This window comes from Pseudomonas sp. GD03875, assembly GCF_029840585.1.
In the GTDB taxonomy this organism is placed as follows: domain Bacteria; phylum Pseudomonadota; class Gammaproteobacteria; order Pseudomonadales; family Pseudomonadaceae; genus Aquipseudomonas; species Aquipseudomonas paralcaligenes.
This window is the reverse complement of sequence record NZ_JAOCCV010000017.1, coordinates 57,672-107,524: the sequence shown is the minus strand read 5'-3', so window position 1 is coordinate 107,524 and position 49,853 is coordinate 57,672. Positions and strand designations below refer to the sequence as shown.

Annotated in this window: 55 protein-coding genes (1 of these 55 only partly in view); 30 read left to right on the top strand and 25 right to left on the bottom strand. The window is 69.1% G+C overall.

Going from position 1 to position 49,853, the window contains the following annotated elements:
- Nucleotides 1–36 precede the first annotated feature (36 nt).
- The 4 genes from N5D30_RS16185 (at nt 37) to N5D30_RS16170 (ending at nt 2,324) form a co-directional block, all read left to right on the top strand.
- Nucleotides 37–681: a pentapeptide repeat-containing protein gene (locus N5D30_RS16185; protein ID WP_220812938.1), complete on the top strand. Its 645-nt coding sequence runs from the start codon at nt 37–39 to the stop codon at nt 679–681.
- A gap of 135 nt (nt 682–816) precedes the next feature.
- A complete protein-coding gene (locus N5D30_RS16180) occupies nt 817–1,287 on the top strand; it encodes a hypothetical protein (RefSeq protein WP_279909762.1) in 471 nt (156 codons plus the stop codon).
- Nucleotides 1,288–1,300: 13 nt separating this feature from the next.
- Complete coding sequence (locus tag N5D30_RS16175) at nt 1,301–1,537, top strand: helix-hairpin-helix domain-containing protein (RefSeq protein ID WP_279909761.1); 237 nt, start codon at nt 1,301–1,303, stop codon at nt 1,535–1,537.
- Between the two features lie 88 nt (nt 1,538–1,625).
- Nucleotides 1,626–2,324, top strand: a complete 699-nt coding sequence (locus tag N5D30_RS16170; RefSeq protein WP_220812941.1) for a polysaccharide lyase family 7 protein — start codon at nt 1,626–1,628, stop codon at nt 2,322–2,324.
- A gap of 15 nt (nt 2,325–2,339) precedes the next feature.
- Here N5D30_RS16170 and N5D30_RS16165 read toward each other — a convergent pair whose 3' ends face one another.
- Together N5D30_RS16165 and N5D30_RS16160 are read right to left on the bottom strand one after the other, a co-directional pair.
- The gene (locus N5D30_RS16165; protein WP_279903640.1) at nt 2,340–2,993 is read right to left on the bottom strand and encodes a response regulator transcription factor; all 654 of its coding nucleotides are present in this window, start codon (nt 2,991–2,993) and stop codon (nt 2,340–2,342) included.
- Nucleotides 2,990–3,943 carry an ATP-binding protein gene (locus N5D30_RS16160; protein ID WP_279909760.1) on the bottom strand — a complete coding sequence of 318 codons (954 nt, stop codon included), beginning with the start codon at nt 3,941–3,943 and terminating at the stop codon, nt 2,990–2,992. Before N5D30_RS16160 ends, N5D30_RS16165 begins: the two co-directional genes overlap by 4 nt.
- Nucleotides 3,944–4,217: 274 nt before the next feature.
- Here N5D30_RS16160 and N5D30_RS16155 point away from each other — a divergent pair, with 274 nt between their 5' ends.
- The 6 genes from N5D30_RS16155 to N5D30_RS16130 all read left to right on the top strand — a co-directional run bounded on the left by N5D30_RS16155 (nt 4,218) and on the right by N5D30_RS16130 (nt 7,500).
- Complete coding sequence (locus N5D30_RS16155; RefSeq protein WP_279909759.1) at nt 4,218–4,346, top strand: hypothetical protein; 129 nt, start codon at nt 4,218–4,220, stop codon at nt 4,344–4,346.
- A complete protein-coding gene (locus tag N5D30_RS16150) occupies nt 4,343–4,606 on the top strand; it encodes a hypothetical protein (protein ID WP_279909758.1) in 264 nt (87 codons plus the stop codon). Before N5D30_RS16155 ends, N5D30_RS16150 begins: the two co-directional genes overlap by 4 nt.
- 126 nt (nt 4,607–4,732) lie before the next feature.
- Entirely contained in the window at nt 4,733–5,278 is a 546-nt protein-coding gene (locus N5D30_RS16145) for a PQQ-dependent catabolism-associated CXXCW motif protein (RefSeq protein WP_279909757.1), read from the top strand.
- 53 nt (nt 5,279–5,331) lie between these two features.
- Nucleotides 5,332–5,994, top strand: a complete 663-nt coding sequence (locus N5D30_RS16140; RefSeq protein ID WP_220812946.1) for a response regulator transcription factor — start codon at nt 5,332–5,334, stop codon at nt 5,992–5,994.
- Entirely contained in the window at nt 5,994–6,827 is an 834-nt protein-coding gene (locus tag N5D30_RS16135; RefSeq protein ID WP_279909756.1) for a DMT family transporter, read from the top strand. Before N5D30_RS16140 ends, N5D30_RS16135 begins: the two co-directional genes overlap by 1 nt.
- A gap of 142 nt (nt 6,828–6,969) precedes the next feature.
- Nucleotides 6,970–7,500, top strand: coding sequence for a transposase (locus N5D30_RS16130; RefSeq protein ID WP_279909755.1), 531 nt, complete (start codon nt 6,970–6,972; stop codon nt 7,498–7,500).
- 128 nt (nt 7,501–7,628) lie between these two features.
- Here the strand turns inward: N5D30_RS16130 and nahK are convergent, their stop codons facing one another.
- The 8 genes from nahK to N5D30_RS16090 all read right to left on the bottom strand — a co-directional run bounded on the left by nahK (nt 7,629) and on the right by N5D30_RS16090 (nt 16,941).
- Nucleotides 7,629–10,259: a hybrid sensor histidine kinase/response regulator NahK/ErcS' gene (nahK, locus tag N5D30_RS16125; RefSeq protein ID WP_279909753.1), complete on the bottom strand. Its 2,631-nt coding sequence runs from the start codon at nt 10,257–10,259 to the stop codon at nt 7,629–7,631.
- Nucleotides 10,192–11,352, bottom strand: coding sequence for a nitric oxide-sensing protein NosP (gene nosP, locus N5D30_RS16120; protein WP_279909752.1), 1,161 nt, complete (start codon nt 11,350–11,352; stop codon nt 10,192–10,194). The genes nahK and nosP overlap by 68 nt, the downstream gene beginning before the upstream one ends.
- 225 nt (nt 11,353–11,577) lie before the next feature.
- Nucleotides 11,578–11,970 carry a hypothetical protein gene (locus tag N5D30_RS16115; RefSeq protein ID WP_279909751.1) on the bottom strand — a complete coding sequence of 131 codons (393 nt, stop codon included), beginning with the start codon at nt 11,968–11,970 and terminating at the stop codon, nt 11,578–11,580.
- A 74-nt stretch (nt 11,971–12,044) separates the two neighbouring features.
- Nucleotides 12,045–13,223, bottom strand: coding sequence for a porin (locus tag N5D30_RS16110; protein ID WP_279909750.1), 1,179 nt, complete (start codon nt 13,221–13,223; stop codon nt 12,045–12,047).
- Nucleotides 13,224–13,499: 276 nt separating this feature from the next.
- Entirely contained in the window at nt 13,500–15,965 is a 2,466-nt protein-coding gene (pqqF, locus tag N5D30_RS16105; RefSeq protein WP_279909749.1) for a pyrroloquinoline quinone biosynthesis protein PqqF, read from the bottom strand.
- A gap of 96 nt (nt 15,966–16,061) precedes the next feature.
- On the bottom strand, nt 16,062–16,301 hold the full coding sequence (locus N5D30_RS16100; protein ID WP_279909748.1) for a hypothetical protein: 240 nt from the start codon (nt 16,299–16,301) through the stop codon (nt 16,062–16,064).
- 99 nt (nt 16,302–16,400) lie between these two features.
- The gene (locus N5D30_RS16095) at nt 16,401–16,571 is read right to left on the bottom strand and encodes a hypothetical protein (protein ID WP_279909747.1); all 171 of its coding nucleotides are present in this window, start codon (nt 16,569–16,571) and stop codon (nt 16,401–16,403) included.
- A 76-nt stretch (nt 16,572–16,647) separates the two neighbouring features.
- Complete coding sequence (locus N5D30_RS16090; RefSeq protein WP_220812956.1) at nt 16,648–16,941, bottom strand: transcriptional repressor; 294 nt, start codon at nt 16,939–16,941, stop codon at nt 16,648–16,650.
- 294 nt (nt 16,942–17,235) lie between these two features.
- Here N5D30_RS16090 and N5D30_RS16085 point away from each other — a divergent pair, with 294 nt between their 5' ends.
- The 5 genes from N5D30_RS16085 (at nt 17,236) to pdeM (ending at nt 23,636) form a co-directional block, all read left to right on the top strand.
- Nucleotides 17,236–17,523 (top strand): hypothetical protein, encoded by a 288-nt coding sequence (locus N5D30_RS16085; protein WP_220812957.1) that lies wholly within the window; start codon nt 17,236–17,238, stop codon nt 17,521–17,523.
- Nucleotides 17,524–17,625: 102 nt separating this feature from the next.
- A complete protein-coding gene (locus N5D30_RS16080; RefSeq protein ID WP_279909746.1) occupies nt 17,626–18,651 on the top strand; it encodes a ligase-associated DNA damage response exonuclease in 1,026 nt (341 codons plus the stop codon).
- Complete coding sequence (locus N5D30_RS16075; RefSeq protein ID WP_279909745.1) at nt 18,648–20,369, top strand: ATP-dependent DNA ligase; 1,722 nt, start codon at nt 18,648–18,650, stop codon at nt 20,367–20,369. Before N5D30_RS16080 ends, N5D30_RS16075 begins: the two co-directional genes overlap by 4 nt.
- A complete protein-coding gene (locus tag N5D30_RS16070; protein ID WP_279909744.1) occupies nt 20,366–22,948 on the top strand; it encodes a ligase-associated DNA damage response DEXH box helicase in 2,583 nt (860 codons plus the stop codon). Before N5D30_RS16075 ends, N5D30_RS16070 begins: the two co-directional genes overlap by 4 nt.
- A gap of 46 nt (nt 22,949–22,994) precedes the next feature.
- A complete protein-coding gene (gene pdeM, locus N5D30_RS16065) occupies nt 22,995–23,636 on the top strand; it encodes a ligase-associated DNA damage response endonuclease PdeM (RefSeq protein ID WP_279909764.1) in 642 nt (213 codons plus the stop codon).
- Nucleotides 23,637–23,687: 51 nt separating this feature from the next.
- Here the strand turns inward: pdeM and N5D30_RS16060 are convergent, their stop codons facing one another.
- The 6 genes from N5D30_RS16060 to N5D30_RS16035 form a co-directional block, all read right to left on the bottom strand.
- Nucleotides 23,688–24,845 (bottom strand): phosphatidylserine/phosphatidylglycerophosphate/cardiolipin synthase family protein, encoded by a 1,158-nt coding sequence (locus tag N5D30_RS16060; RefSeq protein WP_279909742.1) that lies wholly within the window; start codon nt 24,843–24,845, stop codon nt 23,688–23,690.
- Entirely contained in the window at nt 24,842–25,429 is a 588-nt protein-coding gene (locus tag N5D30_RS16055; protein ID WP_279909741.1) for a YceI family protein, read from the bottom strand. Before N5D30_RS16055 ends, N5D30_RS16060 begins: the two co-directional genes overlap by 4 nt.
- Before the next feature lie 70 nt (nt 25,430–25,499).
- Entirely contained in the window at nt 25,500–25,835 is a 336-nt protein-coding gene (locus tag N5D30_RS16050) for an amidase (protein WP_279909740.1), read from the bottom strand.
- A complete protein-coding gene (locus N5D30_RS16045) occupies nt 25,832–26,941 on the bottom strand; it encodes a serine hydrolase (RefSeq protein WP_279909739.1) in 1,110 nt (369 codons plus the stop codon). Before N5D30_RS16045 ends, N5D30_RS16050 begins: the two co-directional genes overlap by 4 nt.
- An 89-nt stretch (nt 26,942–27,030) precedes the next feature.
- The gene (locus tag N5D30_RS16040) at nt 27,031–27,816 is read right to left on the bottom strand and encodes an MBL fold metallo-hydrolase (RefSeq protein WP_220812966.1); all 786 of its coding nucleotides are present in this window, start codon (nt 27,814–27,816) and stop codon (nt 27,031–27,033) included.
- A gap of 66 nt (nt 27,817–27,882) precedes the next feature.
- A complete protein-coding gene (locus tag N5D30_RS16035) occupies nt 27,883–28,761 on the bottom strand; it encodes an acyl-CoA dehydrogenase family protein (protein WP_279909738.1) in 879 nt (292 codons plus the stop codon).
- Nucleotides 28,762–28,898: 137 nt separating this feature from the next.
- On the opposite strand from N5D30_RS16035, the gene olsB reads away from it, so the two are divergent.
- The 9 genes from olsB to N5D30_RS15990 all read left to right on the top strand — a co-directional run bounded on the left by olsB (nt 28,899) and on the right by N5D30_RS15990 (nt 35,095).
- Complete coding sequence (gene olsB / locus N5D30_RS16030) at nt 28,899–29,642, top strand: L-ornithine N(alpha)-acyltransferase (RefSeq protein ID WP_279903667.1); 744 nt, start codon at nt 28,899–28,901, stop codon at nt 29,640–29,642.
- A complete protein-coding gene (locus tag N5D30_RS16025; protein WP_279909737.1) occupies nt 29,639–30,412 on the top strand; it encodes a lysophospholipid acyltransferase family protein in 774 nt (257 codons plus the stop codon). Before olsB ends, N5D30_RS16025 begins: the two co-directional genes overlap by 4 nt.
- Nucleotides 30,413–30,516: 104 nt before the next feature.
- A complete protein-coding gene (locus tag N5D30_RS16020; RefSeq protein WP_279909736.1) occupies nt 30,517–30,753 on the top strand; it encodes a type II toxin-antitoxin system ParD family antitoxin in 237 nt (78 codons plus the stop codon).
- Nucleotides 30,750–31,061, top strand: a complete 312-nt coding sequence (locus N5D30_RS16015; RefSeq protein WP_279909735.1) for a type II toxin-antitoxin system RelE/ParE family toxin — start codon at nt 30,750–30,752, stop codon at nt 31,059–31,061. Before N5D30_RS16020 ends, N5D30_RS16015 begins: the two co-directional genes overlap by 4 nt.
- 156 nt (nt 31,062–31,217) lie before the next feature.
- A complete protein-coding gene (locus N5D30_RS16010) occupies nt 31,218–31,712 on the top strand; it encodes a hypothetical protein (RefSeq protein WP_279909734.1) in 495 nt (164 codons plus the stop codon).
- A gap of 112 nt (nt 31,713–31,824) precedes the next feature.
- The gene (locus N5D30_RS16005; protein WP_279903675.1) at nt 31,825–32,130 is read left to right on the top strand and encodes a metalloregulator ArsR/SmtB family transcription factor; all 306 of its coding nucleotides are present in this window, start codon (nt 31,825–31,827) and stop codon (nt 32,128–32,130) included.
- 62 nt (nt 32,131–32,192) lie between these two features.
- A complete protein-coding gene (locus N5D30_RS16000; protein WP_279909763.1) occupies nt 32,193–33,362 on the top strand; it encodes an MFS transporter in 1,170 nt (389 codons plus the stop codon).
- An 18-nt stretch (nt 33,363–33,380) separates the two neighbouring features.
- Complete coding sequence (locus N5D30_RS15995; protein ID WP_279909733.1) at nt 33,381–34,430, top strand: alkene reductase; 1,050 nt, start codon at nt 33,381–33,383, stop codon at nt 34,428–34,430.
- Nucleotides 34,431–34,690: 260 nt separating this feature from the next.
- The gene (locus N5D30_RS15990; protein WP_279909732.1) at nt 34,691–35,095 is read left to right on the top strand and encodes a hypothetical protein; all 405 of its coding nucleotides are present in this window, start codon (nt 34,691–34,693) and stop codon (nt 35,093–35,095) included.
- A 30-nt stretch (nt 35,096–35,125) separates the two neighbouring features.
- Here the strand turns inward: N5D30_RS15990 and N5D30_RS15985 are convergent, their stop codons facing one another.
- The 4 genes from N5D30_RS15985 to recQ all read right to left on the bottom strand — a co-directional run bounded on the left by N5D30_RS15985 (nt 35,126) and on the right by recQ (nt 40,162).
- Nucleotides 35,126–35,560: a MarR family transcriptional regulator gene (locus tag N5D30_RS15985; RefSeq protein ID WP_220812976.1), complete on the bottom strand. Its 435-nt coding sequence runs from the start codon at nt 35,558–35,560 to the stop codon at nt 35,126–35,128.
- Nucleotides 35,561–35,670: 110 nt separating this feature from the next.
- On the bottom strand, nt 35,671–36,675 hold the full coding sequence (locus N5D30_RS15980) for a DUF2804 domain-containing protein (RefSeq protein ID WP_279909731.1): 1,005 nt from the start codon (nt 36,673–36,675) through the stop codon (nt 35,671–35,673).
- Between the two features lie 85 nt (nt 36,676–36,760).
- Complete coding sequence (locus N5D30_RS15975; RefSeq protein ID WP_262880343.1) at nt 36,761–37,921, bottom strand: GGDEF domain-containing protein; 1,161 nt, start codon at nt 37,919–37,921, stop codon at nt 36,761–36,763.
- 111 nt (nt 37,922–38,032) lie between these two features.
- On the bottom strand, nt 38,033–40,162 hold the full coding sequence (gene recQ / locus N5D30_RS15970) for a DNA helicase RecQ (protein ID WP_279909730.1): 2,130 nt from the start codon (nt 40,160–40,162) through the stop codon (nt 38,033–38,035).
- A 143-nt stretch (nt 40,163–40,305) separates the two neighbouring features.
- Between recQ and N5D30_RS15965 the strand changes: the two genes are divergently transcribed.
- The 4 genes from N5D30_RS15965 to lapD all read left to right on the top strand — a co-directional run bounded on the left by N5D30_RS15965 (nt 40,306) and on the right by lapD (nt 44,084).
- Nucleotides 40,306–40,893, top strand: a complete 588-nt coding sequence (locus N5D30_RS15965) for a YecA family protein (protein ID WP_220812979.1) — start codon at nt 40,306–40,308, stop codon at nt 40,891–40,893.
- A gap of 78 nt (nt 40,894–40,971) precedes the next feature.
- Nucleotides 40,972–41,376 carry a YbaN family protein gene (locus tag N5D30_RS15960; protein WP_279909729.1) on the top strand — a complete coding sequence of 135 codons (405 nt, stop codon included), beginning with the start codon at nt 40,972–40,974 and terminating at the stop codon, nt 41,374–41,376.
- A gap of 54 nt (nt 41,377–41,430) precedes the next feature.
- Nucleotides 41,431–42,129, top strand: coding sequence for a cysteine protease LapG (lapG, locus tag N5D30_RS15955; protein ID WP_279909728.1), 699 nt, complete (start codon nt 41,431–41,433; stop codon nt 42,127–42,129).
- Nucleotides 42,130–42,137: 8 nt separating this feature from the next.
- On the top strand, nt 42,138–44,084 hold the full coding sequence (gene lapD / locus N5D30_RS15950; RefSeq protein ID WP_279909726.1) for a cyclic di-GMP receptor LapD: 1,947 nt from the start codon (nt 42,138–42,140) through the stop codon (nt 44,082–44,084).
- A 10-nt stretch (nt 44,085–44,094) separates the two neighbouring features.
- Here lapD and N5D30_RS15945 read toward each other — a convergent pair whose 3' ends face one another.
- The 3 genes from N5D30_RS15945 to N5D30_RS15935 form a co-directional block, all read right to left on the bottom strand.
- Nucleotides 44,095–44,436: a tryptophan synthase subunit beta gene (locus N5D30_RS15945; RefSeq protein WP_220812983.1), complete on the bottom strand. Its 342-nt coding sequence runs from the start codon at nt 44,434–44,436 to the stop codon at nt 44,095–44,097.
- A gap of 529 nt (nt 44,437–44,965) precedes the next feature.
- Complete coding sequence (locus N5D30_RS15940) at nt 44,966–46,273, bottom strand: porin (protein WP_220812984.1); 1,308 nt, start codon at nt 46,271–46,273, stop codon at nt 44,966–44,968.
- Nucleotides 46,274–46,520: 247 nt separating this feature from the next.
- Nucleotides 46,521–47,642, bottom strand: coding sequence for a beta-ketoacyl-ACP synthase III (locus N5D30_RS15935; protein WP_279909725.1), 1,122 nt, complete (start codon nt 47,640–47,642; stop codon nt 46,521–46,523).
- Between the two features lie 388 nt (nt 47,643–48,030).
- On the opposite strand from N5D30_RS15935, the gene N5D30_RS15930 reads away from it, so the two are divergent.
- Entirely contained in the window at nt 48,031–48,666 is a 636-nt protein-coding gene (locus tag N5D30_RS15930) for a LysE family translocator (protein WP_279909724.1), read from the top strand.
- A gap of 50 nt (nt 48,667–48,716) precedes the next feature.
- On the opposite strand, the gene N5D30_RS15925 is transcribed toward N5D30_RS15930, so the two are convergent.
- Together N5D30_RS15925 and N5D30_RS15920 are read right to left on the bottom strand one after the other, a co-directional pair.
- On the bottom strand, nt 48,717–49,316 hold the full coding sequence (locus N5D30_RS15925; protein ID WP_220812987.1) for an FMN-dependent NADH-azoreductase: 600 nt from the start codon (nt 49,314–49,316) through the stop codon (nt 48,717–48,719).
- A 106-nt stretch (nt 49,317–49,422) separates the two neighbouring features.
- Complete coding sequence (locus N5D30_RS15920) at nt 49,423–49,755, bottom strand: 3-phosphoglycerate kinase (protein WP_220812988.1); 333 nt, start codon at nt 49,753–49,755, stop codon at nt 49,423–49,425.
- A 51-nt stretch (nt 49,756–49,806) separates the two neighbouring features.
- Between N5D30_RS15920 and N5D30_RS15915 the strand changes: the two genes are divergently transcribed.
- Nucleotides 49,807–49,853, top strand: partial view of a LysR family transcriptional regulator gene (locus tag N5D30_RS15915; protein ID WP_220812989.1) — the start only. The gene runs 880 nt beyond the window's last position; the window shows 47 of its 927 coding nt (coding positions 1–47); it begins with the start codon at nt 49,807–49,809; its stop codon lies off the right edge, out of view.

Genomic DNA, 49,853 nt, shown 5'->3' with positions numbered 1-49,853 from the left:
TATCGGTGCGCATCGCGCACCCTCGGGAGCATCGCCATGAAGTACCTGCACCTGATCCTGCCGGCCGCCCTGCTGCTGGCCGGCAGCTACGCCCTCGCCGCCGACGACGCCCTGGTCGTCAACGGCTGCCGCATCGAGCCGGACAGCCACTGCCCCGGCGCCAACCTCAAGGGCGCCGACCTGCGCAACCAGGACATGCGCCGCATGGACCTGGCCGGCGCCGACCTCTCCGGCGCCGACCTGCGCCACGCCACCCTGGACCTGGCCAACCTGGAAAAGGCCAATCTCAGGCAGGCCAACCTGACCCGCGCCAGCCTGCAGCAGAGCAACCTGCGCCTGGCCGACTTCAGCGGCGCCAAGCTGGTGGCCGTGCAGGGCTGGGGGTTGTTCGCCCAGGCCGCGCAGTTCCAGGGGGCCGACCTGTCCGCCGCGTACCTGGAGTTCGCCCGCCTCTCCGGCGCCAAGATGCACGACGTCAAGCTGGTCGCCGCCGACCTGGAAATGACCTGGCTGAGCAAGGCCGACCTCAAGGGCGCCGATCTCAAGGACGCCAACCTGCAGGAGGTCAAGCTGGGCGGCTCTAACCTGGAGAACGCCGACCTCACCGGCACCCGCACCCGCTTCGGCAACTTCCAGGACGCCAACATGGAAGGCTGCACCAACTGCCCGAAGGGGTGGTGACCGGCTTCAGGCTGCGTACGAAAATCCCCGGCCGCCGAGGCGCTCGGAGGGCGACTTTTCGTACGCAGCCTGGCGCCGCCCCGGCAGCGGAATGGCTACACTGGCGGCCCCGAAGTCCCGTCCAGGATGGACCACATGACCGATACCCCCACGCTTGCCGCCCAGCCACGCCGCGCGCTGTTGCGCATGCTGCCCTGGGCACTGCTGCTCGCCCCTTTCCTGCTGCTGGCCCTGTGGCTGCAGTTCGGCTCCCGCGAGGCGTGCGCACCGCAACTGCTCGGCGTACCGCAGGTTTACTGGGCGCTGCTGGGGGCGACCCGGGGCCTGCCGCTGCTGATACTGATCTTCACCCTGGCCCAGCTTCCAACCGCGCTCAAGGTGCTGCGCGACGGCTACTTCCCGCCGCTCGACGCGGTGTGCCTGCGCCCCACCCTGGCTCGGCGCGGCCCGATGATCCGCCTGCTGCGCGGCTACCCGATGCTGATCGCGCCGGTGCTCGCACTCGGGCTGGTGCTGCTGGGTCACCAGGCCCACGAGGAGGTCATGCACGGCCGCAGCATCGACGATCTGCAGCGGGCCCTCGAAGCCGACTGCCACCATCCCTGAACGGAGGCCGCACATGCCCTTTCCCGACGAGCAGCGCCAGGCCCTGCTGGCACTCAAGGGCGTCGGTCCGACGGTGATCCAGCGCCTCGAACAGCTGGGCTTCGACTCCCTACAGCGACTGGCCGAGGCGGACGCCCGCGACATCGTCGAACAGGCCGCAGCCCTGCTGGGGTCGAGCTGCTGGAAGAACAGCCCGCAGGCCAGGGCCGCCATCGAGGCGGCCATCGAGCTGGCACGCCGCCAAGGCTGAACCGCTCGTCCAGAAACCCATGGAGCGCTGAACTTCCGGGGGGAGCGGGGTCGGAATCCCCACCGTTTCGCTTGCCAAGGACGATCCCATGCTCGATCTGACGACCTGGAACCTGACGATCCCGGCCACCGAATCCGCCACGCTGATCACCACCGAGCGCCTCAACCGGGGCTACAGCAGCCAGTACTTCCGCCCGCAGAACGACAACAGCGTGCGTTTCTGGGTGCCGGTGAACGGGTCGCGCACCCTCAACTCCAGCTACCCGCGCAGCGAACTGCGCGAGACCTGGCAGAACGGCGAGCCGCGCAACTGGTACCACGGCGAAGCGGACAACATCCTCAGCGCCGTGCTCACGGTCAACCAAGTTCCGAGCAAGAACAAGCTGGTGATCGGCCAGATCCATGCCATCAACCGCCCCGGCGACGTCGGCTCGCCGCTGGTCAAGCTGCAGTACCACTTCCGCCCGGAGAGCAACAGCGGGCGCATCGAGGCGCTGGTGCGCAAACACCCGGACGACAGTCAGGTGCAGAACATCCTGCTGGTCAACGACGTGACCCTGGACGAGCGCTTCGCCTACCGCCTGCGCCTGACCGCCAGCGGCCGCCTGGGCATCACCGTGTACAGCGACGACGATGATGGCTCCTACTACCGCCAGATGGCCGCCGCCTGGAGCCGCGAGCCGCTCTACTTCAAGGCCGGCGCCTACGTGCAGGACAACGCCGGCAGCGCCTCGGAAGGCGGCCGCGCCACCTTCTACCACCTCAATACCGAGCACCGCAGGCCCTGAGGGCCTGAGGGAAGTTCAGGCCGACTGGCGGTCGCCGACCCTCAGCACGCCGGTATCGATGGCCAGGTGCACCAGGCCGGCCAGGGAGTCGACGCCCAGCTTGTTCTTCAGCAGCGTCATGTGGTTCGACACGGTCTTGCCGCTGATGCACAGGCGCTCGGCGATCTGCCGGGTCGGCAGGCCACGGGCGAGCATGATGAAGATCTCCATCTCCCGTGGCGTCATGCCCGCCAGCAACGGATCGCCACTGGGCTCCGGCCCCTTGTGGCAGGCCAGCTGTGTCGCCAGCGACTGCTCGATGTAGGGGTAGCCGGCCAGCACCCGGCGCACGGCCTCCACCAGCACGTCCGGCGCGCAGCGCTTGCTCAGGTAGCCCGAGCCGCCGGCGTCCAGCGCCTGGCGCACCAGCGGCAGCTCCTCGTGCATGCTGAAGAACAGCACCGGCAGCTGCGGCAGGCGCTGGCGCAACCGGCGGCAGGTCTCCAGGCCGCTGATGCCGGGTAGGCCGATGTCCATCACCACCAGGTTGGGAATCCAGGTCTGCACCAGGGTCAGGGCATCCTCGCCGCTGGCCGCCTCGCCCACCCGCACCTCGGGCAGCAGCGCGCCAAGGAGACTGGCGTAGCCCTGGCGCACCACCGCGTGATCGTCCACCAGCAGAATCTTCATGCGCTCGCCTCCTCCAGCGGGACTCGCAGGTACAGCGTCCAGCCGCGCCCCGGACGCCCGCGGTAGTGCAATTCGCCGCCGAGGCCGCGGGCCCGCTCGCTCATCGAGCGCAGGCCGACTCCCTGCCCCGCCGCCGGCCGGCCATGGCCGTCGTCGCGCAGCGACAGGCACAGGTCCGCGCCACGTCTACGCACGCGCAGACGCACGTTGCGGGCGCCGGCATGGCGGACGACGTTGGTCAGCGCCTCCTGCAGCAGGCGATGGAGCTGCAGCTTGCGCTCGCGGCCGGGCTCCGGCAGGCGTGCATCGAAGCCGACGCGGCAGTCGATGCCGGCGGCGCTCCGCTGCGCCGCGAGCTGGCGCACGGCCTGCTCCAGCGACAGCTCGTCGAGCATCACCGGATAGAGGTCGCGGACCAGAGCGTGGAAGCCCTGCTGCAGCGCCTGGCAATGCTGATCCAGCCGCTGCGAGGCCCCGCGCACGGCCTGCGGGTCGTCGGCCAGCAGGGCGAACAGACCGGCCTGGGCGCGGATGCCGGCGACGTACTGGCCGAGGTCGTCGTGCAGGGTGCGCCCCAGGCGATTGCGCTCCTGCTCCTGCGCCTGCAACAGGGTCTGCTGCAGGCGCCGGTTCTCCGTCTCGGCGCTGTGCAGCGCGCCGGCCATGCCCGCGACGTGGCCGACCAGGCGCTGCACCTCGGGCAAACGGGAGAGGCAGGTGGAATGGACAGGTCGCGCGCCGGCGCAAAGCGCCTCGACCGCCGCGAGTGCCTGGCGCAGCGCCCGGCGGATCGCCAGCAGGCACAGCAGCACCAGCAGGCCGAACAGGCCAAGCAGCCCGTACAGCGGGGCGGCTCCCTGCGTCACGCCCGGCAGCGCGGCGAGCACGACCAGTGCCGCGGCCGCGAGCGGCAGCAGGGTCGGCAGGTCGATACGCTTCGGCGCGATCATCTCAGCGCACCGGGACGTGGACCTGCACGCCGGACACGCCGGTGGCGGCCAGGACCTTGTCGACCCCGGCGAGGCTGATCACCAGCAGGGCCAGGAACAGCAGATGCTTGGCGGTATGCATGACGGATCGCTCCGATTCTTGTTGTGCCTCCATGCTAGGCACTGCGCGGCCGAAAGGTCTTCCTACCTTGGTACTGGCCGAGCACTACTTTCTGCATATTTCGCGGGCCCGGGGCGGTTCCTATGCTGGCAGGGAGCCTTCGAGGACACCCACATGCGCCAGTTCGCCCTCCATGCCCTGGTCTACCTGCTCGGCATCGCCAGCGCCGCCTTCGTCGCCACCGAGGCCCACGCGGCACCCGGCGACGCGCCCGCATCGGCGACGACCGGAGCACGGTCATGAAGGTGCTGCTGGCCGTCGGCCTGCTCCCCGCCCTGGCGGGCGGCGGTCTGGTGCTCGGCGTGCCCGAACCCCATCCGTCGCAGCGCACCGCCTACCTGGTCGGCAGCCAGCGCCTGCCCTGCCTCTATGCGCGCCTGGCCGTGCAGCAGGGCAAGAACGTGGCGCGCGGCCAACTGGAAGACTGCGCCCAGCGCTGGAAGGACCGGGAAGCGGCCGCCCTGCTGGCCGCCGCGCCCGCTGACGAGCCTCCGCAGCACTGAAACGCAGCCCCCGCCGACCCGACCGCCCGGTCAGCAACCAGTACTTTGGTACTGGTTTTATTCACCATCGTAGGATTCCCAAAGGTCGGAGACTTGCCTGTAATAGGGATGAAGGAGTCGTATCCGATGCCGCGAGCGTTGCCGTTGTCGTACCTGTTGCTGGCGCTGTTCACCGCTTCCGTCGCCGCCGAGGAGTCTCTGCCCCTCTTCAGCGCCGACGGCTACCGCCAGGCGCACTACCGCAGCCCGACACCCGATGGCGTCGACGGTGCCCGGACGGTGGATACCGGCGATCTGCAGGCGCTGCTGGCGAACACGCCACGGCCGGCGCTGATCGACGTCTACCGCCGGCAATGGCTGTTCGGCCGCTTCATCGCCGACGAGGCCCACCACAACCTGCCCGGCAGCCTGTGGCTGGCCAACACCGGCGACGGCGTTCTGCTGCCACCCTGGGACGACTACTTCGCGGCGCAGCTACAGCGCGCCAGCCACGGCCGCAAGGATTGGCCGCTGGTGTTCTACTGCCGCTCGGACTGCTGGCTGGGCTGGAACGCCACCCGCCGCGCCCGGGCGCTGGGCTATACCCGGCTGTACTGGTACCGCGACGGCATCGACGCCTGGCAACAGGCGGGCCTGCCGTTGGAGCCGGCGGAGCCGGTCGCGTTACCCTAGGACAAAGCGTTGCGTGCCCTACATAACGACAAGAAGAAACGAGGTGAATGGCTGTGTACAAGATACTCATCGCCGATGACCATCCGCTGTTCCGCGAAGCGATCCACAACGTGATCGCCGATGGTTTCCCCGGTAGCGCGGTGATGGAGACCGCCGACCTCGACAGCACCCTGGAGCTGACCCAGGACCACGACGACCTCGACCTGATCCTGCTCGACCTGAACATGCCCGGCATGCACGGCCTCAACGGGCTGATCAACCTGCGCAACGAGGCGCCGACGGTGCCGGTGGTGATCGTCTCCGCCGAGCAGGACAAGCAGATCGTCCTGCAGGCCATCACCTACGGCGCGGTCGGCTTCATCACCAAGTCCAGCCCGCGGGCGCAGATGACCGAGGCCATCGAGCAGATCCTCAACGGCAACGTCTACCTGCCCTCGGACATCATCCGCACGCAGAAGAACCCCTCCCGGCGCAGCCACGAGGAACCGAGCATCCCGCCCGAGCTGCTGCAGGCACTGACCCGCAAGCAGCTGCTGGTGCTCGAACGGATGACCAAGGGCGAGTCGAACAAGCAGATCGCCTACAACCTCGACATCGCCGAGACCACGGTCAAGGCGCACGTCTCTGCCATCCTGCGCAAGCTCAACGTGCACAACCGGGTACAGGCCATCCTCTCGGCCAGCGACATCGACTTCAGCTCCTACCTGCGCCGCTGATGCTGCGCGTCGCATCGCTCACGGCGCTGGCCATGCTTGCCTTCGCCGGCAACTCGCTGCTGTGCCGCGCCGCCCTGCGCGACAGCGCCCTGGACCCGGCCAGCTTCACCGCCATCCGCCTGCTCTCCGGCGCCCTGGTGCTGGCCCTGCTGGTCGCGCTGCGCCGCCAGGGTCCGATCCGCGGCGACTGGCGCTCGGCCCTGGCGCTGTTCGGCTACGCCGCCGGCTTCTCCTTCGCCTACGTCGAACTGGACGCCGGCAGCGGCGCGCTGATCCTGTTCGGCGCGGTGCAGGCCAGCATGATCGGCTATGGCTGGCTGAAGGGCGAACGGCTCGGCCCGGTGCAGGTGGTCGGCCTGGTCTGCGCCCTCGGCGGCCTGCTGTTCCTGCTCCTGCCCGGCGCCAGCGCGCCGTCTCCGCAAGCCGCCGGCATGATGGTGCTGGCCGGCGTGGCCTGGGCCTTCTACTCCCTGCTCGGGCGCGGCAACGCGGACCCGCTGGCCGCCACCGCCGGCAACTTCCTGCGCAGCCTGGTCGCCCTGCCGCCACTCGCGGCGCTGTACCTGGGCCACCTCGAATGGGACGGCCTCGGCGCGCTCTACGCGGTACTCTCCGGGGCGCTGGCCTCGGGCATCGGCTACGCCATCTGGTACGCCGCCCTGCCCCACCTCAAGGCGATCCAGGCGGCGAGTGTGCAGCTCAGCGTACCGATCATCGCCGCCGCGCTCGGCGCCCTGCTGCTCGGTGAAGCCCTCGGTCCGCGCCTGATGATCGCCTCGGTGGCGGTGCTGGGCGGGATCGGGTTGATTCTGGCGAGCAGGCGGCGGGGATAAGCGGCCTCGGTGCGCACGGCGCACCCTACGGTCGTTGTCGCGGCGGGGGATCGGTCACGGCCACGCGATGTAGGGTGCGCCGTGCGCACCGGCAACCACCTGTCTATGCTCACGAGGTTTCGAGCGACAGGGAAAGGACAGGATGTCCCGCTACCGCCGCTGCCAGGACGGCAGCCTGTACTTCTTCACGCTGGTCACCGAGGGACGGCGCGCTCTGCTCACCGAGCCCCCGGCGCGGCAGGCCTTGCGCCAGGCCATCGAGCGGGTCCGCCAGCGCTACCCGTTCGCCATTCGTGGCTGGGTGTTGCTGCCGGACCACCTGCACTGCATCTGGGAACTACCCGAACATGACCGGGACTACGCCAGGCGCTGGTCGATCATCAAGCGCAGGACCAGTCAGGCACTGGCATTACCAGGCGGTACAAGTCTCAGCCGGCATCTGCGCCGAGAGAGCCCACTGTGGCAACGGCGATTCTGGGAACACCAGATTCGCGACGAGCATGACTACGAGCGCCACCTCGACTACCTGCACTGGAACCCCGTCAGGCATGGTCTGGTGCAGCAGGTGGCGGACTGGCCGTGGTCCAGCTTTCACAGGCTGGTTCGGCAGGGGGTGTATCCGGGCGATTGGGGCGGTACGCAGGCGCCAGACGATGCGGGGTTTGGCGAGTAGATTCGATGCGCGCGGCATACCCGACAATCGCAGGGCCTTATCGGTGCGCACGGCGCACCCTACGATCCCAACAGCCGTAGGGTGCGCCATGCGCACCGGAACGATCCCCACCGCCGCACCGGGGCCAATCACCCCCGCCGCTGCAACAGATGACTCAGGGTAGTCTTCAGCTTCATCGGCTTGACCGGCTTGTGCAGCAGGGTATGGCCCAGTTCGCGCAGGCTCTGCTTGAGTTCGTTGCTGTAGTTGGCGGTGACCATCAACGCCGGTAGCGGCTCGGCGCGGCGGGCGTTGATGGTGGTCACCGCCTGCACGCCGTCACGGTCGTCGTCGAGGTGGTAGTCGGCGATCAGCACGTCGGCTTCGGCGTGGTAGTTGTCGACCTGGCGCGCCAGGTCGTCCTCGGACAGCGCCGTGACCACCTGGCAGCCCCAGCCCTCCAGCAGCGTGCGCATGCCGGCGCAGATCGCCGCGTCGTTATCCAGCACCCAGATGCGCGCGCCACGCAGACGCTCGATTTCCATGGACTCGGCAGGCACCGGCGCCCGTAGCAGGCTGGTACGCCGGGTCAGCGGCACCTCGACGGCGAACATCGATCCACGCCCCGGTTGCGAGGTGACGCGCAGCCGGTGGCCGAGCATCCGCGCGATCTTGTCGACGATGGCCAGGCCCAGCCCCAGGCCGCGGTCCTGGTGCGGGCGCTGGCTGTCGCCGCGCTTGAACTCCTGGAAGATCTCCACCAGCTTGTCGCCGGCGATGCCCATGCCGGTGTCCCACACCTCGATGGACAGCGCGTTGCCGCGGCGCCGGCAGCCGAGCAGGATGCGCCCGCGCTCGGTGTAGCGGATGGCGTTGGTCAGCAGGTTGCGCAGGATGCGCGCGAGCAGCTGGATGTCGCTGCGCACCCAGGCCGAGCTGGGCAGGTAGCGCAGCTCCAGCGACTCGCCGCCGGCCTGCTGGCGGAATTCCAGGGCGAGGTTGTCGAGCAGGTCGGCGACGGCGAAGCTGGACAGGTCCGGGCGGATCACCCCGGCGTCCAGCTTGGAGATGTCCACCAGGGTGCCGAGCAGATGCTCCACGTCCTCCAGCGAGTTGCTGACGTTGCGGATCAGCCCGACCTCGCCGGGCGGGCTCTTCTCCAGCAGCGCGCCGGTGAACAGGCGCGCGGCGTTGAGCGGCTGCAGCAGGTCGTGGCTGACGGCGGCGAGGAACTTGGTCTTCGACAGGTTGGCCACCTCGGCTTCGCGCTTGGCCTCGCGCAGGCGCGCCTCGGCCTGGGCGCGCTCATCGATCTCGCGGCGCAGCTGGCTGTTCACCGCGGTCAGCTCGGCGGTGCGCTCGCGCACCCGCAGTTCGAGGTTCTGGTAGGCCTGGTGCAGCGCCTCGGAGGTGCGGCGCTGCTCGGTGACGTCGCGGCTCAGCACGAAGATGCCGATCACCTCGCCCGAGGCCAGCCGGTTGGGCACGTAGGAGCGCAGCATGTAGCGCTGCTGGCCGCCGAAGTTGGTCTCGGCCATCTCGAAGGTGACGCTCTCGCCGGACAGCGCGCGTTCCACGTAGCCCTCCAGGCGGCGCCAGTGGTCCTCGCTGTGCACCTCGCGCAGGCTCTGGCCGAGCATGCCCTCGCGCGGCCAGTGGTACCACTCCTCGTAGACCTTGTTGGTGAACTCGTAGACCAGGTCGGCGTTGAGGTAGGCGATCAGCGCCGGCACGTGGTCGGTGATCAGGCGCACCCAGCGCTCGCGCTCGCTGAGCATCTGCGCGTGGCGGAAGCGCTCAGTGATGTCGGTGAAGGTGTTGACGAAGCCGCCGGTAGGCAGCGGATGGGTGCGCACCTCCAGCATGCGCCCGTCGAACAGGCGCTGCTCGCATTCGTGCAGCGGCGCGCCGTGCTCGTCGCGGCTGTCCGGGGTGAGCAGGCGCAGTTCGCTGTCGGCCATCACCTCGGCGAACGGCCGGTGCGCCTCGATCGGCGCCAGCCCGCAGAGTTCGAGGAAGCGGTGGTTCCACAGCTCCAGGCTGCCCTCGGCGTTGACCATCGCCACGCCCTGGGACAGGTTGTCCACGGCGCGCTGCAGCAGGCGCGACTTCTGCGCCAGGGCCTGCTCGCGGCGCTGGGTCTCGCTCTGCTTGAGTTCGGTGATGTCGGTGTAGAGGATCACCAGCCCGCCCTCGCGGGTCGGCCGCTCGCTGACCTGGACCCAGCGCCCGCTCATCAGCCGGTAGATGATGTGGCCGTCGCCACGGCCGCGCTGCTCCTCGACGATCAGCCCGGTGCTGGCGGCCAGCCGCTTGATCTCGGACAGCCGCGTGCCGCTGGCGATGCGCGCGCGGGTGCGCGCCCAGAACTCGCGGAAGCGGCTGTTGAACAGCACGATGCGCTGCTCCTTGTCGAACAGCACGAAGGCGTCAGAGATGCTCTCGATGGCGTCGATCAGGTGATGGTGGGCGGTCTCCGCGCGCTGGCGGGCCTCGCGCAGCAACTGGTTGCTCGACTTCAGCTCGGTCATCGCCTGGTTCAGCGCGTCGGTGCGCTCGCGCACCTGCTCGGCGAGGATCACCGAGTGCTGGAACGCCGCGTAGCCGTCCGAGCGCAGCGAATGGCCGGACTCGACCCGCTCGATCAGCGCCGCGTTGATCTTCTCCAGCCGCGCGTTGCGAGCCTCCAGCTCGGCGACGCGGGCGCGCAGCTCAGCGCAGTCCGCAGGCGGGGCGGCCAATGGCGACACCGGTGAAGGTCTGGTTGATGTGCATGCCATTGAACTGTTCCCCGTAGGTGTTGAAGCCGATCACCCGCTGCTCGCGCAGGTACTCGGACACCTCCTCCATGCCGGCGCCGTCGGACACCTCCAGGCGGCGCAGCACGCAGTCGCAGCCGATGGTCAGCAGCGGCGCGCCGAGACGCGCGTGCAAACGGGCGAACTGCTGGCGCAGGTTGGGCAGCAGCGGGCCGGGGGTCATGGCGGTGAGGACGATGCCGGTCTCCACCGCGCAGTAGAAGGTCAGGCTGCCATCGGCGTTGACCTGCTGGATGGAGCGCACGTAGTACTGGTCCTTGATCCGCACCGCCAGCGGGTGGGCGGCGAACAGGCGCATGTCCAGCGCCGCCGGGTCCACCCCGATCAGCCGGGCGTATTCCGCCGCCGCCGGCGCGGCGTTGAGCTCCAGCACCCGGCGCGAGTCGGAGTCGGCGGCGGTGACCACCAGCTTCTCCTCGCGCGGCTCGACGTGGTGGGTGGTGAACACCTCGAAGTCCAGCCAGGTGTTGAACAGCAGCACCACGGCCGCGCCGCTGTGGAACTCGCCGTCGTGGTAGACGTGGGTGCAGGTCAGGTGGTTGTCGTCGCCGGCCGAGCCGCCGAAGTGCGGGATCTGGCCGAAGGCGGCGCTGAGCGCGGCGAGCACCACTTCCTCGCGGCTGGACAGGCCGTCGAGCAGGGTCAGGGCGAAGCTGTGGTCCTTGATCGGCGCCATGGCGTTGCCGCGGCATTCGCCCACCAGTTGCTCGACCAGTTGCTGGGCATCGATCAGGTTGAAGCGCTCCATCTGGTCGATCAGCACGCTGGCGATGGAGAAGCTGCGGTGGTCGAAGCCGATGGCGCTGACACAGCGCTGGCCGTAGCCCTGGGGCGTGATCTCGCCAGCCGTGGTGCAGCCGGCCACGCGGATGCCGCCGAAGTACTCCTCCAGGGCCAGGCCGAGGCTGGCCAGGTCGTACTCGGCCGAGCAGAAGAACAGCACGAAGCCCAGGTGCGGGTGCATCAGCTGGCGCGCCAGCTCCTGGGCCACGGCTTCGCTGTCGCGGGCGTGGGACACGGCCGTGACCACGGCCTCGTTTTCCTCTTGTCGCATCGCCCTACCTCACTTCGTACGCCAGCCGTGCCGCCATTCTGGAGGCGCCGGGTCGGCCGCCCCATGCTACTTGGGTAGCGGAACGGTTCGTCCGAAAGTAGCGCCCTGACGGATGGCACGCTCCCTGTGCGGTATTCGGCCCCCAACGGTGCGCACGGCGCACCCTACGGCAATGTCGATCCCGGCGTAGGGTGCGCCGTGCGCACCAACAGCCCCCGTGACAGATCAGCCCACCGGCCAGAACAGCAGCACGAGCACCAGCATGCCGGCGTAGAAACCGATCTCCAGCGTCTCGCTCAGCGGCTGGATGCGGCGCAGGGCGCCGTGCACGTGCACCGCCACCATCAGCGTGGCGACCGCGGCGAGCACCTCGTAGGTCGTGACCAGGGCCTCGCCGGTCAGCGCCGCACGCAACATCAGCGCCTCGACGATCAGGATGAAGGCGCCCAGGCAGCGACCGAAGTAGATCGCCAGGTGGGTATGCTGCGGGATGGTCCAGCCCATCAGGCGGGCCCAGAGCAGCGGAGTCAGGAAGATCGGCAGAGCGAACACCAGGGTAGTACTCAGGCACAGCCACAGCAGGAAGTCCTGGCTGTGGGCACTCCAGATTCCGAACATGAAAGATCCTCGAACAAAAAAGAGAGGGCCGAAGCCCTCTCGAAGAATGGAGCATCACACTTGCTGCGTCGCCGTTACCAGCTCAGTACCGCACCCACGGCGAAGGTATCGGTGTCCTCGTTCAGCCCGCTGCCCTCGGCGGCGTCGATCTCGTACTGGCTGTACTCCGCCACCAGCTTGAGGTTGTCGTTGATGGTGCGGAAGTAGGCGATGCCGCGGGTCTCGTAGTCGGCCGCGACGCCCAGGCCGTTGCCGTCGTCCTCGGTCTTGCCATAGGACAGGGCGAGACGGTTCTTGCCGAAGGTGTAGGAGCCCTGCAGCAGGTAGCCGTCGCTGTCGATGTCGCGCAGGGTAGGCTCGCCCAGGTTGTTGGTGAAGAACGGGTTGATGCCCTTGGCCTGGAAGCCCGAAGCGGTCAGCGAGAAGCCGCCCATCTTGGCCTGCACGCCGTAACCCAGGCCCTTGCTGGTCACATCATCGACGCTGTTATCGGTGTTCTCGGAAGTCTGGTAGGCACCATTGAGCCAGGTGTAGATGGTCGAGCCGCCCAGGTCGAACTGGTAGCTGACCTCGGACTCGTAGCGCGGCTGGTCCTGGTAGGCCTTGCCCACGGCGCTGTCGTCGTTGGTGTCCACCGGGTCCATGATGCCGATGGCGAAGCGCAGGCCCTCGGCCAGGTTGTTGTTGCGGTAGGTGATCTGCGCGGTGGGGAACGGATAGGGGTAGCCGGTGCCGATGTTGCCGAAGGACACGCCGTTGCCGTCGACCAGGCCGAGGGTGTCGCTGACGTTGCCGTAGCCGGCCAGCAGCTCGTCGAGGAAGATGTTGGAGCGGGAGAACAGGCCGAAGTCCTTACCTATCAGCACTTCGCCCCACTCGGGGTTGGCGACGGTACCGTAGAACTGGCGCACGTCGATGGCGGTGTCGGTGCCGTTGCTCTCGCCATCGTTGATGGTCACCCAGAACGAGGCGCGACCGCCCAGCTTGAGGTCGTCCATCTGCTTGCCGAAGTTGAAGCCGATCCAGTTGGGCAGAAAGCCCATCTTCACCCGCGACTGGCGGCGGTCGAACTGGTCGCCCTCGCGGTCCACATCGCTGTTGACGTAGAAGGCGTTGATGTAGCCGTCGGTGGAAAAGGTGGTGTCGTCCTTGTCGTACAGCACGATCTCGGCGGCGGCCTGCTGGGCGATGCCCAGGGCGACTGCGGCGCCCAGTGCCAGGGGCAGGAATCGACGGGTATTGTTCTTGTTCATCTCGCACTCCACTGTGTTGGGACGACTGTCGGCAGTCGTGGCGGAGGCGATTATCGAAAGCCTGCGAAAGACTCCCCAGCCTGCGATGGCAGGGGTTGGATGGTGCTTTGGCGGGGTATCGCAGGAGCGGCAAGGAAGGCGTAGGCCACCGCCTGCCAGCGAAGCAAGGCTTAGGTCGTACTACCGACAGATGGTGCGCCCACCAAAGTCGCAACAGCGTGCGCACGCCGTAGGGTGCGCTGAGCGCACCAGTAGTTCCGAAAGAATGAAGATTGCTTAGCGAGCCGGCGTGGACGTCAGCACCAGGCGGTCCTGGCGGTTGTACCGCAGCGCGCCGAAGGCCTGTGCCAGCGCCGCCGGGGTCAGCGCGGCAATAGCCTCCGCAAGTTGGTCCGGCGTGCCTTCACCCCCGGCCAGCCGCCACTGCCAGAGCAGCTCGACCAGCGCCCTGGGCTCCCGCGCCTGTCCGCGCAGGTGGTCAGCCAGCGGACCGGCGATCACCGTGACATCCTCGTGCGAAAGATCGAGGAGGTGCCGTTCGCGCTCCTCCAGGAACGCATCGACATGCGCCAACAGTTCCGCCGCCCCGGTTCCGGGAGACTGGATGGCGAACAGCAGGCCGCCACACCCGCCCACCTGGCGAAAGCCGCTGAACAGCCCGTAGCCCAGCCGCAGCTCCTCGCGCATGCGCCGGTAGAACGCCGCCTGCAGCCACTGGCCGAGCCAGCGCCAGGCGGCCTCGACGGCCGGGGTGGATTCGGGCTGCGGGCAGAACAGCAGCAACGCGGCGTCGCCGCCGACCGGACCCTGGTAGTCCCGGCTGCCCCGGCCGGTCGCGGCCAGGGCCGGTGCCACGAGCGCAGGACTCCCCGGCAGCAGCGCCAGGTCGGCGGCCAGCCGCTCGGCCAGTGCGTCCGGTCCGACCAGCAGGCCGTGCCAGCGGCTGTCGCGCCAGTCCGTCTGCATAGGCAGGTCCGCATCATCTTCGTCCAGGCCGGCCAGCACCTGTGGCAATCGCTGTAGCAGGCGGCGGATCGGCATCTGCGCGCGCTCGCGTATCCGCGCCTGTCGCAGCAGGCGTTCGCTGCGTTCCAGTTCGCCCGCCCACTCTGCGCCAAGCGACTGCCGCAAGCAGTGCAGCACCGCGGGCAGCAGCGCTACCGGCCCCTCGCAGGCCAGTTGCCAGTTCCCGCCGTCGAACTCGCTGCGCACGTCGATACCGAGGCGCTCCCCTGCGGCCCGAAGCACCTGCAGTCGCCGCGCCAGCACCTGGCCGGCCAGCGGATTCAGGGGCACCGGCCAGACCCAGCGCAAGTGCAGCGCCGCACGACCAGAATCCAGCTCATGCAGGGCCAGCGCCGACGGACGATCGCCCGGCTGGTGCGGTACGGCGGCCAACAACGGATTGCCGGGCAGAACCAGACTCACCGAAGGCGCCTCCACGAAAGGCAGCACAGCTGCCTCCAGCGCCAGCGGAAAGCCGCAGACACTCGTTGGCCCCGGCGCCAGCGCGGCGCTGGCGCGCACGCTGATCAACCGTTCCTCGCCGACGCCGGCGAGCATCGCGGCCAGGTTCCGCAGCGCTTCCCCGTCCGGCCGCTCGGCACCCTGCTCCAGCCAGAAGCGGCCCAGCTCCAGCGGAGCCAGGGCGGCCAGTTGCCAGGGGCGCTCGGCTGCCTGGGTCGCCAGCGCTTCTCGCCAGGGCGCGCGGGCGGCGAACGCCGACAGCCAGCGCAGCAGCGCCGCGCGGACCTGCGCGCAGGCGTGGTCGTCGTCCTGCACCGCTTCCACTTCCAGCGCCAGCAGCGCCTGGCCGGCATGGGCGTAGGCACTCTGCACGTCCCAGCCGTCGATCAGGCCGGCTTCCCGCAACTGCTGCTGGAGGCTACCGGGCAGGTCACTGGAAAGCTGCTCGCGCAGCCAGCCGAGCGCCGCCCTGGCGCCTTCGGCGCGGCCCTCCAGCGCCAGGCCCAGCCACAGGCGCGGTGCGGCCGAGGCCTGCCCCAGATGCCAATGGTGCGAGCACAGCGGCAGCATCGCCGGCGGTACGGAGCGCACGGGCGCCTCGCCCGGGATCAGGAGTGCAGCCAGGCGCTCGCCCAGTGCCAGCAGCTCGGGCGCCGGCTGAGGCCCCACCAGCATCAGGCGACAGTTGCCGGCCCGGTAGAAGCGCCGGTGGAAATCGGCCACGGTGGCACGGAAATCGCCCCGACGAGGGGCCAGGCTGGCGCCGTTGCCGGCGATGAAGGCGTGGCAGGGATGGCCGAGCGCGAGGGCGTCGAGCAGCGCGCAGAGCCCCTGCTGTCGCGGATCGGCGCCCCGGGCCAGGTATTCGGCCTCGAGCACCTGGGCCTCGGCCAGCTGGGCATCGGCGTCGAGCCGGGGACGCGCCAGCATGTCGAGCAGCCTCAGCCCGGCCTCCTCCAGCAGCTCGGCCGGAACCTCACAATGGTATTCGGTGAGGCGTGCGCCGGTGCTGGCGTTGACCCGGCCACCGCTGGCCTGGACGAAGGGCAACAGGCGCCGCTCGGCCGGGTAGCCTTCGCCGCCGAGGAACAGGAGGTGTTCGAGGAAATGCGCCAGCCCCGGCCAGGCCGGGGGCTCGTCGTGGCTACCGGCCGCGACCTCGACGATCAGGCAGGCCCGGCGCTCATCCGGCCGGCTGACGACCGCCACCCGGCAGCCGCCGGCGGCGATGCGCTGGAGCGGCGGAGCGAGCGTCGGGCGGGCGGAATCGGTCATGGAGAGTGGCGGCGAACCAGCGGAGCGGCCAGCATCGGCGCACGGCGGCGATCAGGCAATCACTCTTTCGGCCAATGCCGCCGGTCAGCCCCCCGTTCAGGCGGACGGGCAGAGCACGCGCATCTCCCGCGCGGCGTTGGCGGACACGGCCCGGCGCAGCTTCAGGTAGGACTCCCGTGCATTGGCCGCGGCACGGCCGAGCGCCTCGCATTCGGCGTGCTGCTCGGCCGTGTAGGGGCGCGGCGTTTCGTTCATGAAGTGGATCAGCGCCTGATGCGCCTCGGCGGAAAGCCGGGCGAGCCGGCGTTCTTCCAGGGTGACGGGGGACTGGTCCATCGGGGTCTTTCCTGCCAGGGTTTCTCGGTCTCGGTTTTTTGACGTCAGAGAAACCATGGGTTCAGATCGCCGCGACGACCGGTTGGTCGCCATCAGAACTCAGGCAGGTTCGTCGGGCTCGGCAGGCTGCCCATCACCAGGAGGACGGCGCACACCCGACTGGTGCCCTGGGTCGGTATCCACCTGCCCCGGCCCCAGTGGATCGGGCTTGGCCGGCAGCGGCGAATGGGGATTCTGGTCCTGCACAGGATCGTAGGGATCGATGGACATGCTCGCCTCCACGGCCGGGAACGGCCCGGCCCTGTCCGTTGGAGACGCCGATCGAGCTAGGAGTTCGAACCCGCCGTCAGCCGGCCAGCGCCACCCGCGCGGCCCTCGGGCGGGCCTGGGGCAGGCGGTAGAAGCCTTCGTCATCGCGCTCTACCAGGCCGCAGGCGCAGAGCCGGCTGAGCACCTGCCGCACGCTGAGAACGGAAATCTGCTCGTCGGCCAGCAGCAGGCAGTCGTGCAGCTCCCGCGAGCGCATGCCCTGCGCGTTCTGCTGCAGCACTTCGAGTATCTTCAACCGTACCAGACTGACCTTGAGCCCGGCTCCCTGGAGCATCGTCTTGAGTTCCTGACGCTTGTCGTTGGTGGCCATGCCACTCTCCTTGTGCGTGTGCTATCCACGTCTTCTTGGTCTGTGAAAATCTGTCGCAAGAAACAGCTTCTTACTTACTAAGACGAACGAGCGCGGAAAAACCTGCAGCCGAAACGAAAAACTTTTTTATCTCGCCCCCTCCCCGCTCTTTGTGCTATTTCTCGACCGCTCCGGCCCGACTGGCGGACAGGGTACAAGCAGCGACTCCATATAAAAGAGCTGCATCACCGCCGGAGCACTGCAAGGGGATGGCGGCCCTGCCGCCGGAAACAGGCAAGCCCGCTGGGGAAAGATATGAAAAGGCTTGTACTGCTGGTCGTCACGCTGGCGCTGGTCGCCGGCTGCTCCGCAACCGCGAAGACATACGAGAAGAAGGGCCGCAAGGGTCTCAACATCAACTGCTCCGGGCTCACCTCCAGCTGGAAGCAGTGCGAGGACAAGGCCACCCATGCCTGCGGGCCCAAGGGCTACCGGGTAGTGGCCAAGGCCGGCGCGGACCAGGGCGACGACTCCGCCGACTTCGTCTTCGGCCTCAACCCGGCCGGCTTCTCCAGCCGCAGCATGGTCGTCATCTGCAAGTAATCCTCACGCAAGAGTCCTGAGCGGGGCCGGCGAAGCGGGGGCAACCTTTTGCCGACCGCGCCGGTCCATAGGCTGACCAGCCTCACAGACGAGCGGCAGCCCATGGACCTGGTCATCGCCCGCCCCGAGGGCCTCTACTGCCCACCCGGCGATTTCTACATAGACCCCTGGCGCCCGGTCGAGCGCGCCGTGATCACCCACGGACACGGCGACCACGCGCGCGGCGGCAGCCGCCACTACCTGGCCGCCACGCCCGGCGCCGGCATCCTGCGTGCGCGCCTCGGCGCGGACATCCCCCTGCAGACGCTCGACTACGGCGAGCGCCTGGATCACCACGGCGTGACCCTCAGCCTGCACCCCGCCGGCCATGTGCTCGGCTCGGCGCAGGTGCGCCTGGAATACCGCGGCGAGGTCTGGGTCGCGTCCGGCGACTACAAGGTCGAGCCGGACGGCACCTGCGCGCCCTTCGAGCCGGTGCGCTGCCACACCTTCATCAGCGAATCGACCTTCGGCCTGCCGATCTACCGCTGGCAGCCGCAGGCGCGGATCTTCGCCGGCATCGACGACTGGTGGCGACAGAACCAGGCCGCCGGGCGCGCCAGCGTGCTGTTCTGCTACGCCTTCGGCAAGGCGCAGCGCATTCTCCACGGCATCGACGCGAGCATCGGCCCGATCCTCGGCCACGGCTCTATGGAGCCGCTGCACCAGGTCTACCGCGAGGCCGGCGTGCCCCTGCCGCCCACCCTCTACGCCGGCGACTTCAAGAAGAGCGACCCGCTGCTGCGCCAGGCGCTGATCCTCGCCCCGCCCTCGGCCGGCGGCAGCACTTGGATGCGCCGCTTCGGCGACTACAGCGACGCCTTCGCCAGCGGCTGGATGATGCTGCGCGGCACCCGCCGCCGGCGCGGCGTCGACCGCGGCTTCGTGCTCTCCGACCACGCCGACTGGCCGGGCCTGCTATGGGCCATCGAGCAGACCGGCGCCGAGCGGGTGTTCGTCACCCACGGCTCGGTCAACGTGCTGGTGCGCTACCTGCGCGAACAGGGCCTGGACGCCCAGGGCTTCGACACCGAGTACGGCGACGAGGACGAGGCGGCGCCCGCCGCGGAAGCGGAGCCGAGCGCATGAAGGCCTTCGCCGAACTCTACGCACGCCTCGACGCCACCACCTCCAGCAACGCCAAGCTCGCCGCCCTGCAGGACTACTTCCGCACGGCCGGCGCCGCGGACGCGGCCTGGGCGGTGTACTTCCTCGCCGGTGGCCGGCCGCGGCAACTGGTGCCGTCGCGCCAGCTGCGCGAGCTGGCGATGCAGGCGGCCGGGCTGCCGGAATGGCTGTTCGAGGAGAGCTACTCGGCGGTCGGCGACCTCGCCGAGACCATCGCCCTGCTGCTGCCCGAGTCCAGCCACGAATCCGCCGACGGCCTGGCCGTGTGGGTCGAGGACAGGCTGCTGCCCCTGCGCGGGCTGCCGCCGGAGGAGCTGGCCGCGCGCCTGCCGGCGCTGTGGGCGCAGCTCGACCGCCAGGCGCTGATGGTGTGCATCAAGCTGATCACCGGGGCCTTCCGGGTCGGCGTGTCCAAGCTGCTGGTGACCCGCGCCCTGGCCAGCCTCGCCGGCATCGACGCCAAGCGCGTGGCCCAGCGCCTGGTTGGCTACACCGACCTGTCCCACCGGCCCGGCGCCGAGAGCTATCGCAAGCTGATCGCCGCCGAGTCGGACGACGAACACGCCCAGCGCGGCGGCCAGCCCTACCCGTTCTTCCTCGCCCATGCCCTGCAACTGCCGGTGGACCAGTTCGAGGCCAGCCTCGGCCCGGTCGAGCGCTGGCAGGTGGAGTGGAAGTGGGACGGCATCCGCGCCCAGCTGGTCAGGCGCGACGGCCGCCTATGGCTGTGGTCGCGGGGCGAGGAGCTGATCAGCGAGCGCTTTCCCGAACTGGACGAACTGGCCGCGCGCCTGCCCGACGGCACGGTGATCGACGGCGAGCTGGTGATCTGGCGCCACCCGCCGGAGGCCGACTGCACGTTGGCGATGGCGCTCGGCAGCGAGGCGCTGGAGGCGGCCGTGGAGGACCGGGTGGAGCGCTACGGCATCCAGCCCTTCGCCCTGCTCCAGCAGCGCATCGGCCGCAAGACCCTGGGCAAGAAGCTGCTCGAGGAAGTGCCGGCGGCCATGCTCGGCTACGACCTGCTCGAATGGCAGGGCCAGGACTGGCGCAGCCGCCCGCAGCACGAACGGCGCGCGCAGCTGGAAAAGGTCATCGCCGCCTGCGCCAGCCCCCGGCTGATGCCCTCGCCGCTGCTCCACGGCGACAGCTGGCAGGCCCTGGCCGCACAGCGCGAGGCGTCCCGCCGGCTCGGCGTGGAAGGCATGATGCTCAAGGCCCGCGACGCGCTGTACGGCGTGGGCCGGACCAAGGACATGGGCGTGTGGTGGAAGTGGAAGGTCGACCCGTTCAGCGTCGACGCCGTGCTGATCTACGCCCAGCGCGGCCACGGCCGCCGCGCCAGCCTCTACACCGACTACACCTTCGCCGTGTGGGACGGCCCGCCCGGCGCCAGCGAGCGCAGCCTGGTGCCGTTCGCCAAGGCCTACTCCGGGCTGACCGACGAGGAAATGCGCCAGGTCGACGCCATCGTGCGCAAGACCACCGTGGAGAAGTTCGGCCCGGTGCGCAGCGTCACCCCGACCCTGGTGTTCGAGCTGGGCTTCGAGGGCATCGCCCTGTCCAAGCGCCACAAGAGCGGCATCGCCGTACGCTTCCCGCGCATGCTGCGCTGGCGCCGGGACAAGCCGGTGGAGGAAGCCGACACCCTGGCCATCCTCCAGGACCTGCTGCAATGAGCCTGGCCGGCGACTGGCTCGCGCGGCGCGGATGGAAGGCCTTCGCCTTCCAGAAGACGGTCTGGCAGGCGGTGGCCAAGGGCGAATCCGGCCTGCTCCACGCCACCACCGGCTCCGGCAAGACCTACGCGGTGTGGCTGGCCGCGCTGAACCGCTTCGCCAGGGCCACGCCGGCGACCACCGCCGGCGGCCAGCCGCGCAAGCGCCAGCCGGCCGCCGCGCCGCTCACGGTGCTGTGGATCACCCCGATGCGCGCCCTGGCCGCCGACACCCAGCGCGCCCTGCAGGCGCCGCTGGACGAGCTGGGCATCGCCTGGAGCGTCGGCCTGCGCACCGGCGACACCGGCAGCAGCGAGCGCGCGCGCCAGGGCCGCAAGCTGCCCAGCGCGCTGATCACCACGCCGGAGAGCCTGACCCTGCTGCTCACCCGTAGCGACGCCGAGGCGCAGTTCGCCGGCCTGCGCATGCTGGTGGTTGACGAGTGGCACGAACTGCTCGGCAACAAGCGTGGCGTGCAGCTGCAACTGGCGCTGGCGCGGCTGCGGCGCTGGAACCCGGGGCTGATCGTCTGGGGCCTGTCGGCGACCCTAGGCAACCAGCCGCACGCGCTGCAGGTGCTGCTCGGCGACGCGCCGGGGCGCCTGGTGCAGGGCCGGCAGGACAAGCGCCTGCGCATCGACACCCTGCTGCCGCCGGGCATCGAGCGCTTTCCCTGGGCCGGGCACCTGGGCCTGCGCATGCTGCCGCAGGTGGTCGAGGAAGTGGAAAGCAGCGGCACCAGCCTGCTGTTCACCAACACCCGCTCGCAGGCCGAGGTCTGGTACCAGGCGCTGCTCGACGCGCGGCCGGACTGGGCCGGGCTGATCGCCCTGCACCACGGCTCGCTGTCGCGCGAGGTACGCGACTGGGTCGAGCTGGGCCTCAAGGACGGCCGATTGAAGGCCGTGGTGTGCACCTCCAGCCTCGACCTGGGGGTGGACTTCCTGCCGGTCGAGCGGGTGCTGCAGATCGGCTCGGCCAAGGGCGTGGCGCGCCTGCTGCAGCGCGCCGGGCGCTCCGGCCACGCGCCGGGGCGCGCCTCGCGGATCAGCCTGGTGCCGACCCACGCCCTGGAGCTGGTCGAGGCCGCCGCCGTGCGGGACGCCGTCGCCGCCGGGCGCATCGAGGCCCGCCAGTCGCCGGAAAAACCGCTCGACGTGCTGGTCCAGCACCTTGTCAGCATGGCCCTCGGCGGCGGCTTCCGCCCCGACGAGCTGCTGCGGGAAGTACGCGGCGCCTGGGCCTACCGCGCGCTGAGCGACGAGGAATGGAAATGGGCGCTGGCCTTCGTCCGCCACGGCGGCCATTCGCTCACCGCCTACCCCGACTACCGCCGCGTCGAGTCTGACGAACAGGGCGTCTGGCACGTGCCCAGCGCCGCCTTGGCGCGGCGCCACCGGATGAGCGTGGGGACCATCGTCAGCGATGCCAGCATCGCCGTGAAGTTCTGGGCCAAGGGCGGCAGCGGCGCCTCGCTGGGCAGCGTCGAGGAAGGCTTCATCGCCCGCCTGCGGCCCGGCGACTGCTTCCTCTTCGCCGGGCGCCTGCTGGAACTGGTGCGGGTGGAAAACATGACCGCCTACGTCAACCGCGCCAAGGCGCGCAAGGCCGCGGTGCCGCGCTGGAACGGCGGGCGCATGCCGCTTTCCAGCGAGCTGGCCGACGCCGTGGTGGCGCGCTTCGGCGCGGCGGCCGAGGGCCGCTTCGAAGGCCCGGAAATACAGCTGCTACGGCCGCTGCTGGCGGTGCAGCAGGCCTGGTCGGCGCTGCCCACACCCGACTCCCTGCTGGCGGAAACTCTGCACTCGCGGGAGGGTTGGCACCTGTTCCTCTACCCCTTCGCCGGGCGCAGCGTGCACTTGGGACTGGCCAGCCTGCTGGCCTGGCGCATCGGCCAACTGCAGCCGGCGACCTTCTCCATCGCCGTCAACGACTACGGCCTGGAACTGCTCTGCGCCACCCCGGTGGACTGGCCGCGCTGGCTGGGCGCCGACCTGCTGCGCGACGATGACCTGCTGCACGACGTGCTGGCCAGCCTCAACGCCGGCGAACTGGCGCGGCGCCGCTTCCGCGAGATCGCCCGCATCGCCGGCCTGGTGTTCGGCGGCTACCCCGGCGCGGCGAAGAGCGCGCGCCAGTTGCAGGCCTCCAGCGCGCTGTTCTTCGACGTGTTCCAGCAATACGACCCCGGCAACCTGCTGCTGACCCAGGCCCAGGAGGAAGTGCTGCGCCAGGAACTGGACGTGCAGCACCTGCAGCGCACCCTGCGGCGCCTGCACGAGCTGCGCTTGGACCTGCGCGAGGTGAAGCGCCCGCCGCCGCTGGCCTTTCCCCTGCTGGTGGAACGCTTCCGCGAAAGCCTCAGCTCGGAGAAACTCGCCGACCGCATCGTGCGCATGCTCGCCGACCTGGAGAAGGCCGCCGGCCCCGGCGCCTATACGGACACCGCCGCGCCGCAGGTCGAACGCGAGCGACCACGCCCGCGCAGCCCGCGGCAGAGCAAGGACGGCCGCCCGCGCGCGAAGAAACGCACCGGCTGACCCGAGGAGCACGACCATCGACCCGACCCACGCCCCCACCCCGGCCCTGGCCGTGCGGATCGCCGGCAGCGAAGCCTGGCTGCTGGCCGACAAGGCGCTGTACTGGCCCGCCGGCGAGGCGCTGCTGATCGCCGACATCCACTTCGGCAAGGCCGCGGCCTACCGCGCCCTCGGCCAGCCGGTGCCGCGCGGCACTACCACCAGCAACCTGCAGCGCCTGGACACGCTGCTGGCGCAGTACCGGTGCCGGCAACTGATCTTCCTCGGCGACTTCCTGCACGCCCGCCAGTCCCACGCGCCGGCCACCCTGGCGGCCCTGCACGCCTGGCGCGAACGCCACGCCGGGCTGGACATCCTGCTGATCCGCGGCAACCACGACCACAGCGCCGGCGACCCGCCGCCGACACTGGACATCCGCGTGGTCGCCGAACCCTGTCTGCTCGGCCCGTTCGCCCTGCAGCACGAACCCACGCCGCACCCCAGCCACCATGTGCTGGCCGGCCACGTGCATCCGGTGTGCGTGCTGCGCGGGCGCGGCCGTCAGCGCCTGCGCCTGCCCTGCTTCAGCCTGGAGGAGCGGTCGACCCTGCTGCCGGCGTTCGGCGCCTTCACCGGCGGCATGCAGGTGAGCGCCCAGCCAGGGCGACGCCTGTACGCGGTGGGCGACGGCGGCGTGTGGCCGATCTGAGGCAGGCTGCGCCGCGCGCACCGACGGACGATCGGTGCGCGGTGCCCGGCATCAGCGGCGGCGGTCCAGCAGGTTCACCGCCACCCGGTCCAGCCAGCCCCACAGGCGCTGCATCACGCGCTTGAACAGAGGCCGGCGGTGCCAGTCCTCCAGGGTGATCTCGCGGCTCAGCTCGAAGTCGGTCAGGAAGCTCTCGCTGGCCGCCGCCGTCAGCTGCGGGTCCATGGCCTCCAGGTTGGCTTCCAGGTTGAAGCGCAGGTTCCAGTGGTCGAAGTTGCACGAGCCGACGCTGACCCAGTCGTCCACCAGCACCAGTTTCAGGTGCAGGAAGCGCGGCTGGTACTCGAAGATGCGCACTCCGGCCTTGAGCAGGCGCGGGTAGTAGCGCTGGCCGGCGAAGCGCACCGGCGGGTGGTCGGTGTTGCGGCTGGTCAGCAGCAGGCGCACCTCCACGCCCCGCGCCGCGGCGCGCATCAGGAAGCGACGCACCTTGCGGCTGGGCAGGAAGTACGGGGTCGCCAGCCACACCCGGCGCTTGGCGTGGCCGATGCTGCACAGCAGCGACTGGACGATGTCGAGGTGCTGCTTGGAGTCGGCGTAGGCCACCCGGCCCATGCCCTGCCCGGCCGGCGGGCACGGCGGCAGGTGGGCCAGCCCCGGGGCATGGCCGGGCTTCCACGGGCTGCGCCCCTCGCAGGCCAGCCACTGGTGGTCGAACAGCAGCTGCCAGTGCGCCACCAGCGGCCCCTCCATGCGCACCATCACTTCATGCCAGTGGTCGTCCTGGGCCTGGGGCGTCCAGAACTCGTCGGTGGCGCCGGTGCCGCCGACATAGGCGCAGCGCTCGTCCACCACCAGTATCTTGCGATGGTCGCGGTACAGGTTGCGCAGGCCGCGCCGCCAGCGCAGCGGGTTGTACTGGCGCAGCTGCGCGCCGGCCTCGGCCAGGCGCTCGCGCTGGGCCTGGCCGAAGCGCAGGCAGCCGAAGGCGTCGAACAGGCAGAGCACGCGCACGCCGCGGGCGGCGGCGGCGCACAGGGCCTCGACCAGCGCCGCGCTGCAATGGCCGTCTTCCACCAGATAGAGTTCCAGCAGCACATGGCGCTCGGCGGCGGCGATGTCGGCGAGCATGGCCGGCATGAACGCCGGGCCGTCGATCATCAGCTCGAAGCGGTTGCCGGGCCTCCAGGGGAAGATGGCGCCGGTCATCGGGCGGTGAAGATCATCACCGCGCCGACCGGGATCGACGGGCTGATGCCGGCCAGCCGGGCCGTCTGGCGCAGCGCCTCGATGCCCTCCTCCAGGCCGAAGTGGCTGGCATCCAGCACCAGCGGCGCCAGGGTCACCACCTGGAAGCGCTGGTCGTCCAGCCGGGTCGCCAACAGGTCGGCCATGTAGCCGTGCTTGCGCCCGCGGATTTCCACCTGGATGGGCAGCCTCAGCTCCAGCTGCGCGCCGGGGGCCAGGTCGGTGATCGGCGCCAGGTTCAGCTGGGCCATGATGCGCGCCTCGGGAAAGGCGGCGGTGTCGAACAGCAGCGAGCGCAGGCGCTCGTCGCGTACCGGGATGCCGGTGCTGACCGAGTCCAGCTCCACGCGCAGGCGCGCGGCGCCCTTGTCGTCGATCCTGCCGTGCAGGGTCAGGAAGCGGTGCACTTCGGACAGGGCGTCGGCCTTGGTGGAGATGAACGACAGACGCGAGGACTCGTTGTCCAGATACCAGGCGGCCTGCGCCGGCAGCGCCAGGCAGGCGGCGAGCAGCGCGCCGGTCAGGTGGGGAAAGGGGTTGGGCATGGGCTCACGTGGATTGCGGTTCGATGCGCAACGATAGCGGCCGCCGCGCGCCGCTGCCAGACCCGCAAGCTCAGTACGGCAGGGCATGCTCGTCCGGCATCAGCACGCAACCGCGGCGCGTGTCGCGCCACACCGCCGTGCGGGTCTGCCCCAGCGCCGAGGCGGTCACCCGCTTGTGCAGTTCGTTGTCGACCAGCTCGCCGAGCGGCAGGTACTGCTCGACGTAGCCGGCGCAGTAGTCGGCCGGGTTGCCCGTCACGTAGCGGCAGGAGCAGAACTCCTTGGCCGAGTAGGCCGGAAGGATGCCGGGAAACGCGGCCAGGTGCGCGCGGTTGCTCCAGGCCAGCGCCGCCAGGGCGGCTAGCAGCAGGAGGAAGGCGAAGAGAAGCGGATAACGGCGGATCATGGCTGGTCTCCGAAGGCGGCCCGTACCCGCGCGAGCAGTTCGTTGTGGCTGTAGCTGCCGTCGCGGTCGTCGGCGTAGCGCACCACCACCAGCTTCTGCGTCGGCAGCACGTATAGCGCCTGGCCCCAGTGGCCGAGGGCGGCGAAGGCGTCGTCCGGCGCGTCCGGCCAGGGCCTGGCCGCGCCTTCCAGCTCGGCGTTAAGCCACCACTGGCCGCCGGGCACGGCGCCATGCGGCTTTTGCGGATCGGGCCGGTAGTTGGCGAACGGCGTGCGGTTGAAGGCCACCCAGCTGCGCGGCAGCAGCTGGCGTTCGCCCCAGCGGCCGTCGCGCTGCATCAGCAGGCCGACGCGGGCCAGGTCGCGGGCGCTCATGTAGGCGTAGGACGAGGCGACGAAGGTACCGCTGGCGTCCCGCTCCCACACCGCGGAGCGAATGCCCAGCGGCTCGAACAGGGCGGTCCAGGGATAGTCGGCGTAGGCCTGCTCGCCGACCATGGATTTCAGGCTGGCACCCAGCACATTGCTGTCGCCGCTGGAATAGGAGAAGCGCGTGCCCGGCAGCGCGCCCAGGCCATGACCGGCGGTGAAGGCGGCCATGTCGCCGCGCCCGCGGGTGTAGAGCATGGCCACCACCGAGGACTTCAGCGGCGCGTACTCGTAGTCCTCCTGCCAGTCCAGCCCGGAAGCCCAGTTGAGCAGGTGGCCGATCTTCACGTCCGGGTGCGCGGCGAACGGCGGATAGTGCCTGGCCACCGGGTCGTCCAGCTTGAAGCGCCCCTCTCCGAAGGCCACGCCGAGCACGCTGGCGAACAGGCTCTTGCTGACCGACCAGGTCAGGTGCGGGGTCTGCGCCGTGGTCGGCGCGGCGTAGCGCTCGTAGACGATGGTGCCGTCCCGGACCACCAGCAGCGCATCGCTGCGCACGCCGCTGCGGGCGGCATCGTCGCGGGCGGGAAAGGCGTAGTCGTCCAGGGCCTGCACGGCGGGGCTGGCGGCAGCCGGCTGGCTGCTCCAGTCCTCGGCCGGCCAGGTTTCCGCCGCCAGGGGGCCGGCGACGAGGAAGCAGCCGGCCAGGGCGGTGCGACGCATCAGGGCAAGGGGCATCGGGCTCGCTCGCGCAGTGGAAAGGAGCCGACGCTAGCACGATGGCGGTGACGGGAAACAGCGCGAAACGCGCCTTTCCCGGCGGCGAATCAGTCCGGCAACCGATAGTCCTGCTGGGTCATCAGGTCGAGGCCGCACTGCAGGTTCTCGATCCAGTAGAGGAAGGCGTTGATCATCTCGCCGCCGACGAAGGGCCGGCCGTGCTGGGGCACGATCATGGCCACGTCCATCTCGCGAACCATCTGCACCCAGAAGCGGCAGGCGCGGTTGCTGGCCATGTAGCGGCGATGGAAGCCCGCCATGTTGGGCACGTGGGCGGCGAAGTCCTGCACCGGATTGGCGTCGTCGACCAGGGAGGCGCCCATGTCGCCGGAGAACAGGATCTTGCTCACCGGATCGTACAGCTGGAAGTTGCCCACCGAGTGGAGGAAATGCGCCGGCACCGCCTTGAGGTTGCACTTGCCGAGGGGAATCGCCTGGCCGCGGTCGGGCAGCGCGATGATCCGGTCGTAGGTGTTGATACCGTGGCTGAGCGACAGGTAGTTGGCGGTCAGGTGCGGCAGGAAGCGCGCCCACAGCTTGGAGCAGATCACCCGCGCGCGGGTGTGCAGCAGCCACTTGTCCAGGGAGGCGATGATGTCCGGGTCCTGGTGGGAGGCGAAAATGTAGGTCAGCGACTGCAGCGCGATGCGCTTGGACAGCTCCAGCGACAGCGGGGTGTAGGTCAGGTCGCCACCCGGGTCGAGCAGCAGCTGCTGGTCGCCATCGACGATGAGGAACTGGTTGGACTGCACACCTTCGCCGCTGACCAGGTCATCGAACATCAGGCATTGATGGGTGCCGTTGTCGAACAGCACGATGGGCTCGCGGCGCATGGATACCTCGCAGAAAATTCGCGAGGTGACCTTATCCGACGGCCCCCGTGGGCGTACTGATCCAGGTCAAGCGAGCGCTGCCAGCGCCTTCTCCAGGCGCTTCTCGCGGGCCGTGCGGGCCACGTCCAGCAGGTTGCGGTCGCGCTGCCACAGAGCCGCCCAGTACGGCGGACCGGCGTCGATGGCGGCATCCAGCTCGGAACGCAGGGCGGCAAACTGGGCGAACAGCCCGGCCAGCAGCAGATGGGTCGCCGGCTCGCTGGCGTTGTGCCGCGCCACGTCGGCGCAGCCGGCCAGCAATCCCAGCAGACGCAGGCGCAGCTCGCGCGGCCAGGCGCTCTCCTCGCCGACGCCGTACAGCCAGCCGCTCACGGCGGCGAGCACGTGCAGGTCCTCGATGCTGCGGAAGGGCTTCACGTAGCTGTCCCAGCCGTCGCCCGGCAGCAGCTCGCACAGGGCATTGTCCAGGTGCAGGCGGGCATGGCCGATGTCGGGCATCAGCGGCAGCGCCGGCAGCGGCTCGATGCGCGTGCCGGGCGCGCCGCTGCGCACCACGCCGACCACCAGCCGCGGCGCCTCGCCGGGCGCTTCCGCGCGCGCGGCGACCAGCAGCCAGTCGGCAATGTCGGCGGCGGTGACGAAATCCTTGCGGCCGCTCAGGTGCAGGCCGTCCAGGCGGGTCTGCAGGTCGGCCGGTCGGGTGCTGCGGCTCTCGGTCACGCAGAGCGCGCCGGGGCTCAGCGGCGCGGCGGGCCACAGGGCGCGCAGCGCCCCCTGGTAGCCGGCCAGGAAGGCCAGCCCGGGGGTGGCCGCCAGGCGTCCGCCGAGCACGGCCAGGGCGAACGGGCCGGCATCGCCGACGCGCTCGAGCAGCGCGGCATACCAGTCGTCCAGGTTGGCCGCCGGCAGGCGGTCACGGGTTTCCAGCACGGATTGCCAGGGCATCACAAAGGTCCTCGTCAGCTGTCACGCAAGCATCACCAAAGATTCATGGAGGTGACACCGCGCGTTCCTAGCCTGAGCTTGCCCAACAACAGCGACCGGCCGCAACCCATACGCAGGCTGGCTCATGGAGGCCAACGATGACCCCGACCGCCCGAACTGCCGAACGCCGCCTGCAAGCCGAACGCCTGATCGGCCCGGACGCGCTGCGCGAGGCCCAGGCCCTGCGCTACGCCGTGTTCAGCAGCGAATTCGACGCCAAGCTGAACGGCGCCGAGCTGGGCCTGGACATGGATGACTTCGATCCGCACTGCAGCCACATCGGCGTGCGCGACCTCAACAGCGGCGCGCTGGTGGCCACCACCCGCCTGCTCGACCGCCCGGCCGCCACCCGCCTCGGCCGCTTCTACAGCGAGGAGGAATTCAGCCTGCACGGCCTGGCCCACCTCGAAGGCCCAGTGCTGGAGATCGGCCGCACCTGCGTGGCCCCGGCCTACCGCAACGGCGGCACCATCGCCGTGTTGTGGAGCGAGCTGGCCGAAGTGCTCAACGAGGGCGGCTACCGCTACCTGATGGGCTGCGCCAGCATCCCCATGCACGACGGCGGCATCCAGGCCCAGGCGATCATGCAACGCCTGCGCGAGCGCCACCTGTGCACCGAGCACCTGCGCGCCGAACCGCACAATCCGCTGCCGGCCATGGACCTGCCCGGCAACGTCATCGCCGAGATGCCGCCGCTGCTCAAGGCCTACATGCGCCTGGGCGCCAAGGTGTGCGGCGAGCCGTGCTGGGACCGGGACTTCCAGGTGGCCGACGTGTTCATCCTGCTCAAGCGCGACGAACTCTGCCCGCGCTACGCCCGCCATTTCAAGGCCGCGGTGTGAAGCGCGCGCGCCTGTGGCTGCGCCTGGCACGGCTGGCCGCCGTGCTGCTCCTGGGCCTGGCGCTGGCCTGCGGCGTGACGCTGGTCGAGCGCCTGTGGCGCGGAGACCTGATGGGGCTGCGTCAGCGCCTCACCGCTTGGTTCCTGCGTCGCCTGAGCGGTACCCTGCCGTTCGAAGTCGAGGTGCAGGGCGAGCTGCCGCACGGCCCGCACCTGTGGGTCGGCAACCACGTGTCCTGGACCGACATCCCCCTGCTCGGCCAGCTGCTGCCGATCTCCTTCCTGTCCAAGGCCGAAGTGCGCACCTGGCCGCTGGCCGGCTGGCTGGCGCACAAGGCCGGCACCCTGTTCATCCGCCGCGGTTCGGGCGACAGCGCGCTGCTCGCGCGCCAGCTGCACCGCCACCTCGGCGCCGGGCGCCAGCTGCTGATCTTCCCCGAGGGCACCACCACCGACGGCCTGCAGGTCCGCACCTTCCACGGCCGCCTGCTGACCGGCGCCATCGAGGCCGGCGTGCCGCTGCAGCCGGTGGCGATCCGCTACCTGCGCGACGGCGAACCCGACCTCGTCGCCCCCTTCATCGGCGACGACGACCTGCCCTCGCACCTGCTGCGCCTGTTCGCCAGCGACCGCGCCCGGGTGCAGATCCAGCTGCTCGCCCCCATCCCCAGCGCCGGCCAGGAACGCAACGCCCTGGCACGCCAAGCCCAGCGGGCGGTGCAAGCGGCGTTGTTCGGCGAGCAGGAAGAGCGCGGGCGGGTGGCGGCCTGAAGCGGCCTCGCTCGCAGCCAGCCGTCCAGAGGTTTCTCGGCACTGGCGGGATCGGGTCGGAGGCGTTTACTTTCTGGCAAATTTTGCCATCGCCAGGCACCGCCATGAGCACCATGAACATCTCCCTGCCCGACGCTCTCAAAGCCTTCGTCGACGATCAGGTCAGCCTGCGCGACTACAGCACCAGCAGCGAATACGTGCACGAGCTGATCCACAAGGACCAGGACCGGCAGCACCTGCGAGGCCTGCTGCTGGCAGGCGCCGAATCCGCTCCCGCAGCGCCCGCAGATGGCGACTACTTCGAATCCCTGCGCTCCAAGGCCCGCAAGGCTCGGGGATGAAGGCAAAGCCCGCCATCCCGCGTGCCCTGGCCAACCAGGATGTCGAAGGCGCCATCGTCTACCACCTTGAGCAACAGGCCGCGCTCGGCTTCATCGACGCCCTGGAACAGGCCTATACCCGTCACCCCGCCTCGGGTATCGGCCGCTACGCTCATGAGCTGGAGCTGCCGGGACTGCTCTGCTGGCCGTTGAAGCGCTATCCCCATCTGGTGTTCTATGTCGAGCGCGACGACCACATCGACGTATGGCGCGTCCTGCATGGCATGCGGGACATTCCCGAATGGCTGACCGAAAGTTCCTCTCATTAGGCGTCCGTGGGAATCGAATCCCCGATACGGTGCAGTTCTGCCCACCACGCCAATGTGACGCCGTTTCCCATCTCCGATGAAGCATCTGGACGCCCAGGCAGGGCTGCGGCTCTACTGCGCGTCTGTGACCATCCCCCTGCTCCTCGAAGTCGGACCATGAAATACCTCGCCTCCCTCCTTCTCCTGCTGGTACTGGCCGGCACGCTGTACGCCGTGTGGCAGCCGACCAGGGACACCCCGGTCGTCGCACCATCACCGCAGCACACCGAACGGGCGTCGCGCGCCAGCGCGCATATCCAGCAACAGCAGTACTCCGAGGCCCTGGCCGAGATCGATGCCGCCCTGGTGCAAGCCCCCGACCATGCCGAATACCGCTTCCTGCAATGCCTGCTCAGGGAGCGGCTAGGTCAGGCCGAGGCACTCGCCCGTGACTGCTACGCCCGGGTAGCGGCACAGCTGGCCCGGACGGAAGCCGAGTGCGAGGCGGACCTGAACTGCGTCGTCGCCGACCTGATGGCCCAGGGGCCGGACGCCGAGGCTAGGCGGCAGCGACTGCTGGCCTTGCCGACGCCGACGGCCGAGCTGGAGGCGCGGCATTTCCTGCTCGAAGGGTTCAGCCGCGAAGGCTACCTGCGGACGATCCTGCCGTAGCGGCCGCGCCCTGCATCAGCCCCGGTGATAGTCGGTATCGGCACAAACGATCTGAATATCGGTAAATCCCGATATAAAGTTCGCCTCAATCCGATATGCGACAAGCACCGCCATGAGCACCCCACTCGACATCGACGAAATCATCAAGGCCCTGGCCCATCCGGTCCGGCGCGAGATCCTGCAGTGGCTGAAGGAGCCGGAAAAGCACTTCGCCGACCAGGAGCATCCGCTGGAGCTTGGTGTCTGCGCCGGCAAGTTCGAGCGTTGCGGGCTGTCCCAGTCGAGCGTCTCGGCGCACCTGGCGACCCTGCAGCGTGCCGGGCTGGTGACCAGCCGCAAGGTCGGCCAGTGGAGTTTCTTCAAGCGTAACGAGGAGGTCATCCAGGCCTTCCTCAAAGACCTCGACGCACAACTCTGAACGGTACCGCCGCGGGCGGGACCAAACACATTCATCCGCTTTCTGCAGGAGCCGGCCCCATGATGCCGTTACCGCTTCTCGTCCTCGCGCTGTCCGCGTTCGCCATCGGCACCACGGAATTCGTCATCATGGGCCTGCTGCCCGAAGTCGCCAGCGACCTCGGCGTGTCCATTCCCGGCGCCGGCTGGCTGGTCACTGGCTATGCCCTCGGCGTGGCCCTCGGCGCGCCCTTCATGGCCCTGGTCACCGCCAACTGGCCGCGCAAGCTGGCCCTGCTGGCGCTGATGGGCATCTTCGTGCTGGGCAACCTGCTCTGCGCCACCGCCGCCGACTACGAGCTGCTGATGGTCGCGCGGGTGGTCACCGCCCTCTGCCACGGCGCCTTCTTCGGCATCGGCTCGGTGGTCGCCGCCAGCCTGGTGCCGGAGAACCGCAGGGCTTCGGCCGTGGCCCTGATGTTCACCGGCCTGACGCTGGCCAACGTGCTCGGCGTACCGCTGGGCACCGCCCTCGGCCAGTACGCGGGCTGGCGCTCCACCTTCTGGGCGGTCACCGCCATCGGCATCCTCGCCTTCATCGGCCTGTGGCGCATCCTGCCGAGCAGCCGCGACCAGCAGCCGGCCGACCTGCGCGGCGAGCTGGCGGCCATGCGCGGCGCCGGGCTGTGGCTGGCGCTGTCGACCACCGTGCTGTTCTCCGCCGCCGTGTTCGCCCTGTTCACCTATATCGCGCCGCTACTCGGCGAGGTCACCGGCGTGTCGCCGCGCGGCATCACCTGGACCCTGCTGCTGATCGGCGTGGGCCTGACCCTGGGCAATGTCCTCGGCGGCCGCCTGGCCGACTGGAACCTGTCCAGGGCCCTGGCCGGCATCCTGCTCACCCTGGCGGTCTTCTCCTCGCTGGTGAGCTGGACCGGCCCGCTGCTGGTGCCGCTGGAGATCAACCTGCTGCTCTGGGCCATGGCCGCCTTCGCCGCCGTGCCCGCCCTGCAGATCAACGTGATGAACTTCGGCCAGGCCGCGCCCAACCTGGTCTCCACCCTCAACATCGGCGCCTTCAACCTGGGCAACGCCCTCGGCGCCTGGATCGGCGGCCTGGTCATCAGCCAGGGCCTGGGGCTGACCAGCGTGCCGCTGGCCGCCGGCGTCCTGGCCGTGTTGGGGCTGATCGCCGCCCTCCTCACCTTTTCCCTCGGCAACGGCGAAGGCCGTGCCGAAGCCGTGCTCGACTGACCCACTGGAGGCTGCACCATGACCACCCTGTTCGACCCCATCAAGATCGGCAGCCTGGAGCTGCCCAACCGCATCATCATGGCCCCGCTGACCCGCTGCCGCGCCGACGAGGGCCGCGTGCCCAACGCGCTGATGGCCGAGTACTACGTGCAGCGCGCCTCGGCCGGCCTGATCCTCAGCGAGGCTACCTCGGTGACGCCGATGGGCGTGGGCTACCCGGACACCCCCGGCATCTGGTCCGAGGAACAGGTGCGCGGCTGGCTCGAGGTCACCCGCGCCGTGCATGCCAACGGCGGCCGCATCTTCCTCCAGCTGTGGCACGTCGGCCGCATCTCCGACCCGCTGTATCTGGATGGCGAGCAGCCGGTGGCGCCGAGCGCGATCAAGCCGGCCGGGCATGTCAGCCTGGTCCGCCCGATCAAGGAGTACGACACCCCGCGCGCCCTGGAGACCGAGGAACTCGCCGACATCGTCGAGGCCTACCGCCAGGGTGCCGAGAACGCCAAGGCCGCCGGCTTCGACGGTGTGGAAATCCACGGCGCCAACGGCTACTTGCTCGACCAGTTCCTGCAGAGCAGCACCAACCAGCGCAGCGACCGCTACGGCGGCTCCATCGAGAACCGCGCGCGCCTGCTGCTGGAAGTCACCGACGCGGCCATCGAGGTGTGGGGCGCGGACCGCGTCGGCGTACACCTGGCGCCGCGCCGCGACAGCCACGACATGGGCGATGCCAACCCGCGCGAGACCTTCGGCTACGTGGCCCGCGAACTGGGCAAGCGTGGTGTGGCCTTCATCTGCACCCGCGAGAGGGAAGGTGACGACAGCCTGACGCCCTTCATCAAGGAACAGTTCGGCGGCCTGGTGATCGCCAACGAGCGCTTCACCAAGGCCCAGGCCAATGCCTGGCTGGCCGACGGCAAGGCCGATGCCGTGGCCTTCGGCGTGCCCTACATCGCCAACCCGGACCTGGTCGAGCGCCTGGCCAAGGACGCCCCGCTCAACGAGGCCCGTCCGGAACTGTTCTACGCCCCGGGGCCGGTCGGCTACATCGACTACCCGCGCCTGTAAGCCCGGGTACACGAAAAGCCCCGCACCTGCGGTAGTGCAGTTCACTGATGATCGCCCCTGTGGGAGCGGACTTGTCCGCGAACGGGGCTGACAGCAAAGCTTCGCGGACAAGTCCGCTCCTACAGGGCTGGGCTCGCCAACAGCTGGTCGCGTTCGATCATTCCGTATGTGAACAAGCACTACCGCAGGTGCGGGGCTTTTCGCGTTCTTCCGATGAAGCGCTGCACAACGGCGGGTCGGGATGGCTATGATCGGCACCCATGCCCACCACGCCACCTTCGCTCCGCCAACCCTGCCCGCCGGGCGCCTGCGACTGCGGGCGCGACGACCTGCTGGAAAGCGCCGGCGCCGACCTGCGCATCCTGCTGCTCACCCGTCAGGAGGAGAGGAAGCTGCTGGACCGGCTGCAGAACCTGCGCGACCTGAACGACCTCGAACAGCTGCAGCGCAGGATGCACGAGCAGCTGGGTATCCGCGTGCATGTCGCCCCCGGCTTCAACGAGGTGCGCAGCATGCGCGGCATCGCCATCCACATCGATTCGCTGCCGGGGTTGTGCCGCAAGACGCGCCAGTCGATCCCGGCCGCCATTCGCCGGGGCCTGGAGAACGCCCCGGAAATCGCCTACCGCCTGCTGGATGCCCACGACCTGCTGCGCGACGCCTGACTGACCCGCGCCACGCGCGGGCGGGTTCGCTCAGCCCTTTTCCAGATTGCCCAGGATGCGCGCATGGACGATCTGGCACAGGCGCTGTTCTTCCTCGCTGACGCCGGCGAACAGCTCGCGGCGCAGTTGCAGGGCGATGCTCTCGATCTGCTCGATCAGCGGGCGGGCCTTGTCCGTCAGCACCACCTTCTTGGCGCGGCGATCCTCGGGTACGGCGATGCGTCTTACCAGCTCCTGAGCTTCAAGGCCGTCGAGCAGCCGGGCCAGGGTCGGACCCTCGACGCCCACGGTCTGCGCCAGTTCGCGCTGGGTCGGCGCTTCCTTGAGCAGGGCCAGGTGGAGAAGGACCAGCCAGCGCGCCTGGGACAGGCCGAGGCCGGAGAGACGGCGGTCCAGCTCGGCGCGCCAGGCGCGGGAAAGCTGGGCCAGCTGCATGCCGAAACTGTGGTGCGCGAAACTATGCATAGAAGACTCTCATCGGGTCTTGCCACCGCCCACTCCCCGTGGACAGCAGAAAAATCTAATTATTAGTCAACTAACCATAACCCCGACGACGGCCTTCGCCAACCCCGCTGTCACCATTTGACATACTGATCCTCGACGAACCCCCACAGGTTGTCGATCACCAGCGGTGCCCTCCCCGGCGGGCGCAAAGTGCCCTGGAAGCAGCCGAACACCTGCTTGAAGTTGCTCGCCAGCAGGCCCAGGTTCAGCCGCTCGCGGTGCAGACCGTGGCCACGGAAGGTCAGCTCCACCTGGCCGTCGCCGGAGACGATGCGCCAGGGCTGCAGCGGGTCGTCCCGGTCGAATTCGAAGCGCACGCCGCCGACTAGATGCAGCGCGCCGTCCAGCCAGTAACAGTTCTCGCTGAAGCTGGTCTCGTTGACCCCGCAGGACAGGTTCAGCCCGACCCGCGTGCCGGCCACCTCGCCGGACAGGCAGGCCCAGTTCCAGAAGGTCTCCGGGCGCATGTAGCCGGCCGACCAGTCGTGGTGGGCGAAGGCGTCGAGCGCCTGCAGGTCGAAGTCACCCAGCTCGCTGTGCACGCTGCCGCGGCAGCGCACGCCGGCGACCTTCTGCGCGTAGACCCAGCCGTTGACCGCCGTCGGCGTGCAGAGGCACATGGGCTGGAAGCGCTGCTCGGAGAAGCTCGCCTCGATGCGGGTGCCGTCGTCCAGTTCCACCAGCAGGTGCTTGTCGGCGCCGCTGTTGTCCAGGCGCAGCAGGTTGGCGCCACTGCGCAACTCGCACACGCCCTCGTTGGGCTGCTGGGAGAACTTGGTGCCGTGACCCAGCGGGCGCTTGAACTGGCGCTCGATCATGCGCCCGCTGGCCGGGTGGAACAGGTAGACGAAACCGGCGGTGAGCAGGCTGATGTCGGCCAGGGCGCAGCCGCCGATCAGCTCGCCGCTGACCAGGCCGAAGTACTGGAACTGGTGGAAGCGCCGCCACTTGGCCAGCGCGCCCAGGCGCCGGCCCATCGGCGAGCGGAAGTCGAAGTCGCGCCAGTTCACCTCGCCCGGGGCCGCCGGGAAAATGCCGTAGTGGGGTTGGCCGTTGGCCTGTATCAGTCGGTCCATGGTCGCTGCCGGCGAGGGAAAGCCCGGATGCTAGCAGCCGGCCGGCGGCGCGGGAGGGTCCGTTCGCGCCAGGACGACGGACGCCTCAGGTCACCACCTGGTTGCGGCCGAAGGCCTTGGCCTCGTACAGGGCGCGGTCGGCATGCTCGAACATGCCGTCCATGGCCATGGCCGGCGAGGGCTCCTGGCAGCACAGGCCGACCGACATGGTCAGCACGGCGGCGGTCTGCGAGCCGGCATGCTCGATGGCACAGTCCTGCAGGCTCTGGCGCAGCGCCTCGGCGCGCTGCCGGGCCTCGGCCGGGGTGATGTCGTAGAGCAGCACCGCGAACTCCTCGCCGCCGAGCCGGGCCGCCATGTCCAGCGGGCGCCGGGCGGCGCGTAGCAGCGTCTCGCCGACCTGCTGCAGGGCACGGTCGCCCGCCTGGTGCCCGTAGCGGTCGTTGAACGCCTTGAAGTGATCGACGTCGCACAGCAGCAGCGCCAGCGGCCGGCCGTCGCGCTGGGCCTGGCGCCAGAGCCGGCCCATCTCGCGGTTGAAGCTGCGCCGGTTGTGCAGCCCGGTGAGGCCGTCCTGGTCGGCCTGCACCCGCAGCAGGCCGCTGATCAGGAAGTGCTCGCGGGATTTCAGCTCCAGCAGGTAGCAGCCCACCGCGCCGATCAGGTTGCCGACCAGCAGGAACAGCAGGTTGTTGAACAGGCGCTCCGGCGTCAGGCCGCCCAGCCACTCGAACAGGCCGTAGGCCAGCAGCACCACGAAGGAGGTGACGGCCGCCTCTACCAGGCGCAGGCCAACCAGGAAGTAGGCGGCGATGCACACCAGCAGCAACCCCTCGTAGGGGAAGAACGGGTCCTGGCCGTGGCCGAGGGCGATAATGGCGGCGGCGCCCAGGCCCATGGCGCCGATGCAGGCGATGCTCAGCGGCGTCGCCAGGTGCGGGTGGCGCCAGCCGAGGATCAGTCGGCCGCAGACCAGCAACAGCAGCGCCACGCTGGCGCGGATGGACAGCAGCACGAGCAGCAGCGGGCCTTCGATCATCCAGATGTCGACCCCGACGAAGGCCAGCCACACCAGCATCGCGAACACAACCGCGACGCGCTTCAGCTCGCGGCTGTCGCGCAGCATGTAGGCGCGGTACTCGCGCTCCAGGGCGGGGGCGAAACGCAGCAGGCGATAGCCGCGGGTCAGTTGGTCGGAGTAGGGATTGGGCCGAACGTTGGCCAGCCAGTCGGGATGCAGCGGCACTAGATCTTCGAACCTCGCAATCTATCGCTGGGGCTCACCCTAGCGTTTTGAGAAGCACGTCACAAGTTTGTCGCCAAAGGTTTGGCGTAAAGAATCGTTACCGCCGCGACCTCAGAGTTCGAACTCGCTCTGCAATGCCGCCCGCACGCAGTGCAGCACGCCCTCTGGCACTTGGCCGGCAAACTGCTCGACCACCGCCGCCACCGGCGGCAGCTGGCCCTCGCCGTCGAGGAAGGCGTCCTGAATCTCGCCGAGCAGCTCCTCCGGCAGGTCCAGCGCCTGCTCCAGGGACAGCTGCTGGCGGCCGATGGCCTCGGCCAGCATGTTGTACACGCTTTTCTCGCCACAGTTCAGCTGGCTGGCGATCTGCGCCGGAGTCATGCCGGCAAGGGCCAGGCTGACCAGTTCGTGGCGCAGGTCCGTCACCACCTTCGGCGCTTCGCCCGCGCCGCCGTTGAGCACTTCGAGGAAGGCCTCGCCGTAGCGCTCCAGCTTGCGCGCGCCGACGCCGCTGACCCGCGCCATCTCGCTGAGGTTGCGCGGCTGGCTGCGCAGCATCTCCAACAGGGTCGAGTCGGGGAAGATGACGTAGGGCGGCACGCTGTGCTCCTCGGCCAGCTTGCGCCGCAGGGCGCGCAGGGCTTCCCACTGCTCGCGCTCCTCGCCCCGCACCAGCTGGCTGGCGCTGCTGCCGCTGGCCTTGGCCGCCTGCTGCGGCTTGAGGTCGCGGCGCAGCTCCAGCGTCATCTCGCCGCGCAGCAGCGGCCGGCAAGTGTCGCTCAGGCGCAGGCCGCCGTAGCCGTCCAGGTCGACGTCGGCCAGACCGCGCGCCACCAACTGGCGGAACAGGGTGCGCCATTCCGCCTCGGACAGCGCCTTGCCGATGCCGAACACCGCCAGGTGCTGGTGGCCGGAGGCGCGGATCTTGTCGTTCTCGCGGCCCAGGAGGATGTCCACCAGGTGGCCGACGCCGTAGCGCTGGCCGCTGCGGTAGATCGCCGACAGCGCCTGGCGCGCCGGCTCGGTGGCGTCCCAGGTCTGCACGTTGTCGACGCAGGTGTCGCAGTGGCCGCAGGGTTTCTCCAGCACCTCGTCGAAGTAGGCCAGCAGCGCCTGGCGGCGGCAGCGGGTCTCCTCGCAGAGGGCGAGCATGGCGTCCAGCTTGTGCTGCTCGATACGCTTGTGGCGCTCGTCGCCCTCGGAGTTGCTGAGCATCTGCTTGAGGAAGATCACGTCCTGCAGGCCGTAGGCCATCCAGGCGTCCGCCGGCAGGCCGTCGCGGCCGGCGCGGCCGGTTTCCTGGTAGTAGGCCTCCAGCGACTTGGGCAGGTCCATGTGGCAGACGAAGCGCACGTTGGGCTTGTCGATGCCCATGCCGAAGGCGATGGTCGCCACCATGATCAGCCCTTCCTCGTTGAGGAAGCGCTTCTGGTGGTAGGCGCGCAGGTCGTTGGCCAGGCCGGCGTGGTACGGCAGCGCCGGGTAGCCCTGGGCGCTGAGGAAGTCGGCCACCTCCTCGACCTTCTTACGCGACAGGCAGTAGACGATGCCGGCGTCGCCCTTGCGCACGGCGAGGAAGGCTAGCAGCTGCTTGCGTGGCTGATCCTTGGGCTGGATGCGATAGAAGATGTTCGGCCGGTCGAAGCTGGAGAGGAAGCGCTCGGCCTGCTCCAGGTGCAGGCGCTGGGCGATCTCCTCGCGGGTGCGCATGTCCGCCGTGGCGGTCAGGGCAATGCGCGGCACGCCGGGGAACAGCTCGGCCAACTGGCCCAGTTGCAGGTATTCCGGGCGGAAGTCGTGGCCCCACTGGGACACGCAGTGGGCCTCGTCGATGGCGAACAGGGCCACCTGGGGCAGGCGCTGCAGGAAGTCCAGCATGCGCGGCTGCACCAGGCGCTCGGGCGCCAGGTAGAGGAACTTGATCTCGCCGCGGCGGACGCGGTCGGCGATGTCGCGCTGCTCGTCGTTGCTCAGGGTGGAATTCAGCGCCACGGCCGCCACGCCCAGCTCGTCGAGGGTGGCGACCTGGTCCTCCATCAGCGCGATCAGTGGCGAGACGATCACCGCCAGTCCCTCGCGCAACAGGCCCGGCACCTGGTAGCACAGCGACTTGCCACCGCCGGTGGGCATCAGCACCAAGGCATCGCCGCCGCCGGCCACACGCTCGATGATCGCCGCCTGGTTGCCGCGGAAGGCGTCGTAGCCGAAAACGTCTTTGAGGATGCGAAGGGCGGCGGACATGGGTGGCGGGATCATCCGGACTGAAGAAGCGGTCGGGCAGTATACGCGACCGCCGGCCGCGGCAGGCCATCGCCCGTCGGCCGTGCTTTTGCGGGCCCGGGCGGCTAGAATCCCCGTGTTCACTCATTCAAGGTAGTTCCACGATGTCCTTCGCCGAGCAATTGTCCCGCCTGCAAGCCTTCCTCGACGCCGATGACCTGCACGAGGAAGCGTTGGACTACCTGGCCACCCACGGCTACCTGACCGCCCTCTCCATCTGCCCCGAGCAGGTGCCGGAGCGCGAATGGATCGACGCCCTGTTCGCCGAGCCGCCGCACTACCGCAGCGAGGCCGAACGCGAGGAAATCGAAACCACCCTGCAACTGCTCAAGGCCCACATCGCACGCCAGCTGGCCAGCGACGACGAGCCGGAAATCCCCTGCGACATCGACCTCGGCCAGGACCCGGACGACTCCGACCTGCGCGGCTGGTGCATCGGCTTCATGGAAGGCGTGTTCCTGCGCGAGGCCGTGTGGTTCGAGGACTCGGAGGACGAGGTCAGCGAGCTGCTGCTGCCGATCATGGTCGCCTCCGGCCTGTTCGACGAGCAGCCCGAGTTCGCCGAGATCGCCCGCGATCGCCAACTGGTGGACAGCATGGTCGACCAGATTCCCGAGCTGCTCACCGCCCTGTTCCTGCTCTGCCACGCGCCGGAAGAGAAGCCGGCCCTGCTCAAGCCCCGCCACCACTGATTCCCCACGCGACGTGCCCGCCTCCGGTCGTGCGTCGTCGAGAGCGGCCCGCTCCTCGCCCGTCGGGAGCGCCGGCTGATGGCCCACGCCGACATTCCCCAGAGCCGCCACCGCGCCGTGCGCTACGCGCTGCTGACGGTCGGCTGGCTGAGCGTGGCGCTGGGGGTGATCGGCATCTTCGTCCCCGTGCTGCCGACCACGCCCTTCCTGCTGCTGGCCGCCGCCTGCTTCGTGCGCAGCTCGCGCCGCTTCTACCTGTGGCTGGTCGAACACCCCAGGCTCGGTCCCTGGATCCGCGACTACCTGGAAGGCAACGGCATCCCGCTCAAGGGCAAGGTCTACGCCATCGGCCTGATGTGGCTGAGCATCAGCCTGTCCTGCTACCTGGTGCCAATGTTCTGGGCGCGCGCGTTCATGCTCACCAGCGCGGTGCTGGTGACGCTCTACATCCTGCGCCAGAAGACCCTGCCCAATCGCGAGTGACGCATCGCCGCGGCGCCGCCTAGACTTCCTCCATCCCCCGCGGAGACCACCTTCATGCCGCTGCGGCCCAGCACTCAGGGACGAGCCACGCGCCTGCCGGCGGGCCGGCTGCTGCTCGGCGCCCTGCTCTGCCTGCTGCTGTCCGTGGTGGCGCGGGCCGGCTGGGACTTCGGCCTGGTCCTGCACAACGCCGAACAGCGCTATGGCGAACTGGGCCTCGCCAAGGCGCGCATCGAGGCCTGGGACGAACTGATCCGCGCCAGCGAGCAGCTGCCCGAACGGGAAAAACTGACCGTGGTGAACCGCTTCTTCAACCGCCAGCTGCGCTTCGCCGACGACGTCGCCGTCTGGCGCCTGAACGACTACTGGGCCACCCCGGTGGAGGCGCTGGTCAAGGGCGCCGGCGACTGCGAGGACTACTCCATCGCCAAGTACTTCACCCTGCGCCGGCTGGGCGTGCCCAGCGAGCGGCTGCGCATCACCTACGTCAAGGCGCTGCGCCAGAACCAGGCGCACATGGTGCTCACCTACTACGCCAGCCCCACCGCCGACCCGCTGGTGCTGGACAACCTGATCGGAGAAATCCGCCCGGCGTCCCAGCGCCAGGACCTGCTGCCGGTCTACGCCTTCAACGCCGAAGGCCTCTACCTGCCCGGCCAGGCCGGGCGCAAGAGCGATACCAAGAAACTGTCGCGCTGGCAGGATCTGCTGAACAAGATGCGAGCCGAAGGCTTCGACATCGGAGAAGGTTAGGAGCGCCTATGTCCCTGTTGAAACAGTTGTTTCTCGCCATCTGCCTGTTCCTCGTGGTGGCCTTCGCCGGCAGCTTCGTCGCCAGCGTCGAGACCTCCCGCGAACAGCTCCTGAGCCAGTTGCGCTCCCACGCCCAGGACGCCGCCACGGCGCTGGGCCTGTCGATGACACCCCACGTCGACGACCCGGCGATGATCGAGCTGATGGTCAGCTCGATCTTCGACAGCGGCTACTTCGCCACCATCCGCGTGGTGCGCATCGCCGACGGCGAAGTGCTGGTCGAGCGCAGCACCGACACCACCTCGGACCGGGTGCCAGCATGGTTCGTCGAGCTGGTCGACCTGCAGCCGGAAGGCGGCGACGCGCTGATCATGCGTGGCTGGGAGCAGGCGGCGCGGGTCGAGGTGCTCAGCCATCCGCAGTTCGCCCTGGCCAAGCTGTGGGACGGCGCCATCGGCAGCCTTCTGTGGCTGCTGCTGTGCGGCGTGGTCAGCGCCATCCTCGGCGGCTGGCTGCTGCGCACCCAGCTGCGCCCGCTGGACACCATGGTGCAGCAGGCCCAGGCCATCAGCCGGCGCGAGTTCTTCACCCTGCCCCAGGTGCCGCGCACGCCCGAACTCAAGCGCGTGGTGATGGCGATGAACCAGATGGTGGAGAAGCTCAAGCAGCTGTTCGCCGAGGAGGCCGCGCGCAGCGAGAAACTGCGCGAGGAAGCCTATCAGGACAGCCTCACCGGCCTGGCCAACCGCCGCCTGTTCGAGATCAAGCTGGCCAACCAACTGGCGGTGACCGAGCAGAACGCCGCCGGCTACCTCATGTTCCTGCGCCTCAACGACTTAGGCGGCCTCAACCAGCGCCTCGGCGGCCAGCGCAGCGACGCGCTGATCCACAGCATCGGCGAACTGCTGAAACGTCTGCTGGAACAGCGCGGCGCGCCGGACTGGCTGGCCTCGCGCAACCGCGGCGGCGAATTCACCCTGCTCGCCCCGGGGCTGGCGGCCGAGGACGCCGACCGTCTCGCCCAGGAACTGATGGACAGCCTGGAGAACCTGCGCCAGACCGGCGCCAGCGACCGCACTCCAGTGGCCCACCTGGGCATCGCCGCGTTCCGCCCCGGCGAGACGATGGCCAGCGTGATCGGCCGCGCCGACCAGGCCCTGGCCCAGGCGCAGAGCGATGGCGAGCGGGCCTGGGAACGCCTGGACGACTTCGACGCGAGCGTCGGCCAGGGCGAGCATGAATGGCGGCTGTGGATCGACGAGGCCCTGAGCCGGAGCATGCTCCAGCTGTACTTCCAGCCGGTGGTGGCCTGCGCAGACACCGCGCGGGTGCTGCACCGCAAGGTGCTGGCGCGCCTGCTCGACCCCAGCGGCGAGGCGGTGGCCGCCGGCCGCTTCCTGCCCTGGATCGAACGCCTGGGCTGGGCCACCCGCCTCGACCTGGCGATGCTCGAACACAGCCTGGCGCACCTGGCCCGGCACCCGCAGCCGCTGGCCCTCAGCCTGTCCGCCGCCACCCTGCGCGACGCCGCCAGCCTGGAGAAACTGCTGGCACTGCTCCACCAGCATCCCCGCCAGGGCGAACTGATGACCCTGGAGCTGGACGAACGCTTCCTGCCGCCGCCGGCGGAACTGGAGCGGCTCAGCCAGCGGGTGCGCGAGGCCGGCTACCAGCTGGGGCTGCAGCACTTCGGCGGACGCTTCAGCCTGATCGGCAACCTGACCCACATGGGCCTCGCCTACCTGAAGATCGACGGCAGCTACATCCGCGCCATCGACCGGGAAGACGACAAGCGCGTGTTCATCGAAGCGATATTCCGCGCCACCAACAGCATCGACCTGCCGCTGATAGCCGAGATGGTGGAGAGCGAAGGCGAGCTGGAGGTACTCAGGGAGCTCGGCATCCATGGCGCCATGGGCCGGCTGGTCGGCGCGCCCGCGCCTTGGCAGGGCTGAGGGCGCCGCGTCAGATCAAGGGGTGGTCGTCGTCGCCCAGCAGGCCGCCCAGCCCCTCGATCTCGGCCCGGGTCACCGCCCGCCGGTCGAGCTTGCGCCGCGCCGCCTCGGGCAGGTCGGTGTAGCGGATCAGGCCCTTGCCCACCAGCACGCCGACCACGTCCTCCAGTACCCGCACCAGCTCAAGGTCGGATTCCTTGAGGCTGGCCAGCCGCGCCTTGACCTCCTCGCGCGCCGCCAGCCAGCGGTGCAGCTCCTCGCTCTCGACCGCCAGCGTCTCGGTCATACCCTCGAACGGCTCGTGCTCGACCCGCAGCAACCGTCCCTCAGCATCCCTCTGCACGTACACCATGTTTCCTCCGGGCGCGCGACCCCATCCGCGGCTCACGAAAGGCTAGCAGCCGGCGGTGGGTCGTGGAGATGCTCGGCCAGACCTGTAGGGTGCGCCGTGCGCACCGGGGCCCTGCGCGGGATCGCTGGTGCGCACGGCGCACCCTACAAGCGCGCTATGCCCCCGTTTACACGCCCTGTAGGAGCGGATTCATCCGCGAAATCCGCGGCTGAAGCGGTTCGCCGCCCGGCCGTGCCTGCAAAGCAGGAGCGGTACAACAGCAGGTAGCGAGGAGATAGCAATAAAAGCTATGCCCCCCGACGTGTTGCGCGGTCAGGCCCCTCTATCTGAGCGCTGCAGCTGCCTGTCCCTGGGTTCCCGCCTGCGCGGGAATGACGGTTTCGGAAGAAACTCCACCCCCTACCTCGTCATCCCCGCGCAGGCGGGGATCCAGAAGGGCTCAGGCACTACAACATCTAACGTGGACACAGCCATAAAAAAGGCCCCGCGATGCGGGGCCAGGAAAGGAGCGAGTTGGAGCTGGCTGTTGTTAGAACACGTACTGGGCGCGAACCACGAAGCCGTCGCCATCGTCGTCGCCATTGCTGTTGGTGGCGTTGTCCACCTTGGCCTTGACGTAGGCGCCGCTGATCTTCACGGACTCGTTGGCGTACCAGTTCAGGCCGAGGTTGTGCACCTTGCCTTCGACGTCGTCACGGGAGGCGAAGCTGCCGTTGTCGTCGTCGACGCTCAGGTGGTCGTAGCGGTAGAAGATTTCCCAAGCGCCGATCTGCTTGTTCGACGGCTTGACCGAGTCGAACTTGCCGAGCTTGTAGTTGCGGGCCTCGCCGGTGAGGGTGTAGGCCGCCTGCACGTAGTAGCCTTCGGCGTCGATGTCGTCGTAGCCGTTGGAGTCGGCTTCCAGGGTACGCGCCACGTATTCACCCTGCAGGGAGAACGGGCCCATGGCCCAGGCCGCTTCCAGGCCCCAGGCGGTGTCGTCGCCGAAGGCGCCGGCCGGGGTGACCTCGGCGCCGCCCAGGGTCAGGCGGTTGCCGTTGTCGCCGGCATCCTGGCCGCCGTCGGTGCTGACGCCACGCATGCCCAGGCGGCTGCGGATGCGACCGTCGAAGGCGGTGTCGGAGAGGTCGCGCTGAGCGAAGTTCACGCCGAAGTGCAGAACGTTGCCGGCTTCGTGCAGGGGTGCGAACACGCCGCGCAGGTTGAACTGGGTGGTGCTGTCGCCGTCCTTGGTGGTGTTGGTGGCGTCCTTGGAGAACACGCCCACGGAACCGTAGAAGGAGTCGGCGGCGCTGCCGGACAGCTGGATGCCCAGGCCGCCATTGTGGCCGTTGGTCCAGTCGATCAGGTCATAGGCGGCGGTACGCTCCTGGGCGGTCACCCACTTGGAGCTGGTGGCCTTCTCCAGACCGAACTCGGGGTCGAAGCGGCCGACCTTGATCGACAGCGGCGCGAAGCCGTTGTAGGCCAGGGAGGCCTCGTCGAAGTAGCCGTCTTCCTTGCGGTTGTCGCCGCCGGAGTTCTGCGACAGGTCGTAGTTGATCTGGTAGGCCCAGTCCTTGTACAGCACGCCGCCCAGCTCGATGAAGGCGCGGCGGAAGTAGCCGGCGTCGGCGGTGTCGCCGTTCTTGGTGTAGAAGCCATCGAAGCGGCTGTAGTCGGCCTGGATGCGGCCACCCAGCTTGAAGCTGAATTCCTTGTCGGTGGTGCCTACTTCCAGGCCTCCTTTGGTCTTGATCACGAGGTCGGCGCCGTCGGTGGTGACGGTGCCGGCGAAAGCCTGGGCGGAGATGGCCAGAGCCAGGGCGCTGGCGGCAAAACCGGCGAAGTGCTTCATCGAAGGATTCCCCTATTGGTCTTTTGGAAAACACTGGGCAACGGCCCTGCGTTGGGGGGGAATCTTGGCGGGGGGTTATTTCAGCGCAGTTGCTTTTATATGAAAGTTCGATGACACGGGAACTTTTCAACGCTTTAGGTAATAAGCGGCGAGACACGGCAAGGCGCTTCGCAACACGAGGCGCCCAGAATCATCGAGGAAGAACGGAAGGGCCGGCGCGCCAGGACGGGCGCCGGCGGGCGAAGGCTCAGTGCCGACGCAGGATCACGCTACCGATGGAGTAGCCCGCTCCGAAGGAGCTGAGCACGCCCACGGTGCCGGAGGGCAGGTCGTCCTGATTCTTGTGGAAGGCGATCACGGAGCCAGCCGAACTGGTGTTGGCGTAGCTGTCGAGGATCACCGGCGCCTCGTCCGGCTCGGCGTCGCGGCCGAGCAGCTTGCGCGCGATCAGCAGGTTCATGTTGAGGTTGGCCTGGTGCAGCCAGAAGCGCTTCACGTCGCTGACGTTCAGCTGGTGCTCGGCCAGGTGCCCGGCGATCAGGTCGGCGACCATCGGGCAGACGTCGCGGAACACCTTGCGGCCTTCCTGCACGAACAGCTTGTCGCGGGCGCCGATGCCCTCTTCCGCGGCGCGGTTGAGGAAGCCGAAGTTGTTGCGGATGTTGTTGGAGAACTGGGTCAGCAGCTTGGTGCCCAGGATGTCCCACTGGTGCGCGGAGGTAGCCTGGTCGGCACGCTCGATGATCACCGCGGTGGCGGCGTCGCCGAAGATGAAGTGGCTGTCGCGGTCGCGGAAGTTGAGGTGGCCGGTGCAGATTTCCGGGTTGACCATCAGTACCGCGCGGGCCTGGCCGGTCTGGATCGCGGTGGCCGCCGCCTGGATGCCGAAGGTGGCCGAGGAGCAGGCCACGTTCATGTCGTAGCCCCAGCCCTCGATGCCCAGGGCCGCCTGCACTTCGATGGCGACCGCCGGGTAGGCGCGCTGCAGGTTGGAGCAGGCGACGATGACGCCATCGATATCGGTGACGGTGCGGCCGGCGCGCTCCAGTGCCTGCTTCGCCGCTGCCACGCCCATCTCGCAGAGGATGCCCCACTCCTCGTTGGAGCGCTCGGGGATGCGCGGCACCATGCGCCGGGGATCGAGGATGCCGTCCTTGTCGATGACGAAGCGGCTCTTGATGCCGGAAGCCTTCTCGATGAAGGCCACGCTCGATTCGCTCAGCGCCTCCACCTCGCCGCGCTCGATGGCCGCGGCATGCTCGCTGTTGAACAGCTGGACGTAGGCGTTGAAGGAGGCCACCAGCTCTTCGTTGGAAATGCTGTTGCCTGGGGTATACAGACCAGTGCCACTGATTACGGCTTTGTGCACGGGACATTCCTCTTCTTCTGTGGCCGCCCGAAGCGGCTGGCTTGACGGTTGCTCCCGCGGCGAACCGACGGTGCGAATTCAGGCTGCGGCGATTCGGAGGCCAGGCAGTGGCGCGCAACGCTGCAAAACGCAGAGTGTGCCACAGCCGGGGGCCGTAGCGCTGCCACGTCGAAGCGGGGCCGGACTGGCGGCGAATGGGTGCCCGGTGCGATAGCAGCGCCGAAAATACGGAAAAACCCGCCTATGTGCGGCGATACCTACGTCATCCATGACGATCATGAGGTTCGGCAGAATTTGACGGGCGCCGCATTCACCGCCCCTACGGCTTTTGACCGGATGTACAGGAACGACGCAGAATCCATCGCTCCCCCCTCACAGGCATCCGGCCATGCTCGGCACCCACGATCTCGCGTTGTTCATCGTCTCCGGCCTGCTGCTGAATATGGCGCCCGGTCCCGACTCCCTGCTGGTCATGGCCCGCAGCGCCAGCCAGGGATGGCGCGCCGGCTCGATGGCGGCGCTGGGCATCGGCGCGGGCACCTGCGTCCATATCGTCGCCGCCGCGCTGGGCATGTCCGCCCTGCTCGCCACCTCGGCCACCGCGTTCATGCTGGTCAAGCTGGTCGGCGCCGCGTACCTGCTGTACATCGGCATCGGCATGCTGCTGACCCGGCGCCGGGACAACGGCGCGGTGGCCGATGCGCTGCCGCCGCTGTCCCACGGGCGGATCTTCGCCCAGGGCTTCCTGACCAACGTCCTGAATCCCAAGGTGGCGCTGTTCTTCCTCGCCTTCGTGCCGCAGTTCATCCACCCGGACGCCGAGCACAAGGCCCTGGCCTTCCTGCTGTTGGGCGCGATCTTCAACGTCAACGGCATGCTCTGGTGCCACTTCCTCGCGCTCTCCACCGTGTTCGCCCGGCAGCGGCTGCGGATCGGCCGGGGCCTGGGCCTGTGGCTGGAGCGCGGGGTCGGCGGCGTTCTGGCGCTGCTGGGCGTGAAGCTCGCGCTGGCCGACAGGGCCTGAGCACGCAAACCGGCCCGCGCGTGCGGGCCGGCGAGAGGCTGCGAGGGAAGTCAGGCGACCTGGGCCACCTGCTCGCGCGCCTTGGCAATTCCCTTCTCCTGGAATTCGGCGCCCATGTTCAGGCCCTCGGCGTGGATGAACTGCACATCGTGGATGCCGATGAAGGCCAGCGCCTGGCGCAGGTAGGGTTCCTGGTGATCCAGGCCGCTGCCAGCGTAGATGCCGCCACGGGCGGTGAGCACGTAGGCGCGCTTGCCGGTGAGCAGGCCCTGCGGGCCGGTCTCGGTGTACTTGAAGGTGACGCCGGCGCGCAGCACGTGGTCGAGCCAGGACTTCAGGGTACTGGGAATGGCGAAGTTGTACATCGGCGCGGCCAGCACCAGCACGTCGGCGGCCAGCAGCTCGTCGGTCAGCAGGTTGGAACGGGCGGCCGCGGCGCGTTCGATGTCGCTTTGCTGCTCGGCGGGCTTCATCCAGCCACCGAGCAGGGTGGCGTCCAGGTGCGGCACCGGCTCGACGGCCAGGTCTCGGACCTGCACGTCATCCTGCGGATGGGCCTTGCGCCACTGGGCGATGAAGTCGCCGGTCAGCTGGCGGGAAACGGAACCTTCCTGGCGGGCGCTGCTTTCGATTACGAGGATACGGGACATGAGGCTGATCTCCATCGAGTGTCGGGGGTCGATGGAGCACAGGTTATGGTCAGCCTATAAGATAAAAAAGCGCAATTATCCGCTTCAAATAATCGACAAAGTTGATTTATTGCCGAGCCGGTTCTAGGCTCTGCTCGCAGGTGAGGTCCACCCGCAGCTTGATGATGTCGCGGGCGAACCTGACGGAGAGGTTGGCGGTTTCGCCGGCCTTGACGTCCGCCTTGCGGGTGCGCGGCGCCTCCGGGCCGTTGCGGAACACCGCCGAGCACTTGGCGGGAATGGTGCCGTAGTTGTAGAGCAGCACGGCGCCGATGTTGCGGTCCACCTGCTGGCCGGTGGCGGATACTTCGGCACCGTTCAGCTTCTTGCCGATCTCGATCGGGTAGGCGGCGGCGGTCAGTGGCATCAGCGCAAGCAGGACGAGGCAGCATTTTTTCATCGGGCGTTCTCCTTTTTCGAGGGTGCCCAGAGTAGAGAAGAGGAGGCGGCGATGAAAGCGCCCCGTGTGACCCTGGAGCAATGGCGCACCCTGCAGGC

Coding starts and splice junctions, on each gene's coding strand:
- N5D30_RS16005 (WP_279903675.1), top strand. CDS start 31,825: ATGAGCACCCCACTCGACATCGACGAAATCATCAAGGCCCTGGCCCAT.
- N5D30_RS16150 (WP_279909758.1), top strand. CDS start 4,343: ATGAAGGTGCTGCTGGCCGTCGGCCTGCTCCCCGCCCTGGCGGGCGGC.
- N5D30_RS16130 (WP_279909755.1), top strand. CDS start 6,970: ATGTCCCGCTACCGCCGCTGCCAGGACGGCAGCCTGTACTTCTTCACG.
- N5D30_RS16055 (WP_279909741.1), bottom strand. CDS start 25,429: ATGCCCAACCCCTTTCCCCACCTGACCGGCGCGCTGCTCGCCGCCTGC.
- pqqF (WP_279909749.1), bottom strand. CDS start 15,965: ATGACCGATTCCGCCCGCCCGACGCTCGCTCCGCCGCTCCAGCGCATC.
- N5D30_RS16100 (WP_279909748.1), bottom strand. CDS start 16,301: ATGGACCAGTCCCCCGTCACCCTGGAAGAACGCCGGCTCGCCCGGCTT.
- N5D30_RS16085 (WP_220812957.1), top strand. CDS start 17,236: ATGAAAAGGCTTGTACTGCTGGTCGTCACGCTGGCGCTGGTCGCCGGC.
- N5D30_RS16020 (WP_279909736.1), top strand. CDS start 30,517: ATGAGCACCATGAACATCTCCCTGCCCGACGCTCTCAAAGCCTTCGTC.
- N5D30_RS16165 (WP_279903640.1), bottom strand. CDS start 2,993: ATGAAGATTCTGCTGGTGGACGATCACGCGGTGGTGCGCCAGGGCTAC.
- N5D30_RS16185 (WP_220812938.1), top strand. CDS start 37: ATGAAGTACCTGCACCTGATCCTGCCGGCCGCCCTGCTGCTGGCCGGC.
- recQ (WP_279909730.1), bottom strand. CDS start 40,162: ATGTCCGCCGCCCTTCGCATCCTCAAAGACGTTTTCGGCTACGACGCC.
- N5D30_RS15995 (WP_279909733.1), top strand. CDS start 33,381: ATGACCACCCTGTTCGACCCCATCAAGATCGGCAGCCTGGAGCTGCCC.
- N5D30_RS16015 (WP_279909735.1), top strand. CDS start 30,750: ATGAAGGCAAAGCCCGCCATCCCGCGTGCCCTGGCCAACCAGGATGTC.
- N5D30_RS16080 (WP_279909746.1), top strand. CDS start 17,626: ATGGACCTGGTCATCGCCCGCCCCGAGGGCCTCTACTGCCCACCCGGC.
- nosP (WP_279909752.1), bottom strand. CDS start 11,352: ATGCGACAAGAGGAAAACGAGGCCGTGGTCACGGCCGTGTCCCACGCC.
- N5D30_RS16160 (WP_279909760.1), bottom strand. CDS start 3,943: ATGATCGCGCCGAAGCGTATCGACCTGCCGACCCTGCTGCCGCTCGCG.
- N5D30_RS15925 (WP_220812987.1), bottom strand. CDS start 49,316: ATGTCCCGTATCCTCGTAATCGAAAGCAGCGCCCGCCAGGAAGGTTCC.
- N5D30_RS15945 (WP_220812983.1), bottom strand. CDS start 44,436: ATGGTGTACGTGCAGAGGGATGCTGAGGGACGGTTGCTGCGGGTCGAG.
- N5D30_RS16070 (WP_279909744.1), top strand. CDS start 20,366: ATGAGCCTGGCCGGCGACTGGCTCGCGCGGCGCGGATGGAAGGCCTTC.
- N5D30_RS16145 (WP_279909757.1), top strand. CDS start 4,733: ATGCCGCGAGCGTTGCCGTTGTCGTACCTGTTGCTGGCGCTGTTCACC.
- N5D30_RS16075 (WP_279909745.1), top strand. CDS start 18,648: ATGAAGGCCTTCGCCGAACTCTACGCACGCCTCGACGCCACCACCTCC.
- olsB (WP_279903667.1), top strand. CDS start 28,899: ATGACCCCGACCGCCCGAACTGCCGAACGCCGCCTGCAAGCCGAACGC.
- N5D30_RS15980 (WP_279909731.1), bottom strand. CDS start 36,675: ATGGACCGACTGATACAGGCCAACGGCCAACCCCACTACGGCATTTTC.
- N5D30_RS15985 (WP_220812976.1), bottom strand. CDS start 35,560: ATGCATAGTTTCGCGCACCACAGTTTCGGCATGCAGCTGGCCCAGCTT.
- N5D30_RS16050 (WP_279909740.1), bottom strand. CDS start 25,835: ATGATCCGCCGTTATCCGCTTCTCTTCGCCTTCCTCCTGCTGCTAGCC.
- N5D30_RS15940 (WP_220812984.1), bottom strand. CDS start 46,273: ATGAAGCACTTCGCCGGTTTTGCCGCCAGCGCCCTGGCTCTGGCCATC.
- lapG (WP_279909728.1), top strand. CDS start 41,431: ATGCCGCTGCGGCCCAGCACTCAGGGACGAGCCACGCGCCTGCCGGCG.
- N5D30_RS16115 (WP_279909751.1), bottom strand. CDS start 11,970: ATGTTCGGAATCTGGAGTGCCCACAGCCAGGACTTCCTGCTGTGGCTG.
- N5D30_RS15920 (WP_220812988.1), bottom strand. CDS start 49,755: ATGAAAAAATGCTGCCTCGTCCTGCTTGCGCTGATGCCACTGACCGCC.
- N5D30_RS15990 (WP_279909732.1), top strand. CDS start 34,691: ATGCCCACCACGCCACCTTCGCTCCGCCAACCCTGCCCGCCGGGCGCC.
- N5D30_RS16110 (WP_279909750.1), bottom strand. CDS start 13,223: ATGAACAAGAACAATACCCGTCGATTCCTGCCCCTGGCACTGGGCGCC.
- N5D30_RS16170 (WP_220812941.1), top strand. CDS start 1,626: ATGCTCGATCTGACGACCTGGAACCTGACGATCCCGGCCACCGAATCC.
- N5D30_RS16000 (WP_279909763.1), top strand. CDS start 32,193: ATGCCGTTACCGCTTCTCGTCCTCGCGCTGTCCGCGTTCGCCATCGGC.
- N5D30_RS15960 (WP_279909729.1), top strand. CDS start 40,972: ATGGCCCACGCCGACATTCCCCAGAGCCGCCACCGCGCCGTGCGCTAC.
- N5D30_RS16090 (WP_220812956.1), bottom strand. CDS start 16,941: ATGGCCACCAACGACAAGCGTCAGGAACTCAAGACGATGCTCCAGGGA.
- N5D30_RS16045 (WP_279909739.1), bottom strand. CDS start 26,941: ATGCCCCTTGCCCTGATGCGTCGCACCGCCCTGGCCGGCTGCTTCCTC.
- lapD (WP_279909726.1), top strand. CDS start 42,138: ATGTCCCTGTTGAAACAGTTGTTTCTCGCCATCTGCCTGTTCCTCGTG.
- nahK (WP_279909753.1), bottom strand. CDS start 10,259: ATGGCATGCACATCAACCAGACCTTCACCGGTGTCGCCATTGGCCGCC.
- N5D30_RS15930 (WP_279909724.1), top strand. CDS start 48,031: ATGCTCGGCACCCACGATCTCGCGTTGTTCATCGTCTCCGGCCTGCTG.
- N5D30_RS16135 (WP_279909756.1), top strand. CDS start 5,994: ATGCTGCGCGTCGCATCGCTCACGGCGCTGGCCATGCTTGCCTTCGCC.
- N5D30_RS16155 (WP_279909759.1), top strand. CDS start 4,218: ATGCGCCAGTTCGCCCTCCATGCCCTGGTCTACCTGCTCGGCATCGCC.
- N5D30_RS16175 (WP_279909761.1), top strand. CDS start 1,301: ATGCCCTTTCCCGACGAGCAGCGCCAGGCCCTGCTGGCACTCAAGGGC.
- N5D30_RS16180 (WP_279909762.1), top strand. CDS start 817: ATGACCGATACCCCCACGCTTGCCGCCCAGCCACGCCGCGCGCTGTTG.
- N5D30_RS16040 (WP_220812966.1), bottom strand. CDS start 27,816: ATGCGCCGCGAGCCCATCGTGCTGTTCGACAACGGCACCCATCAATGC.
- N5D30_RS16095 (WP_279909747.1), bottom strand. CDS start 16,571: ATGTCCATCGATCCCTACGATCCTGTGCAGGACCAGAATCCCCATTCG.
- N5D30_RS15965 (WP_220812979.1), top strand. CDS start 40,306: ATGTCCTTCGCCGAGCAATTGTCCCGCCTGCAAGCCTTCCTCGACGCC.
- N5D30_RS16060 (WP_279909742.1), bottom strand. CDS start 24,845: ATGACCGGCGCCATCTTCCCCTGGAGGCCCGGCAACCGCTTCGAGCTG.
- N5D30_RS16010 (WP_279909734.1), top strand. CDS start 31,218: ATGAAATACCTCGCCTCCCTCCTTCTCCTGCTGGTACTGGCCGGCACG.
- N5D30_RS16035 (WP_279909738.1), bottom strand. CDS start 28,761: ATGCCCTGGCAATCCGTGCTGGAAACCCGTGACCGCCTGCCGGCGGCC.